The organism is Xanthomonas sp. NCPPB 3583 (genome assembly GCF_041475715.2).
Taxonomy (GTDB): Bacteria; Pseudomonadota; Gammaproteobacteria; order Xanthomonadales; family Xanthomonadaceae; genus Xanthomonas; species Xanthomonas euvesicatoria.
Genome location: NZ_CM191263.1, coordinates 1,028,422 through 1,083,815 on the forward strand (window position 1 = coordinate 1,028,422; position 55,394 = coordinate 1,083,815).

The 55,394-nt window shown below is 66.0% G+C and carries 54 protein-coding genes, 5 tRNA genes and 1 pseudogene (2 of these 60 only partly in view); 35 read left to right on the forward strand and 25 right to left on the reverse strand.

Going from position 1 to position 55,394, the window contains the following annotated elements; genetic code table 11:
• Together ACCQ07_RS04505 and ACCQ07_RS04510 are read right to left on the reverse strand one after the other, a co-directional pair.
• On the reverse strand, positions 1–968 hold the 5' portion of the coding sequence (locus ACCQ07_RS04505) for an ATP-binding protein (protein ID WP_071118393.1). 943 nt of this gene lie to the left of the window's left edge; only the first 968 of its 1,911 coding nucleotides appear in the window; its start codon is at positions 966–968; its stop codon lies beyond the left edge, outside the window.
• On the reverse strand, positions 965–1,672 hold the full coding sequence (locus tag ACCQ07_RS04510) for a helix-turn-helix transcriptional regulator (RefSeq protein ID WP_372363832.1): 708 nt from the start codon (positions 1,670–1,672) through the stop codon (positions 965–967). Before ACCQ07_RS04510 ends, ACCQ07_RS04505 begins: the two co-directional genes overlap by 4 nt.
• A 124-nt stretch (positions 1,673–1,796) precedes the next feature.
• Between ACCQ07_RS04510 and ACCQ07_RS04515 the strand changes: the two genes are divergently transcribed.
• Both ACCQ07_RS04515 and msrA read left to right on the forward strand, forming a co-directional pair.
• Complete coding sequence (locus ACCQ07_RS04515; RefSeq protein WP_031421213.1) at positions 1,797–2,312, forward strand: SgcJ/EcaC family oxidoreductase; 516 nt, start codon at positions 1,797–1,799, stop codon at positions 2,310–2,312.
• Between the two features lie 95 nt (positions 2,313–2,407).
• Positions 2,408–3,058, forward strand: a complete 651-nt coding sequence (msrA, locus tag ACCQ07_RS04520; protein ID WP_011346502.1) for a peptide-methionine (S)-S-oxide reductase MsrA — start codon at positions 2,408–2,410, stop codon at positions 3,056–3,058.
• A 415-nt stretch (positions 3,059–3,473) separates the two neighbouring features.
• Here the strand turns inward: msrA and ACCQ07_RS04525 are convergent, their stop codons facing one another.
• From ACCQ07_RS04525 to ahpC, 6 genes are all read right to left on the reverse strand, one after another.
• Positions 3,474–4,043, reverse strand: a complete 570-nt coding sequence (locus ACCQ07_RS04525) for a type 1 glutamine amidotransferase family protein (protein WP_008576347.1) — start codon at positions 4,041–4,043, stop codon at positions 3,474–3,476.
• Between the two features lie 362 nt (positions 4,044–4,405).
• Complete coding sequence (tal, locus tag ACCQ07_RS04530; RefSeq protein ID WP_008576348.1) at positions 4,406–5,374, reverse strand: transaldolase; 969 nt, start codon at positions 5,372–5,374, stop codon at positions 4,406–4,408.
• A 51-nt stretch (positions 5,375–5,425) separates the two neighbouring features.
• Positions 5,426–5,866, reverse strand: coding sequence for a nucleoside diphosphate kinase regulator (gene rnk, locus ACCQ07_RS04535; RefSeq protein ID WP_372363833.1), 441 nt, complete (start codon positions 5,864–5,866; stop codon positions 5,426–5,428).
• Between the two features lie 467 nt (positions 5,867–6,333).
• On the reverse strand, positions 6,334–7,275 hold the full coding sequence (locus tag ACCQ07_RS04540; protein WP_014089459.1) for a LysR substrate-binding domain-containing protein: 942 nt from the start codon (positions 7,273–7,275) through the stop codon (positions 6,334–6,336).
• A gap of 91 nt (positions 7,276–7,366) precedes the next feature.
• Positions 7,367–8,959, reverse strand: a complete 1,593-nt coding sequence (ahpF, locus tag ACCQ07_RS04545) for an alkyl hydroperoxide reductase subunit F (protein WP_008576352.1) — start codon at positions 8,957–8,959, stop codon at positions 7,367–7,369.
• A 186-nt stretch (positions 8,960–9,145) separates the two neighbouring features.
• Positions 9,146–9,709: an alkyl hydroperoxide reductase subunit C gene (ahpC, locus tag ACCQ07_RS04550; RefSeq protein ID WP_003488826.1), complete on the reverse strand. Its 564-nt coding sequence runs from the start codon at positions 9,707–9,709 to the stop codon at positions 9,146–9,148.
• 202 nt (positions 9,710–9,911) lie between these two features.
• Here ahpC and prmC point away from each other — a divergent pair, with 202 nt between their 5' ends.
• Positions 9,912–10,772, forward strand: a complete 861-nt coding sequence (gene prmC / locus ACCQ07_RS04555) for a peptide chain release factor N(5)-glutamine methyltransferase (protein ID WP_372363834.1) — start codon at positions 9,912–9,914, stop codon at positions 10,770–10,772.
• Between the two features lie 234 nt (positions 10,773–11,006).
• Positions 11,007–11,948: a prolyl aminopeptidase gene (pip, locus tag ACCQ07_RS04560; RefSeq protein ID WP_014089460.1), complete on the forward strand. Its 942-nt coding sequence runs from the start codon at positions 11,007–11,009 to the stop codon at positions 11,946–11,948.
• Positions 11,949–12,158: 210 nt separating this feature from the next.
• Here pip and ACCQ07_RS04565 read toward each other — a convergent pair whose 3' ends face one another.
• From ACCQ07_RS04565 to ACCQ07_RS04580, 4 genes are read right to left on the reverse strand one after another with little or no spacing between them, the layout of a single operon-like run.
• Positions 12,159–12,944 (reverse strand): N-formylglutamate amidohydrolase, encoded by a 786-nt coding sequence (locus tag ACCQ07_RS04565; RefSeq protein WP_071117389.1) that lies wholly within the window; start codon positions 12,942–12,944, stop codon positions 12,159–12,161.
• Positions 12,937–13,488, reverse strand: a complete 552-nt coding sequence (locus ACCQ07_RS04570; protein ID WP_029818743.1) for an NUDIX hydrolase — start codon at positions 13,486–13,488, stop codon at positions 12,937–12,939. The genes ACCQ07_RS04565 and ACCQ07_RS04570 overlap by 8 nt, the downstream gene beginning before the upstream one ends.
• The gene (locus ACCQ07_RS04575; RefSeq protein WP_218196063.1) at positions 13,485–14,471 is read right to left on the reverse strand and encodes a 5'-3' exonuclease; all 987 of its coding nucleotides are present in this window, start codon (positions 14,469–14,471) and stop codon (positions 13,485–13,487) included. The genes ACCQ07_RS04570 and ACCQ07_RS04575 overlap by 4 nt, the downstream gene beginning before the upstream one ends.
• Positions 14,468–15,043, reverse strand: a complete 576-nt coding sequence (locus tag ACCQ07_RS04580) for a nitroreductase family protein (RefSeq protein ID WP_008578127.1) — start codon at positions 15,041–15,043, stop codon at positions 14,468–14,470. The genes ACCQ07_RS04575 and ACCQ07_RS04580 overlap by 4 nt, the downstream gene beginning before the upstream one ends.
• A gap of 108 nt (positions 15,044–15,151) precedes the next feature.
• Between ACCQ07_RS04580 and ACCQ07_RS04585 the strand changes: the two are divergent.
• The 3 genes and pseudogenes from ACCQ07_RS04585 to ACCQ07_RS04595 all read left to right on the forward strand — a co-directional run.
• Positions 15,152–15,413, forward strand: a pseudogene (locus tag ACCQ07_RS04585) (DUF1631 domain-containing protein); the annotation flags it as partial.
• 222 nt (positions 15,414–15,635) lie between these two features.
• A complete protein-coding gene (pacR, locus tag ACCQ07_RS04590; protein ID WP_011346511.1) occupies positions 15,636–17,993 on the forward strand; it encodes a PacR family protein in 2,358 nt (785 codons plus the stop codon).
• Between the two features lie 145 nt (positions 17,994–18,138).
• Positions 18,139–19,236, forward strand: a complete 1,098-nt coding sequence (locus tag ACCQ07_RS04595) for an NAD(P) transhydrogenase subunit alpha (RefSeq protein WP_372363835.1) — start codon at positions 18,139–18,141, stop codon at positions 19,234–19,236.
• Between the two features lie 402 nt (positions 19,237–19,638).
• Here the strand turns inward: ACCQ07_RS04595 and ACCQ07_RS04600 are convergent, their stop codons facing one another.
• From ACCQ07_RS04600 to ACCQ07_RS04610, 3 genes are read right to left on the reverse strand one after another with little or no spacing between them, the layout of a single operon-like run.
• Positions 19,639–20,130 carry a DUF3106 domain-containing protein gene (locus ACCQ07_RS04600; RefSeq protein ID WP_011346513.1) on the reverse strand — a complete coding sequence of 164 codons (492 nt, stop codon included), beginning with the start codon at positions 20,128–20,130 and terminating at the stop codon, positions 19,639–19,641.
• 5 nt (positions 20,131–20,135) lie between these two features.
• A complete protein-coding gene (locus tag ACCQ07_RS04605) occupies positions 20,136–20,486 on the reverse strand; it encodes a hypothetical protein (protein ID WP_008578132.1) in 351 nt (116 codons plus the stop codon).
• Positions 20,483–21,046 (reverse strand): RNA polymerase sigma factor, encoded by a 564-nt coding sequence (locus ACCQ07_RS04610; protein ID WP_109291196.1) that lies wholly within the window; start codon positions 21,044–21,046, stop codon positions 20,483–20,485. Before ACCQ07_RS04610 ends, ACCQ07_RS04605 begins: the two co-directional genes overlap by 4 nt.
• Before the next feature lie 123 nt (positions 21,047–21,169).
• Here ACCQ07_RS04610 and ACCQ07_RS04615 point away from each other — a divergent pair, with 123 nt between their 5' ends.
• Entirely contained in the window at positions 21,170–21,475 is a 306-nt protein-coding gene (locus ACCQ07_RS04615; protein WP_008578134.1) for an NAD(P) transhydrogenase subunit alpha part 2, read from the forward strand.
• The gene (locus ACCQ07_RS04620; RefSeq protein ID WP_071118843.1) at positions 21,472–22,929 is read left to right on the forward strand and encodes an NAD(P)(+) transhydrogenase (Re/Si-specific) subunit beta; all 1,458 of its coding nucleotides are present in this window, start codon (positions 21,472–21,474) and stop codon (positions 22,927–22,929) included. The genes ACCQ07_RS04615 and ACCQ07_RS04620 overlap by 4 nt, the downstream gene beginning before the upstream one ends.
• Positions 22,930–23,498: 569 nt before the next feature.
• Here ACCQ07_RS04620 and ACCQ07_RS04625 read toward each other — a convergent pair.
• Positions 23,499–23,918 carry a hypothetical protein gene (locus tag ACCQ07_RS04625; protein WP_014089469.1) on the reverse strand — a complete coding sequence of 140 codons (420 nt, stop codon included), beginning with the start codon at positions 23,916–23,918 and terminating at the stop codon, positions 23,499–23,501.
• Positions 23,919–24,104: 186 nt separating this feature from the next.
• Between ACCQ07_RS04625 and sufT the strand changes: the two genes are divergently transcribed.
• The 5 genes from sufT (at position 24,105) to ACCQ07_RS04650 (ending at position 31,558) form a co-directional block, all read left to right on the forward strand.
• Positions 24,105–24,659: a putative Fe-S cluster assembly protein SufT gene (gene sufT / locus ACCQ07_RS04630; RefSeq protein WP_003488784.1), complete on the forward strand. Its 555-nt coding sequence runs from the start codon at positions 24,105–24,107 to the stop codon at positions 24,657–24,659.
• Positions 24,660–24,723: 64 nt separating this feature from the next.
• Positions 24,724–25,809: a branched-chain amino acid aminotransferase gene (locus tag ACCQ07_RS04635; protein ID WP_372363836.1), complete on the forward strand. Its 1,086-nt coding sequence runs from the start codon at positions 24,724–24,726 to the stop codon at positions 25,807–25,809.
• A gap of 307 nt (positions 25,810–26,116) precedes the next feature.
• Positions 26,117–27,850, forward strand: coding sequence for a S8 family peptidase (locus ACCQ07_RS04640; RefSeq protein ID WP_055026671.1), 1,734 nt, complete (start codon positions 26,117–26,119; stop codon positions 27,848–27,850).
• Between the two features lie 258 nt (positions 27,851–28,108).
• A complete protein-coding gene (locus tag ACCQ07_RS04645) occupies positions 28,109–29,518 on the forward strand; it encodes a S8 family peptidase (protein ID WP_008578141.1) in 1,410 nt (469 codons plus the stop codon).
• Between the two features lie 342 nt (positions 29,519–29,860).
• Entirely contained in the window at positions 29,861–31,558 is a 1,698-nt protein-coding gene (locus ACCQ07_RS04650) for a S8 family peptidase (protein WP_372363837.1), read from the forward strand.
• Between the two features lie 198 nt (positions 31,559–31,756).
• On the opposite strand, the gene ybaK is transcribed toward ACCQ07_RS04650, so the two are convergent.
• Together ybaK and ACCQ07_RS04660 are read right to left on the reverse strand one after the other, a co-directional pair.
• Positions 31,757–32,230: a Cys-tRNA(Pro) deacylase gene (ybaK, locus tag ACCQ07_RS04655; RefSeq protein WP_014089474.1), complete on the reverse strand. Its 474-nt coding sequence runs from the start codon at positions 32,228–32,230 to the stop codon at positions 31,757–31,759.
• Between the two features lie 4 nt (positions 32,231–32,234).
• Complete coding sequence (locus tag ACCQ07_RS04660; protein ID WP_008578144.1) at positions 32,235–32,720, reverse strand: asparaginase domain-containing protein; 486 nt, start codon at positions 32,718–32,720, stop codon at positions 32,235–32,237.
• Positions 32,721–33,230: 510 nt separating this feature from the next.
• Between ACCQ07_RS04660 and ACCQ07_RS04665 the strand changes: the two genes are divergently transcribed.
• Entirely contained in the window at positions 33,231–34,451 is a 1,221-nt protein-coding gene (locus ACCQ07_RS04665) for a glycoside hydrolase family 30 beta sandwich domain-containing protein (RefSeq protein ID WP_014089476.1), read from the forward strand.
• Positions 34,452–34,673: 222 nt separating this feature from the next.
• Here ACCQ07_RS04665 and ACCQ07_RS04670 read toward each other — a convergent pair whose 3' ends face one another.
• Together ACCQ07_RS04670 and wrbA are read right to left on the reverse strand one after the other, a co-directional pair.
• Positions 34,674–35,018, reverse strand: a complete 345-nt coding sequence (locus ACCQ07_RS04670) for a DUF2069 domain-containing protein (RefSeq protein WP_008578146.1) — start codon at positions 35,016–35,018, stop codon at positions 34,674–34,676.
• A complete protein-coding gene (gene wrbA, locus ACCQ07_RS04675) occupies positions 35,015–35,611 on the reverse strand; it encodes an NAD(P)H:quinone oxidoreductase (RefSeq protein WP_014089477.1) in 597 nt (198 codons plus the stop codon). Before wrbA ends, ACCQ07_RS04670 begins: the two co-directional genes overlap by 4 nt.
• 111 nt (positions 35,612–35,722) lie before the next feature.
• Here wrbA and ACCQ07_RS04680 point away from each other — a divergent pair, with 111 nt between their 5' ends.
• The 4 genes from ACCQ07_RS04680 (at position 35,723) to ACCQ07_RS04695 (ending at position 39,207) form a co-directional block, all read left to right on the forward strand.
• Positions 35,723–37,000 (forward strand): YihY family inner membrane protein, encoded by a 1,278-nt coding sequence (locus tag ACCQ07_RS04680; RefSeq protein ID WP_008578148.1) that lies wholly within the window; start codon positions 35,723–35,725, stop codon positions 36,998–37,000.
• Entirely contained in the window at positions 36,997–37,626 is a 630-nt protein-coding gene (locus ACCQ07_RS04685; protein ID WP_014089478.1) for a TlpA family protein disulfide reductase, read from the forward strand. Before ACCQ07_RS04680 ends, ACCQ07_RS04685 begins: the two co-directional genes overlap by 4 nt.
• Entirely contained in the window at positions 37,626–37,892 is a 267-nt protein-coding gene (locus ACCQ07_RS04690; RefSeq protein ID WP_008578150.1) for an acylphosphatase, read from the forward strand. The genes ACCQ07_RS04685 and ACCQ07_RS04690 overlap by 1 nt, the downstream gene beginning before the upstream one ends.
• A gap of 85 nt (positions 37,893–37,977) precedes the next feature.
• Positions 37,978–39,207 (forward strand): hypothetical protein, encoded by a 1,230-nt coding sequence (locus tag ACCQ07_RS04695; RefSeq protein WP_031421249.1) that lies wholly within the window; start codon positions 37,978–37,980, stop codon positions 39,205–39,207.
• Here ACCQ07_RS04695 and ppk2 read toward each other — a convergent pair.
• The 5 genes from ppk2 to hemA form a co-directional block, all read right to left on the reverse strand.
• Positions 39,189–39,971: a polyphosphate kinase 2 gene (gene ppk2, locus ACCQ07_RS04700; protein WP_008578152.1), complete on the reverse strand. Its 783-nt coding sequence runs from the start codon at positions 39,969–39,971 to the stop codon at positions 39,189–39,191. The two genes, ACCQ07_RS04695 and ppk2, sit on opposite strands and share 19 nt — an antisense overlap.
• A gap of 32 nt (positions 39,972–40,003) precedes the next feature.
• A complete protein-coding gene (gene moaB / locus ACCQ07_RS04705; protein ID WP_372363838.1) occupies positions 40,004–40,522 on the reverse strand; it encodes a molybdenum cofactor biosynthesis protein B in 519 nt (172 codons plus the stop codon).
• A gap of 401 nt (positions 40,523–40,923) precedes the next feature.
• On the reverse strand, positions 40,924–42,630 hold the full coding sequence (locus tag ACCQ07_RS04710; RefSeq protein WP_209261718.1) for an O-linked N-acetylglucosamine transferase, SPINDLY family protein: 1,707 nt from the start codon (positions 42,628–42,630) through the stop codon (positions 40,924–40,926).
• The gene (prfA, locus tag ACCQ07_RS04715; protein ID WP_008578155.1) at positions 42,627–43,712 is read right to left on the reverse strand and encodes a peptide chain release factor 1; all 1,086 of its coding nucleotides are present in this window, start codon (positions 43,710–43,712) and stop codon (positions 42,627–42,629) included. Before prfA ends, ACCQ07_RS04710 begins: the two co-directional genes overlap by 4 nt.
• Entirely contained in the window at positions 43,690–44,988 is a 1,299-nt protein-coding gene (gene hemA / locus ACCQ07_RS04720) for a glutamyl-tRNA reductase (protein WP_372363840.1), read from the reverse strand. Before hemA ends, prfA begins: the two co-directional genes overlap by 23 nt.
• A 65-nt stretch (positions 44,989–45,053) precedes the next feature.
• Here hemA and ACCQ07_RS04725 point away from each other — a divergent pair, with 65 nt between their 5' ends.
• From ACCQ07_RS04725 to rplK, 16 genes are all read left to right on the forward strand, one after another.
• The gene (locus tag ACCQ07_RS04725; RefSeq protein WP_071117517.1) at positions 45,054–46,742 is read left to right on the forward strand and encodes a tetratricopeptide repeat protein; all 1,689 of its coding nucleotides are present in this window, start codon (positions 45,054–45,056) and stop codon (positions 46,740–46,742) included.
• Complete coding sequence (lolB, locus tag ACCQ07_RS04730; RefSeq protein ID WP_029818760.1) at positions 46,739–47,392, forward strand: lipoprotein insertase outer membrane protein LolB; 654 nt, start codon at positions 46,739–46,741, stop codon at positions 47,390–47,392. The genes ACCQ07_RS04725 and lolB overlap by 4 nt, the downstream gene beginning before the upstream one ends.
• Positions 47,374–48,261: a 4-(cytidine 5'-diphospho)-2-C-methyl-D-erythritol kinase gene (gene ispE, locus ACCQ07_RS04735; RefSeq protein WP_008576042.1), complete on the forward strand. Its 888-nt coding sequence runs from the start codon at positions 47,374–47,376 to the stop codon at positions 48,259–48,261. Before lolB ends, ispE begins: the two co-directional genes overlap by 19 nt.
• A gap of 3 nt (positions 48,262–48,264) precedes the next feature.
• Positions 48,265–48,341: transfer RNA gene (locus tag ACCQ07_RS04740), tRNA-Gln, on the forward strand.
• Positions 48,342–48,506: 165 nt separating this feature from the next.
• Entirely contained in the window at positions 48,507–49,466 is a 960-nt protein-coding gene (locus tag ACCQ07_RS04745; RefSeq protein WP_003486761.1) for a ribose-phosphate diphosphokinase, read from the forward strand.
• A 108-nt stretch (positions 49,467–49,574) separates the two neighbouring features.
• Positions 49,575–50,210: a 50S ribosomal protein L25/general stress protein Ctc gene (locus ACCQ07_RS04750; RefSeq protein ID WP_003486759.1), complete on the forward strand. Its 636-nt coding sequence runs from the start codon at positions 49,575–49,577 to the stop codon at positions 50,208–50,210.
• A 51-nt stretch (positions 50,211–50,261) separates the two neighbouring features.
• A complete protein-coding gene (gene pth / locus ACCQ07_RS04755; protein WP_372165301.1) occupies positions 50,262–50,843 on the forward strand; it encodes an aminoacyl-tRNA hydrolase in 582 nt (193 codons plus the stop codon).
• 77 nt (positions 50,844–50,920) lie between these two features.
• Positions 50,921–52,012, forward strand: a complete 1,092-nt coding sequence (gene ychF / locus ACCQ07_RS04760; RefSeq protein ID WP_011346536.1) for a redox-regulated ATPase YchF — start codon at positions 50,921–50,923, stop codon at positions 52,010–52,012.
• Between the two features lie 154 nt (positions 52,013–52,166).
• A tRNA-Tyr gene (locus ACCQ07_RS04765) sits at positions 52,167–52,252 on the forward strand.
• Positions 52,253–52,281: 29 nt separating this feature from the next.
• Positions 52,282–52,355 (forward strand) — tRNA-Gly (locus ACCQ07_RS04770).
• Positions 52,356–52,388: 33 nt separating this feature from the next.
• Positions 52,389–52,464 (forward strand) — tRNA-Thr (locus ACCQ07_RS04775).
• 46 nt (positions 52,465–52,510) lie between these two features.
• Positions 52,511–53,701 (forward strand): elongation factor Tu, encoded by a 1,191-nt coding sequence (gene tuf / locus ACCQ07_RS04780; protein ID WP_003486726.1) that lies wholly within the window; start codon positions 52,511–52,513, stop codon positions 53,699–53,701.
• Positions 53,702–53,807: 106 nt separating this feature from the next.
• Positions 53,808–53,883, forward strand: a tRNA-Trp gene (locus ACCQ07_RS04785).
• A gap of 49 nt (positions 53,884–53,932) precedes the next feature.
• A complete protein-coding gene (gene secE / locus ACCQ07_RS04790; RefSeq protein WP_136733954.1) occupies positions 53,933–54,340 on the forward strand; it encodes a preprotein translocase subunit SecE in 408 nt (135 codons plus the stop codon).
• Positions 54,341–54,353: 13 nt separating this feature from the next.
• Positions 54,354–54,911: a transcription termination/antitermination protein NusG gene (gene nusG / locus ACCQ07_RS04795; protein ID WP_011346537.1), complete on the forward strand. Its 558-nt coding sequence runs from the start codon at positions 54,354–54,356 to the stop codon at positions 54,909–54,911.
• A gap of 196 nt (positions 54,912–55,107) precedes the next feature.
• Positions 55,108–55,394, forward strand: partial view of a 50S ribosomal protein L11 gene (rplK, locus tag ACCQ07_RS04800; protein WP_008574191.1) — the 5' portion only. The gene runs 142 nt beyond the window's last position; the window shows 287 of its 429 coding nt (coding positions 1–287); its start codon is at positions 55,108–55,110; the stop codon falls past the right edge of the window.

Sequence of the window (55,394 nt, forward strand, 5' to 3'; positions counted from 1 at the left end):
TGCCTGCCGGCACCCAGAATGTGCTGCAGATGCCGCCGATGACCCGGCTCGGGCAGATCCATTTCCAGCACCTGCGCATAGCCCAGGATCGCATTGAGCGGAGTCCGCAGTTCATGGCTGCTGCGCGAGAGAAATTCGGTTTTTGCGCGGTTGGCGGTTTCGGCCTCGCGCCGCGCCAGTTGCGCTTCGGCTGCGCGTGCGGCCAACAATTCGCTGGCTTGCGCCAGACGCTGGCCGACCTGGCCCAGTTCGTCGCCGGCACGCGGTTGCGGTGCCAGCGGCAGGCCTTCGCCCAGCCGGTCGGCGTTGGCGGCCAGGGTGCGCAGGCGCCCGGACAATGCCGAGGCGAACCATGCCACCGCAAATACCGCGCCCAGCCCGCCCAGCATCGCCGCGCTCAAGGTGATGATGAGATTGCGTTGGCGCAGCCCCTGCGCCTTGGCGGTACGTACCTGCAACTGCGCGGTTTCGTAATTGCGCAACTCGCGCAGTTCCGCACGCAGGATGTCGAGTTTGTACTTGCCATCCCACAGTTGCCGGATCTCTTCTTCGCGGCTCAGATCCGGTGCCAGCAATCGGCGCCAACCCTGCATTTTTTCCGCAAAAAGCGGCTTGATGCGCGCAAAGCGCCGCGCTTGGCTGGGATCGGTGATGCGTTGCGAAAGGCGGTCGGCCACGCGCTGCAGCCGCGGCTCGGCATCGCGATACGGGGTCAGGAATTCATCGCGCCGCACCAGACGATATCCGCGCACGCCGGCCGCGGTTTCGGCCAACAGTGCGTGCGCTTCATACAGATCGCTGAGCACTTCCAGGGTCTGCCGCACGTCGTTTTCGGCGGCGATGTTCTGCCGTTCCACGCTGTAGATCGCCATCAACGCAACGGCCAGCAACAGCAGCGGCAGGGTGACCACCGCCAGGCTTTTGCGGGTAATCGGCCAATCGTTCCAACGCACCGCCAATGCATTCATAGCGCAAGTCCGGATTGGACCGCGTACACCGCGGCCTGGGTGCGATCTTTTACCTCAAGTTTCTGCAGGATTCGCTCCACGTGCACTTTCACCGTGCCGGGAGAAATCCCCAGTTCAGCTGCGAGGGTCGCGTTGGTGAGTCCGCGCGGAAGCAACGACAACACCTGTTTTTCGCGCTTGCTCAGCGCGCCCAGACGGTCGTCCTGCAGCGGTTTGCGCCGCCGCGTGGCAATCGGTTTGGCCGGCTCCGCCACCATCGCCGGCAGCAGCAGCGCGAACGCCTGCAGCGCCTGCACGTCGTCATTGCCGGGGGCCGGGCGGCCTTCGCTCCAGGCCACGCAGACCATGCCGTGCGTGGTGCCCAGCGCGTGGATCGGCACCCTGGCTTCGCGGATGTCGGACGGGCGCGGTGGCATCAACCAGGCCGCTTCCTGGCCGTCGCCGGCGGCGCTGGCACCGGGCGGCAATGCACGGCCGCGGCTGGCCAACACTTGCGCGCGCGGGCCGCGCTGCGCCAGTACTGCGCCGTGTTCCAGGCCCAGCAGCAGCAGCACCCGGCCAAGGACCGCATCGCAGGCCTGCTCGGGGCTGTGCACCTGGCGCAGTGCAACGGCAGCTTCCCACAGCGCCTGCCAACGCGCGCTATCGGAGGCCTCGCGGCGCAAGGCTAGGCGCCAATCGCCAGCATTGGTGGGAGTTTCCATAGGCTCGCTCTAGGCCGATCAGCATATTTGAGTATATGCCACCCGGCAGAATTGTTGGGGCTGCTTGATTTCGATACTGGCCCTGCCCGCTGAGGCACCCCCATCAATCACACGGAGATTTCCCATGCGTCGCACCCTCTTCTCTCTGGTTCTGGCTCTGGCTGCCACCCCGGCGCTGGCTGGCGGCGTGATGCATTACACCGACAAGGCCAAGCTGCCGGCCGGCGGCGAGGAACGCGAAGTCGCTGCGCTGTTCGACACCTGGAATGCGGCGTTGGCCACGGGCAACCCGCACAAGGTGGCGGACCTCTACGCACCGGACGGCGTGCTGCTGCCGACGGTCTCCAACGAAGTGCGCGCCTCGCGCGAGCAGATCGAAAACTACTTCGAGATGTTCCTGACCAAGAAGCCGCAGGGCGTGGTCAATTACCGCACCGTGCGCGTGCTCGACGACGACAGCGCCGTGGATGCCGGGGTGTACACCTTCACGCTGACCGACAAGCACGGCAACAAGAGCAACGTGCAGGCCCGCTACACCTTCGTGTACGAAAAGCGCGACGGCAAGTGGTTGATCATCAACCACCACAGCTCGGCGATGCCGGAAGTGGACACGCGCGCGGCGGTTGCCAAGGCGAAGTAATGCGGCGCGGGCGACAGGCGCTGGCCGGGCAGGCTTGAAAGTGGCTCTGGCCGGCGCCATCCAGCAGGCAATCCTCACGATTGCGGAGTTGCACCATGCTGGGAATCGGCGCCTTCAAACAACGTATGCCACGCCCGGGCGAGGCACTACCCGGGCGCGAGCAAGCGCTGCCGCTGCATAACACGCACCTGGTCAACGGCCATCCGTTGCGCGGAGAGTTCATCGGTCTGGCCCAGGTGCAATTCGGGCTCGGCTGTTTCTGGGGCGCGGAACGCAAGTTCTGGAACGTGCCAGGGGTCTACACCACAGCGGTGGGTTACGCCGGCGGGCAGACGCCGAACGCGACCTACTCGGAAGTGTGTTCAGGGCAGACCGGCCACACCGAAGCGGTGCTGGTGGTGTTCGACGAACAAGCGGTGTCGTTCGCACAATTGCTGCGCACCTTCTGGGAAAGCCACGACCCCACCCAGGGCATGCAGCAGGGTAACGATGTCGGCACGCAATACCGTTCGGCGATTTACTGCACCACGCAGGCGCAGTACGACGCCGCGCTTGCCAGCCGCGATGCGTATCAGCAACAACTGACTGCAGCCGGGTACGGCGCAATCACCACGGAGATCCGTTTCCCGGCGCCCACGTTCTATTACGCCGAAGACGATCATCAGCAATATCTGGCCAAGCACCCCAATGGTTATTGCGGGCTTGGCGGCACGGGAGTGAGCTGCCCGATCGGGCTGGATGCCTGACGGAAAGGCGGGCCGGATTGAAACGCTGTCGTCCACATGATCGTGGCAGCGTGCCGATGGCCGACAGTGACCGGCAGCGTTATCACGATCAGGCACTGCATGGGAGTGCGTGCTAGGCAACTTGAATGGCTGCGTCGGAGACGGCGCGGCCATCTTTTTTGAGTGCCATTCTCGCCAGGCATGCCGCTGATGGCGTGGTGCGTCTGCAGGCGAACCGGCTCGGTGGAGTTGTGCCGCGAATTGGCAGTTGCGCGCTGCCGCGGCACGCGCGGCGTCAAAACCGGTGCGCAGCCCACGTGACGTTCGTTGCGCCATCATTGGAAGCAAGGCGCCAGGGTGCGCGAACGACCGGTTTGGCGCATCGGAATGGTAGGCCTATGCAGCGCATCAACCATGCCGGCCCAAATCCGTTGGATTAAACGAATTCTCCGGCAAACATGCCGCGCAACTGGGCAAGCGTATCGGTGCGCTCCGGATGCAATTGCCGCATGCATGCCAATGCAAAATTCACCGGGCTGGTGCCAGGTGCGGTGATGACGCCATCGGCGCTGACGACCTTTTCGTGGCGATAGTGCGCGGCGCCTGCGTACGGCACCACGTGCTCCTGCAAGAAGGCCAACGCGTTGCTGGTGTGCGCGCGCTCATCGAGCAGGCCGGCATAGGCGAAGGCGAGGGTGGCGCCGCAAATCGCCGCGACCGGGCGCTGCTGCTGCACGCGCTCGACCAGCAAGCCGCTCAGCCCGGGAATTTCGCCGGCTTGCCAGCGTTCGCTGCCGGGCAGGATCCACAGATCGGCCTGCAGTGGCGCCAGATCGGAGAGGGCGAATTCTGGCGTGATGCGCACCCCGCCGATGGACTGCAGCGGTTGCCCGTCGATACTGGCGATGGCGACCTGGTCGCCGAACCATTCGCGTGCTGCCGGCAGCACCACGCCGATTTCCCAATCGGCCACGCCATCGACCATCACCACTGCAATGTTTGCCATTGTCCGTTACGCCAGTTGAGTGAATCCGGATTCTAGGCAGTGCGCGTGCAGCGGGTGTAAGCGATATGTGGAGAGCAGGGGGTTTGGTCCAAGCGGTACACGGCGCAGGCATGGCTGTACTGTGCCGCGCGGTCTTCTGTCTGTCGTGCAGGGGCGCTGACAGGCGGCTGCTGTTCGATCCCCGCCAATGCCGGCTGCGGAAGCGGCAACGCCCACGTCCACGTCCACGAGCTGCCCGCATCCTTACCCGTTATCGCGATGCAGACCGGCTTGGCCGCACATCTCTAAACCAGACTCAAAAACGACAACGCCCGCAGCCAGGCAGCTGCAGGCGTTGTATGCAGAACAGGCTCGCTGTGTGATTAGCCAGCGAGCTTGTCGGCGATGGTCTTGCGCAGTGCGTGCAAGTCCTTGGCGAACGTGTCGATACCGCCGGCCAGCTTCTCGGTGGCCATCGGGTCGGCGGCCAGGCCCGAAGCGAAGCTGTCGCTGTCGATCGGGGTGAACTGGGCATTGTCGGCCTTGGCCGGCGAGAGCTTGCGCGGCAATTCGCCGTGCTCGGCGTCGAGCTTTTCCAGCAGGTCCGGCGAAATGGTCAGGCGGTCGCACCCCGCCAACGCTTCGATCTGCGCGGTGGAGCGGAACGAGGCGCCCATGACCACGGTGGACGAGCCGCGCTGCTTGAACTCGTTGTAGACGGTGCGCACGAAGACCACGCCCGGGTCTTCGTCGATGCTGGCCGGGGTCTGCCCCTGGGCGACGTAGTAGTCCAGGATGCGGCCGACGAACGGCGAGATCAGGAACACGCCGGCTTCCGCACATGCCAGCGCCTGCGCGCGGTTGAAGATCAATGTCAGGTTGCAGTCGATGCCTTCGCGTTGCAGCTGGCGCGCGGCTTCGATGCCTTCCCAGGTCGCTGCAATCTTGATCAGGATCTTGTCCTTGGACACGCCGCGCTCGGCGTACATCGCAACGAACTTGCGCGCCTTGGCGATGGTGGCCTGGGTGTCGTACGCCAGGTCGGCATCGACTTCGGTGGAGACACGGCCCGGGACCAGCTCGGCCAGCTTGACGCCGACGCCGACGGTGAGGCGGTCGGCCACTTCGTTGACGGTGCTGGTGCGGTCTTCGCCACCGTGTTCGCGGCCCCAGGCCAGTTCGCGTTCGATCAGGTCGGCATACACCGGCAGATCCAATGCCTTTTTGACCAGGGTGGGATTGGTGGTGCAGTCGACCGGCTGCAGGCGCTTGATGGCGTCGTAGTCGCCGGTATCGGCAACGACAACGGACAGTTCACGCAGCTGGGCGAGCTTGGAGGGGGATGCAGTCATGCGGGTTCTCTCGAATCGTGGAACGGGTCGGGGATGGCGCAGCGCGCTACGTTAGCGCGCCGCGCGCCGGAAGTCGCCCGCTGCTGCGGGTTGGTCGTGCACGGCAGTCACGCGCAGGCGCAGGTCGCGTCCGTCGGGCGTACGCCAATCGATGCTCTGGCCGACCGACAGGCCGAGCAACGCGCTGCCGACCGGCGCGAGCACCGAGATGCGGCCGTGCTGCACATCGGCCTCATGCGGGTACACAAGGGTGAGCGTATGCCGTTCGCCATGCAGTTGGTCCTCGCATTCGATGCGTGAGTGCATGGTGACAACATCGCCGGGAATCTGGTCGGGCGGCAGCACGCGGGCGCGGCCCAGTTCGTCGCTCAGCGCAGTGGCGGCGGGATGCTTGTTGAAGGCTGACGAATCGAGCAATGCCTCAAGCCGGGCAAGGTCGTGGCTGGACACCAGGATGGATGGCGGCAAGCCGCTGTGGTGTTGCGAAGTCATGGCAGTCTCCTCATAGAAACGGCTCGCCGACATGGCAAGCAGCACTGACAAGATGAGGGCGCCGGCGGCTGATCGCAATGCATGGATGGTGCGAAGCCAAGACATCGGCAGGGACGCCAGGCAGTCGCTGCGGGCCTGGTGCGGCGAGCAAGCGCTGCGGTTGAGACAACCGGAGGGGGAGGGCATACAGCCGCTGCAAACGGGCCTGCGCCCACCGCGTGCCGCAACGCCGCGCCATCGGTCTCAAGCAAGGGAATAAATCGCATGGTCGCGTGGGCAGCGTGCCGCCCACCAGCCGCGTCGCGCGGACAGCGGCGGATTGATGCGCCGCCAACCTTGGGCAAGAGTGCTGCACACAAACAAAAAGCGACGCTCGCGCGCCGCCCAATTCCAAACCTCCAACCGCAGCCAAAGCGACCGCAACCGCGATACGCTTTTACGATTCCCGATTCCCGATTCCCGATTCCCTAAGCCGCAACCGCCTTCGGTCCCATCGTAGGCTGATCCACGGTGAACAGGCTCTCGGGCAATTCCTTGAACAGTTGCGACAGCTGCTCCAGAAACGCGGTCATGGCCGAACTGCGCCGCCACGCCATCGCAATGCGGCGGCTGGGCTGCTTGTCTTCACGGAAGCGGATCAGGCGGATGTTTTCCGAGCGCGCAACCGGAGGCTTGACCGCCAGCAGGGGCAGCAAGGTCACGCCGACATTCGCCGCGACCATCTGGCGCAGGGTTTCCAAACTGGTGGCCTGAAATTCGGATTTTTCCATCGCCCCGGCCAGGTGGCAGACATCCAGTGCTTGGTCGCGCAAGCAGTGGCCATCTTCCAGCAGCAACAGGCGCTGCTCGGACAAGTCGTCCAGGGTCATGCTGTCGTGTCGCGACAGCGGGTGGCCTTCCGGCACGGCCAGCACGAAGGGTTCTTCGAACAGGAATTCGGCATGCAGTTGGTCGTCCTGCAATGGCAATGCAAGCAGCGCGGCATCCAGCCGGCCTTCGCGCAACTGGTGCATCAGCTGGTCGCTCTTTTCTTCGATCAGCAGCAATTCCAGACGCGGAAAACGCTCGCGGATGCGCGGTACCACGTGCGGCAACAAATACGGGGCCAGGGTGGGAAAGATGCCCAGACGTACCGTGCCCGCTTCCGGGTCCTGGCTGCGGCGTGCGGCTTCCTTCATCTGTTCCACCTCGGCCACGATGCTGCGCGCACGCACGGCAGCTTCGCGGCCGGCCGGGGTCAGCATGACCTTGCGCGGCGCACGCTCCACCAGCGACACGCCGAGTTCGTCTTCGAGTTTCTTGATCTGGGTGGACAGCGTCGGCTGGCTGACAAAGCAGGCCGACGCAGCGCGGCCGAAATGCTTGTGGTCGGCCAGGGCTACCAGATATTTCAGGTCACGCAGATTCATGTGCAGCAGCCTTCATTGCGGTGACGGGGAACGACTGGCGCGTGTTGCAAGCCTAGCGCCCGGGTCGGCCGGGCGCTAAGCAGGCGCTCGCTTATGCCGCCTGGGCCACGCTGTCGGCAGTGGCCGGTGCGCTGGTGCGGATCAGATGGTCGAATGCGCTCAACGCGGCCTTGGAACCTTCGCCCATCGCGATCACGATTTGCTTGTACGGCACCGTGGTGGCGTCGCCCGCGGCGAACACGCCGGGCACATCGGTCTGGCCGCGGTCGTCGACGATGATTTCGCCGCGCGGCGACAGCGCCACCGTGCCGCGCAGGAACTCGGTGTTGGGCAGCAGGCCGATCTGCACGAACACACCTTCCAGCTCGATGTGCTGGATATCGCCGCCGGTGCGGTCCTTGTAGACCAGACCGGTCACCTTCTGCCCGTCGCCCAGCACCTCAGTGGTCTGCGCGCTGGTGATGATGCGCACGTTGTGCAGGCTGCGCAGCTTGCGTTGCAACACTTCGTCGGCGCGCAGCTTGTCGTCGAATTCCACCAGCGTGACATGCGCCACGATGCCGGCCAGATCGATCGCCGCTTCCACGCCGGAGTTGCCTCCGCCGATCACCGCCACGCGCTTGCCCTTGAACAGCGGGCCGTCGCAGTGCGGGCAATACGCCACGCCCTTGTTCTTGTACTGGTCTTCGCCGGGCACGTTCATCTGCCTCCAGCGCGCGCCGGTGGACAGGATCACGGTCTTGCTCTTGAGCGAGGCACCATTGGCCAGCTTGATTTCGATCAGGCCGTCGGCACCGGCCGGAATCAGCTGCTCGGCACGCTGCAGGTTCATGATGTCCACGTCGTACTGGCGCACGTGCTGCTCGAGCGCGGCGGCCATCTTCGGGCCTTCGGTTTCCGGCACGGAGATGAAGTTTTCGATCGACATGGTGTCCAGCACCTGGCCACCGAAACGCTCGGCCGCCACACCGGTGCGGATGCCCTTGCGTGCGGCATACACCGCCGCTGCCGAACCGGCCGGGCCACCGCCCACCACCAAAACGTCGAACGCTTCCTTCGCGGCGATTTTCGCTGCGTCGCGCTTGGCGGCATTGGTGTCGAGCTTGGCGACAATCTGCTCCAGCGTCATGCGGCCCTGGTCGAACAGCTCGCCGTTCAAGTACACGGTGGGCACCGACATGATCTGGCGGGCCTCCACTTCGTCCTGGAACCAGGCACCGTCGATGGCCACGTGCTTGATGCGCGGGTTGAGCACGGCCGCCAGGTTCAGCGCCTGCACCACGTCCGGGCAGTTCTGGCACGACAGCGAGAAATAGGTTTCGAACTGGTAGTCGCCCTCCAGGTGCTGCACCTGCTCGATCAGTTCGGCTGCCGCCTTGGACGGGTGGCCGCCCACCTGCAGCAGCGCCAGCACCAGCGAGGTGAACTCGTGGCCCATCGGCAGCCCGGCAAAGCGCAGCGAAATGTCCTGGCCCGGCGTGGTCAGTGCGAACGACGGCTTGCGCTGGTTGTCGTCGCGGTGGATGTCCAGGCTGATCTTGTCCGAGAGCAGGACCAACTCTTCCAGCAGGTCGAGCATTTCGCGCGAGCCGGCACTGTCGTCGATCGAGGCGTTGATTTGAATCGGCCGCGTCACCCGTTCCAGGTAGGCGGTCAGCTGGGTCTTGAGATTGGCATCCAACATGGAGAACTCCTGGGAATGGGCAAGGGGAGGGCGTGGCGTCGCTGCGCTGAGGCAGGTCGCCGGGAAGGAAGGGAGTGAACCGCAGCCGGCGCGAGGTCGGGATGCGTGCTGGCGGCGGCTGGCGGGCAGCCCGGCACCGGCTCCGGTTCACCCCCGGCCCTTATCGGGCCGGAGGTGACAGCCGGCTTAGATCTTGCCGACCAGGTCCAGCGACGGAGCCAGGGTCTTGGCGCCTTCCTTCCACTTGGCCGGGCAGACCTGGCCAGGATTGTTGGCCACGAACTGTGCCGCGGTCAGCTTGCGCAGCGTCTCGGTGACGTCGCGAGCGATGGAGTTGTCGTGGATTTCCAGGGTCTTGATCACGCCTTCCGGATTGATGATGAAGGTGCCGCGCAGCGCCAGGCCTTCTTCTTCGATATGCACGCCGAACGCGCGGGTCAGCTTGTGGGTCGGGTCGCCGATCAACGGGAACTGCGCCTTGCCCACGGCCGGCGAGGTCTCGTGCCACACCTTGTGCGAGAAATGCGTGTCGGTGGTGACGATGTAGACCTCGGCGCCAGCCTTCTGGAAGGCGGCATAGTTGTCGGCGGCGTCTTCCACTTCGGTCGGGCAGTTGAAGGTGAACGCGGCCGGCATGAAGATCAGCACCGACCACTTGCCCTTCAGGCTGGCTTCGGTGACTTCGATGAAGTTGCCGTTGTGGTACGCATTCGCCTTGAACGGCTGGACCTGGGTGTTGATGAGAGACATTGAGTTTCCTCGTGCGGTGAAAAGGGGGCGGGGGATGGAACAGGCGCCATGGTAGGCAGGATCGATAGATTCCTCAAATCGATTGATGGAATTACATAGATAGTCTTAGGCTATCGACCCGTCAGATTGCATCTAGCGCAATCGCGGTGCACGCCATGGTCGATAATGGTCAGCCGATGTTGCGTGTAGGTGAACAGCCCGTATGTCCGACGATCTCGCTGCCATTCCCGCCGATCAGCTGCTTCGCCGCGTTGCCGGGCGGGTCGAGCGTGGCGATGCCGAAGCGCTGATGCTGCACGCGCTGGGCCGTGATCGTGCCTGGTTGTTCATGCACGGGCGCGATGCGGTGCCTCTATCGGTCGCGCAGGCCTTCAATGCCCTGGTGCAGCGCCGTGAGGCCGGCGAGCCGGTGGCCTATCTGACCGGCTCGCGCGGATTCTGGACGCTGGACCTGGCGGTCTCGCCGGCCACGCTGATCCCGCGCGCCGATACCGAGGTGCTGGTCGAGCTCGCGCTGGAGCGCCTGGACACCGTGCCAGGCCGTCGTGTCGCCGATCTGGGGACCGGCAGCGGCGCGATCGCGCTGGCCATCGCCAGTGAACGTCCGCAGGCGCAGGTGATCGCCACCGATGCCAGCGCCGCGGCGCTGGCGATGGCCCGGCGCAATGCAGACAGCCATGGGCTGCGCAATGTCGACTGCCGGCAGGGGAGCTGGTTTGCGCCGCTGGCTGGCGAGGCTTTCGACCTGATCGCCAGCAACCCGCCGTATATCGCCGCCCACGACCCGCACCTGCAGCAGGGCGATCTGCGCTACGAACCGGCCAGTGCCCTGGCCTCGGGCAGCGACGGGCTGGACGATATTCGCCTGATCGTGGCCGATGCGCCTGCGCATCTGCTGCCCGGCGGCTGGTTGCTGCTGGAGCATGGCTGGGACCAGGGAGTGGCGGTGGCCGAACTGCTGGCCGCACGCGGCTTCGCTGCGGTGGCCACGCATCAGGATCTGGAGCGGCGCGATCGCGTGACCTTGGGGCGCTGGTCGCCAGCTGCGGGCCAGGCCGGCTGAGCAATTGCCGCAGCGTCATTGTCGGCAGACTGGCCGCACGTTCCGGAGCGGAGCACGCGCGTTCGATCGAGCGGTTGCGCGCACCGAGTGCGCCCGCCTGCCGGCAAGCGCGCAAGGTCGATGTGCTCTTCAGCGCCTCGCCCATCACCGCGCACCGGTCTTTTCGATCACATGGCGTTGCCCGTGTGCGCCCGCAGCAGCCGATACACTAGCGGTTTCCCGCAGGACCGACGCATGCGCACGCTCTATCCCGAGATCACGCCCTACCAGCAGGGCAGCCTGAAGGTCGACGACCGCCACACGCTGTATTTCGAGCAGTGCGGCAATCCGCAGGGCAAGCCGGTGGTGATGTTGCATGGCGGCCCTGGCGGCGGATGCAACGACAAGATGCGGCGCTTCCACGACCCGGCCAAGTACCGCATCGTGTTGTTCGATCAGCGCGGTTCCGGCCGGTCCACGCCGCATGCCGATCTGGTGGACAACACCACCTGGGATCTGGTGGCCGATATCGAACGGCTGCGCACGCATCTGGGCATCGACCGCTGGCAGGTGTTCGGGGGCAGCTGGGGCTCCACGCTTGCGCTGGCCTATGCGCAGACCCACCCGCAGCAGGTCACCGAGCTGGTGCTGCGCGGCATCTTTCTGCTGCGCCGCTTCGAGCTGGAATGGTTCTACCAGGAAGGCGCCAGCCGGCTGTTCCCGGATGCCTGGGAGCACTACATCAACGCGATTGCACAGGACGAGCGCGGCGACCTGATCGCTGCCTTCCATCGCCGCCTCACCAGCGATGACGAGGCCACGCGCCTGGCCGCGGCCAAGGCCTGGAGCGTGTGGGAAGGCGCCACCAGCTTCCTGCATGTGGACGAGGACTTCGTCACCGGGCATGAAGACGCGCACTTTGCCCTGGCGTTCGCACGCATCGAAAACCATTACTTCGTCAACGGCGGTTTCTTCGAGGTCGAAGACCAGTTGCTGCGCGACGCGCATCGCATTGCCGACATTCCCGGCGTGATCGTGCACGGCCGCTACGATGTGGTCTGCCCGCTGCAAAGCGCGTGGGACCTGCACAAGGTGTGGCCGAAGGCGCAGTTGCAGATCAGCCCGGCTTCCGGGCATTCGGCGTTCGAGCCGGAAAACGTCGATGCCTTGGTGCGTGCCACCGACGGGTTTGCGTGAGCGAATGCATGCACATCGATCAGAGTTCGCTTTGGTCGATGTGCATGATCACTCCGCGGCACGCGCTGAGGTGCGATGACATACGCATGACGTGTAGGAGCGCGCGTGCGCACACTGCGGCGTTACCGGTAACGCTCCATCGCGCGCAAGCGCGCTCCTACAGATTGCAGATGTTCAACGTGCCTGCATGCAGGCGCCAAACGCTGCTGCTCAAGGCGCCAGCAAGGCATCTGCCAACGGCGGCAGGATGCGCGCCAGGCGCGCTGCCCAGGCCTGTTGCCCGGCCGCGTCGGCAATCAGGTCCTGGCGGATTTCCAGTTCCACATGCAGCAGGCCGCGGCCCTCGCCATACACCGGGATGGCGTAATCGGTGGCATCGCTGACCGCATACGGCTGGTTGTCGCCCACCACCAGGTCGGGTTCGGCACGCAGCGCCTGCAACAGGCGATGCGCCAGCCGCGTATCGCGGTGGTAGAGCACGCCGGCATGCCAGGGCCGCGCGTTGCCGGCCATGACCGGGGTGAAGCTGTGCATCGACACCAATATTGTCGGCTGACTGCGCTGTGCACGCGCATCCAGTTCGGCGGCGATGCGTGCGTGATACGGCGCGAAGATCGCAGCGATGCGCTGCTGCCGGTCGCTGTCGGTCAGGTGCTGGTTGCCCGGAACCAAGGTGCCGTCGCTGACCGCCGGCATCAGGCTGGGTGCGTCGTGCGGGCGGTTGCAGTCGATCACCAGGCGCGAATACGTCTGCGCGATGGCCAACGCATCCAGCGCCTCGGCCAGCCGCTGCGTGACCTGCGCAATGCCGATATCCCAGCCGATATGGCGATCCAGCTCAGCCTGCGGCAGGCCCAGGTCGGCCAGCCGCGCCGGCACGCGCTGGCCGGCGTGGTCGGCGATCAACAGCCACGGCGATGCGGCCTGCGCGTTGTGCACGGTGACCGGCGCCGGATCGTCGGCGCCGAGCAAGGGTTCGATGGCTGCGTCAGCCACGCGGGGTGCCGTCCAATGCGTGATCGGCCAGATACAGGCCGGCCCACAGCTTGGGGTCCATCTGATAGCCCTCGGCCATCTTCTGCACCAGCCAGGCACCGACCTGCGCGCGTGGAATTTCGTGCACGGTGATGTCTTCGCTAGCATCGCCGCCGCCGTCGCCGACCTTGCGCAGACCGGTGGCGCGCACGAAGGCGATCTTCTCGCTGCTGGCACCGGCCGAGGTGGGGCCGATCATCAACACTTCGGCATGCTCGGCGGTCCAGCCGGTTTCTTCTTCCAGTTCGCGAATGGCCGACAGTTCGATCGACTCATCGGCATGCACATCGCCTACCAGTCCGGCCGGCATTTCGATGGTGCGCGCCTGCAGCGGCACGCGGAACTGTTCGACGAACAACATCGCATCGTCCGGCGTCACCGCCACGATGATCGCGGCCAGGCCGCCGGCATGCACACGTTCGGAATACTCCCAGGTGCCACGTACGACCATGCGCTGGTACTTGCCTTCGTAGACCACGGTGGGCGGGGTGTCGTGTCGGTTCATGGGCGGGGACCTTGTGCCAGGGAAACGGGAGGAAACGGTGCGGCGGCGCCGGTGCTGGCGGCCAACAGACGGCGCCGGGTGAGCGGGCCGAAGCGCAGGCTCTCGCACAACCCTGTGAGCATGTCCGCATCGGCGTGGGCACGCGTGAAGCCGGTTTCGGTCAGCGCCAGCGGCGCGTCGAGCGCGATGGTGGTGAGCTGACGCCACAGCAATGCGTGTTCGCGCTGTTCGCGCAGCCGCACCGCCATTTGCGCCGCGCCGCGCAGGCGCAGGAAGGGAATCTCGTCGATGCGCTCCAGCAGCGCATCCAGGCTGCCGAAGTGCGCCAGCAGCACCGCTGCCGATTTGGCGCCGATGCCGGTCACGCCGGGGATGTTGTCGATGGCATCGCCGCATAACGCCAGGTAGTCGGCGATCTGGTGCGCATGCACGCCATGGCGCGCCTTCACCCCGTCGATGCCCCAGCGCTGGTTGCGCGCGTAGTCCCATTGCTCGTCATGCTCGAGCAATAACTGCGACAGGTCCTTGTCGGCCGACACGATCACTCCGCGCAAGCCGTGCGCCCGCGCGCTGTGCAGCGCGCTGCCGATCAGGTCGTCGGCCTCGTAATCGCGGTGGGCCAGCACGCTCAGCCCGAGCGCTGCGCACAGCGCCTTGCAATGCGCGAACTGGCGGCGCAACGCATCCGGCGCAGGCGTGCGGTTGCCTTTGTAGGCCGGGTAGATCGCATGCCGAAAGCAGCTGTCCAGGGCTTCGTCAAAGGCAATGGTGATGTGCTGCGGATCCTCGCGTTCGAGCAGGTCCAGCAGAAACCGCGCAAACCCGTGCACCGCATTGGTCGGCCAGCCCTGCGCATCCTGAAATTCGTCCGGGATGGAATGCCAGGCGCGGAACACGTACAGGCTGGCATCCACCAGATACAGCGGGGTCGGGCGCCGGATGGCCAGCGGCGCAGCGTCGAGCGGGTCGGTCGGTGTGGTCACGGGGTCCAGTCGCGCAGCAAGGCACGCGGGTCCGGGCGCTCGCGTTCGGGCACCTGCATGCGCGGCGTGCCGATGTGGATGAAGCCGGCGATGCGTTCGTTGTCTTCCAGGCCCAGGTAGCCCGTCACCGCCGGGTCGTAGGCCATCCACGCGCTCAACCACTGCGCGCCGAAGCCGTGCGCCTGCGCGGCCTGCAGCAGCGCGAAACAGACGCAGCCGGCGGTGAGCAGTTGCTCCTGCACGGGCACCTTGTGCTCGGGGCGCAGCGAGGCGATCACCACGATCACCACCGGTGCGTCGCTGAAGCGTCCACGTTCCTTGGCAAGGGTGGCCGGCGATGCCAGCGGGTCGGCGGCCAGGGTGCGCTCGGCGAGGAAATCCCCCAGCGCAGCGCGCGCGGCGCCGCTGATGCGCAGAAAACGGAACGGCACCAGCTTGCCGTGGTCGGGCACGCGCACCGCCGAGGTGAGCATGCGCAGCAAGGTGTCTTCATCCGGCCCGGGCGCGCCGAGTTGTTTGGAGGGAACCGAACGGCGCGCGTCCAGCGCCTGGAGCGAATACGGTGCGTGCATAAATCCGGGTCGGGGCAACGAGGCATTGAATTATAGACGGCCGCTTCCCAACGCTCGCCGCAGCATGGCCGGTGGGGGCCGTGGCCGCCGCGATCGACCTCATGTAATGGCACCCACCTGGATTTCATTGGCCGCGACGTTCTCGGACAAGTAGGCACGCTGTCGTGGATCAGCCCGATCTCCGGGCGCCTGATGTTCGCCAACCGGCGTGGTGGCAGCTGTGCCTCGCTTCACCGGAGGAGCTGGCGATGACGGCGTTGCTGGACGGCCTGCGCCTGCACTGCGATGCCGCTGCCGCTGCCGCTGCCGCTGCGGCGCGATGCAAGGCGTGGCTGATGGTCCGGAAGCGCCCGCGAAGCTGAAGGCTTAACACCCGCAGGCGCAGAATGACTGCCGGCAAGCTCCACCGCGACGTGGCGAGCTAGGATGGCCGCTTGACACGCAAACCCTGGGCGGTCACGAGTAAAGTGAGTAACATGTCACACTTAACGGATGCGCGAACCGCCTACCATGCACGGGCGGAATTTGGGGCCGCGTCTGTTTTTTCTCGTTCGAAAATTTTCACGCCTGCAGAGGCGGGGAGCCTTTGCGCATGACTTTTCAGCCCAGTCCGTCGGGACACCCGGGCCGTGACCAACGCTTGCTCGAGCAGGCCCACGACGTGTTCGTGCCGGCGCTCGCGCAGGTTTTTGCTGCTGCAGTTGCGCATTTCGACGATGTGCTGTTCGACCGTGCCGAATCCGCTGGCGCGTCGCAGTTGCTGTTTCTCGATGGCATGCGCGAATTGCGCCGCAAGCGCGAAGAGGTCGCCCGCCAGTTCCGCCAGCAGCTGGAAGACGGCTGGCAGGCGTTGGTGCTCGGCACGCCGTTGTCGGCCGAAGTGGTGCTGGCCGGCGACATGGGCAGCGGCCCGCTGAGCCTGGTGCCCGAGCACGTGCTCGAATCGCGGCTGGCTGTGCGCAATCTGGCCACGGTGCTGTTGCGCGATTTCAAACAGGTGCTGGCACGGGTGGACCGCCGCCTGGGCTGGATCGCCGGCGGGCTGGAGCTGATGGCCGACACCAACCCGATTGGCCCCGAACATCTGGGTGTGGCGATCCACGAAGCCTTCGCCACCTGCGATCTGGCGCCGGAAGTGCGACTGGTGCTGATCAAGCTGTGCGAGCGCGATCTGGCCGAGCCGATCGGCAAGTTGTACGCACGCCTGGACGAAACCCTGGCCAAGGCCGGGGTGATGCCGGAAATTTCGCAGGCCAAGCGCGCGCCGCCGCGCATGCAGCCGCGTGGCGAAACGCCGGAAGAGCGCGCCCAGGTCGAGGCGCAGGGCGGTCACGCCGAGGTAGGTGGCGACGATCAGGGTGATCAGTACGCACCGGCCTGGGCCAACCGTTTCCTTGACCGTTGGGCGCATAGCCGCGGCCGCATGCAGGCTGCGACGCAGCGCGGGCATGCCGATGGTGGCGGGGCTGGCGGCATGGACGGTGAGGCCGACCATCCCGGCGGTAGCCAGGGCATGCTGCTCGAGGCGCTGCACGAGTTGCTGCAACAGACCCGCAGCGTGCGCGACACCGCCGCTTCTGCCGCCACCGTCGCGGTGGGGCAGCAACGCCCGTTGAGCCAGCGCGAAATGATGTCGGTGCTGTCGCTGTTGCAGGCCACACCCAGCGCGACGCTGCAGGCGGCCATCGGCGACGACACCGAATCGCTTGCGCAGCGATTGAAGAACGAGGTGCTTTCCAGCGCCACGCGGCTGGGCGTGGACCCGGCCACTGCAAAGCTCGACCCGATGGACGAAGACGCCATCGACCTGGTCGGCATGCTGTTCGATGTGATGCTGGACGAGCGCGATCTGGAAAATCGCTCGCGCGAAATGATCGGCCGCCTGGTGGTGCCGTTCGTCAAGGTCGCGCTGCTGGACCGCAAGATGTTCGTGCAGAAGACCCACCCCGCGCGGCGCCTGCTCAACTCGCTGGCCGAGGCCTGCGAAGGCAACAACGGCGACAGCGCTGCCGAGCGCGTGCTGATGGGCAAGGTCGAAGAGATCGTCGACCGCCTGGTGGCCGAATTCAACGAGAACCTGGCGATCTTTCTCACCCTGGAGGAAGAATTCCGCGACTTCCTGTCGCAGCACCGGCGCCGGGTGGAAATTGCCGAGCGTCGTGCTACCGAGACCCAGCGCGGGCAGGAAAAGCTCGAACTGGCGCGCAGCCGCGCGCTGTCGGAACTGGAGCAGCGTGCCCCCGAAGACGCGGGCCTGCCCAAGGCGGTGGACGACTTCCTGCGCCAGCCGTGGCTGCATCACCTGACCATGGCGATCCTGCGCGACGGCGAGGAAGGTCCCGGCACCATCGAGGCCCTGGCGCTGGCCGACGGCGTGCTGGAAGAACTGGCCGAAGCGCGCCGCCATATCGTCGGCAAGCCATGGCTGCAGGTGTGGCAGCCGGCGCTGCACCGCGTGTTCGCCAGCGTAGGCCTGCACGGGGATGCGGTGGTGGTGGCGATCACCGCCTTGCACGACACCCTGCAGGCGATCGCCGAAGCGCGCCCGGAACTGGAAAAAGCCCTGCCGGAACTGCCGCAGGTCAATCTGCCGCCACCGGCTGCCGAAAGCGTCAGCGTGGTGCTGGGTGCCGAAGCGGTCGCGCAGAGCATCGACAGTGCCGACGCCGAACGTTTCCGCGCGATGGATATCGGCACGTGGCTGGATTTTGTCGACAAGGACGGCAAGGTGCAGGCCGGCAAGCTGTCGTGGGTGAGCCCGATTTCGCAGCGCCTGCTGTTCGTCAATCGACGTGGCGTGCGTTTCTGCGTCGCCTCGCCGGAAGAACTGGCGGTAATGGTGCGCCTGGGCCGCCTGCGCGAGCACATCAACGATGGCGCTTTCGACAGCGCCATGCAGGGTGTGATCGATCGTCTGGATCCGTTGCAGAACAACAGCACGGTGCACTGAGCGGTCCACGCGCATGGGTAGCCGCTGCGGCTTCCCGTAGACATGTGGCACGCGCGCGCTGCACTGGCGTCGTTGCCGGTACCGCCGGCAGTGGCGCCGCGCTCTGCTAGCATCGCCGCGACTGGGCGCAAGACCGGAGCAACGCATGGCTGTGCAGGTGCTGGTGCTGAAAGAACGGGCCGCTGGCGAACGCCGCGTGGCCGCGACGCCGGAAACGGTCAAGAAACTGGTCGCGCTCGGTGCCGGCGTGTGGATCGAGCCGGGGGCCGGCCGGGCCAGTAGCATGGACGATGCCGCGTATCTGCAGGCCGGTGCGCAGCTTGCCGGCGCCGACGCCGTGGCACAGGCCGAGATGGTGCTGTGCGTGCAGGCGCCCTCTACCGGGACCTTGCTCGGCTGCAAACCGCACACGGTGGTGATCGGCATGCTGGCGCCGGACACGGATCCGGCGCGCGCGCAGGCATTTGCCGCGCGGCAATTGATCGCGTTTGCCCTGGAGCGCCTGCCGCGCACCACGCGCGCGCAATCGATGGATGTGTTGAGCTCGCAGGCCGGCATGGCCGGCTACAAGGCGGTGCTGATTGCCGCGCAACTGGCGCCGCGCTTTTTTCCGATGCTGACCACCGCGGCCGGCACCATGCGCCCGTGCAAGGTGTTGGTGATCGGTGCGGGCGTGGCCGGCCTGCAGGCGATCGCAACGGCCAAACGGCTGGGCGCGCAGGTGGAAGGCTTCGATGTGCGGCCGGAAACGCGTGAGCAGATCGCCTCGCTGGGTGCGCGATTTCTGGACCTGGGCGTGAGCGCTGCCGGCGAAGGCGGCTACGCGCGCCAGCTCAGCGACGACGAACGCGCCGAACAGCAGCGCCGTTTGGCCGAACATCTCACAGGTGTGGATGTGGTGGTGTGCACCGCAGCGGTTCCGGGCCGGCCGGCGCCGAAGATCGTGACCACCGAGATGGCGCGTGGCATGCGCGCCGGCAGCGTGATCGTAGATCTGGCGGCGGAAACCGGCGGCAATTGCGCGGCCACCCGCCCGGGCGAAACGTATGAGCTCGACGGCGTGGTCATCGCTGGCCCGCTCAATCTGGCCAGCCAGGGCGCAGTGCAAGCCAGCGAGATGTTCGCGCGCAACGTGTACGCCTTCGCCGCCTTGTTGATCAAGGACGGTGCGTTGACGCTCGACTGGGACGATGAGTTGCTGGCGAAGACGCGTTGGTCGGCGCCGGCGCCGACCAACGCGTAGGCATCGCAGAAAGTTCGGTGCGTGCAATGCGGCAAGGGCAGCACGCTGCGCATCGCGAGCCGTCGTCGGTCCGGCGCTGAAGAGCGCTCTTTGGGGCAGGTTGAGGTTTGGCGCGGTCAGGGATTTCGTGGTTGTCCTTGCGACCAGCGACGCCACCGATGCCAGCACGGGTGCTGGCATGCATCTGGTTGCCGCGACGTCATGCAGCTGCGTGCGCTACACACACTTACGCGGCCGCGCGCGCGGGGTGCGCAGGGTGCGCGTCGCTGCAGCGACTGGCCCTGGCATGCTGCAAGATGCCAAGCGCGACGGCTGGATCATATCCAGCGCCCATCGCAACCCTGCGCGGCGCCTGAGCAAACGCAATCCGCTGCTGCGACCGCTGCGCAGTGCTGGGAAACGTCAGTCCTCGACCGGCGGATGCTCGCGCAACCAAGCGCTGCGCTCGGCCGGGCTCATCTTCTGCCAGCGTTGCTGCAGTTCGTTGCGCTGTTGCGGGTTGAGCGTGCGCATGCGGTCGAACAAGGCCTTGGCCTCGCGGCGTTGCTCCGGACTCATGTTGCGGAAGCGGTCCATGCCGGCCTTGGCCTGCTTGCGCTGCTCGGGCGTCATGTCCAGCCAGCGGCGGGCGTGCCGGTACATCCTGGGACGTTCTTCGGGCACGTCGTTCCAGCGCTCGCGCAGCGCATCGATCATGACCTGGCGCTGCTGCTTGGTCAGTTGGTCCCACTCGGGCATGGGCGTCTCGTCACGCGGACCTTGGCCGCGTGGGCCAGGCGCGTCCATGGGCGGACCCGGGGGAGGAGGTCCGGGTGGGCCGTCCTGAGCCAGCGTGGAGGCGCATGGCCCGGTGCACAGCAACAGGGTCAACAGCAGGCGGGTGGTGTGGGTCATCGTGCTTATTCCATGGCCAGGGCGGTGTCGGAGCCGAGCCAGACATACAGGTCCGGGTTCTGGGCCAGCAGGTCGTCTGTCTCGGTGGTGGCGCTGGTGCTGGCAACCGGCGAGGTCGGCGCGGTGCCAGAGGAGACGCTTTGGCTCGGATGCAGCTGCAGGCCGATGCCGATCGCCAGCAGGCCCGAGCACGCGGTGGCCAGCAACCAGTAGCCACGTCGGCTGCGCGTCGGGGCCGCGGCGTGGCGGGCCTGGCGCAGGCGCGCCAGGGTTTGCGGCGGCAGGCTGGTCAGCGCGGTGGCGTGCAGCTGGCGCAGCTGCGCATCCAGCCGGGCGGGGTCGTGGGAGCGGTTCACAGGAAATCCTCGAACTGTTTTTGCAACGCGTCGCGCGCGCGCGACAGGTGGGTTTTGACCGAGCCTTCGGAGCAGCCCATCGCCTTGGCAGTGGTGGCCACGTCCAGGTCTTCGAGCACGCGCAGAGTGAAGGCTTCGCGCTGGCGCGCCGGCAATGTGCGCAATGCATCGACCAGCCGTTGGTAGGCCTGTCGATGCTGTTGTTCGTCGACCGGTCCGGTGCCGGGGTCGGCCCAGTCGATCGGACCTTCGTCGTCGGCGCGCTCGGCCGGTGCCCAGAACTTCAGACGAAAGCTGCGTCGCCGCTGCAGGTCGATGATGCGGCTGCGCAGGATGCTCCAGAACAGCGGCGTCCATTCCTCCGCTGGCCGCTCTCGATAGCCCAGCAGCTTCACCATGGCGTCCTGCACGGCGTCCAGCGCATCTTCGCGGTGCCGCAAGCCGGCCTCGGCAAAACGGAAGGCACGCGGCCCGATGCCGGCCAGAAATGCATCCAGCGACACCGGTGTGGTGGCGGCCGGTGCGGTAGCTTGCGGATCGAAAGGAGTTCCCACCAGCACAGCGTAGCTTCCGCGGAGACGATACGACGTCAACGGGCGAGCGCGGATTCGGTTGACAGGCGCCCGCACGGGCGTGGCGTGGGTATGATCGGCGGGCCGCACCGGCCAGTGGAGCCAGAGACGATGAGCGACGGATTCGTAGCGCTGTACATCTTCATGCTGGCGGCCATCGCCGGCCATGTGATCATCTCGCGGGTGCCGGTGATCCTGCATACGCCGCTGATGTCCGGTTCCAACTTCATCCACGGCATCGTGTTGATCGGGGCGATGGTGGTGCTGGGGCATGCCGACACCACACTGGAAAAAGCGCTGGGATTTGTCGCAGTGGCGCTGGGCGCGGGCAACGCAGCGGGCGGTTATGTGGTGACCGAGCGAATGCTGGAGATGTTCAAGTCCAGCAAGAAGCCGCCGGGCGGGGATGCGCCATGAACGTGTCTATTGCCGAATTGCTGTCGTGGCTGGTGAAGTCGAGCTATCTGGTGGCAGCGACCTTGTTCCTGCTCGGCCTGCAGCGCATGGCGTCTCCATTGAGCGCGCGCAGCGGCATCCGCTGGGCCGGGCTGGGCATGTTGATCGCCACCGTGGCCACGTTCTTCCTGCCCGAGCTGCACAACGTGCCGCTGATCCTGGCGGCATTGGCGATCGGCACCGGCGTGGCGTGGGGGTCGGCCAGGAAGGTCGCCATCACCGACATGCCGCAGATGGTGGCGCTGTACAACGGCATGGGCGGCGGCTCGGCGGCGGCGATCGGTGCAGTGGAGCTGCTGCGGTTTTCGTTCTTCGCCAATCGCGACACGGCGCACTGGAGCGCGCAGGCGATTGCGCAGCTGGCGGCGCGGCAGCCGGACACCACCACGGTGGTGCTGGCGGTGATCGGTTCGGCGATCGGGGCGGTGTCGCTGTCGGGGTCGGTCATCGCGTGGGCCAAGCTCGACGGCCGGCTGGACCGGCGGGTGACCTTCCCCGGTCAACAGGTGTTCAATCTGGTGGTGGCCGTGGCGGTGCTGGCCCTGGCCGTCTGGGCGGCGAGCAGTCTGCAGCCGTTGGCGATCATTGCGTTCTTCGTGGTGGCGTTGGCCTTGGGCGTGCTGATGACGCTACCGATCGGCGGTGCCGACATGCCGGTGGTGATTTCGCTCTACAACGCGTTTACCGGGCTGGCGGTGGCGTTCGAGGGCTATGTGCTCGGCAATGAGGCATTGATCATCGCCGGCATGATGGTCGGCGCCGCCGGCATCTTGCTGACGCGGTTGATGGCCAAGGCGATGAATCGGCCGATCGGCGGCGTGCTGTTTTCCAACTTCGGCGGTGGCGGGCAGGCGCAGGAAATCAGCGGTGTGCAGAAGCCGATCGAGGCCGGCGATGTGGCGGCGATGATGGCCTTTGCCGAGCGGGTGGTGATCGTGCCCGGCTATGGCATGGCAGTGGCGCAGGCACAGCACAAGATCTGGGAGCTGGCGCAGCGCTTGATGGCGCGCGGGGTCAAGGTGAAGTTTGCGATCCATCCGGTCGCCGGGCGCATGCCCGGGCACATGAACGTGCTGCTGGCCGAGGCAGGTGTGCCCTACGATCTGATCGCCGACATGGACGACATCAATCCGGAATTTGCCAGCACCGACGTGTCGTTGGTGATCGGTGCCAACGACGTGGTCAATCCGGTTGCCAAAACCGATCCGGCCAGCCCGATCTACGGCATGCCGATTCTGGACGTGGTCAATTCGCGCAACACGGTGGTGATCAAGCGCGGCAAGGGGACGGGCTTTGCAGGCATCGAGAATGCGCTGTTCTACGCCGACAACACGCGCATGTTGTACGGCGATGGAGCAGAAGCCGCTGGTGCGCTGGTGAGCGAATTGAAAGCGCTGGATGGCGGCGGGCATTGAGTGCTGGTGTGTCGTCAGGCGCGCTCGGATGCTTGAGGCAACGCACGGTCGGTCGTGTCCTGTTGCGTTACAGGGGGGCGCTTACACGTGCGGATCAACGCCAGGGTTAGTCGAAGGCGCGGTGCCCTCACCGCTTGCGGGACACGCCGTCAATCCGTGCCTGGAGGCTCGATGGCGGCATCGATGCCGCCAACGGTCCCGCAATCGGCCAGGGCACCGCGCCAGACAGTTTGCTGATTGCCTCGTTCAAGAACAAAGGCACCGGGTTGGACAGTTTGCGAGCTGCTCTTTTGAACGCTACGCACCCCGACCAACGTGACTGGTCCTTGCCCGCCCACCGTCGCGGGACCCTTGGCGGCATGGATGCCGCCAAGGAGCTTACCAGGACGTACTTGCAGCGTGTCTCGCGATGGCGGGCGGGCACGGGTCCTGCGGCAAACGCGCAGCGCTTCCCATGCATCTCTGATGGGAGCGATGGCGCTTGACGAGCACCGGCGCTCGAATCTGTGCAGCTGACGCGTCAGCTTCAACGACGTGCGATGTTGGCTACTGAAACAATCGCGCCTGGCTCAACGCGCCGCCCACCACGCCACCAACAGTGCGGCGGCGTAGCACAGCAAGTCGAAGCCGTTGTTGGCCAGTTGCAGCAGCGTCCAGGCCAGGCCGGTGCCCATCTTCTGTGCCGAGGTCCACGGGTCCAGGCCCAGCGGTCCGCCCAGTTGCGCCGAGGCGATGCCCCAGTTGGCGCCCGCGATGATCAGCGCCGTCGCCACCATGGCCACGCCGATGCGCAGGCGGCCTGCATGCAGGGTGCCCAGGCGCAGCATCCAGACGATCTCCAGTGCTGCGACCACGGCCATCCAGCCGGCCTGGTTGCCCAGGGCCAGGGCGATGAGCAGCCAGGCGATGAGGGCGGTGACGCATCCCAGCAACAGGAGCGGGGGCCAGAGCCAGTGGGCCGTTCTGGCGGACGCGGTGGTGGGCGGCATTGGAGCTCCTGACAGTGCGCACATGATAGAGCGCGCGCCGGCCTTTGCGACGCACGCCACGCCACGACAGTGCGGCTGATGGAATGCAGCGTCGTTCCCGGCTGGCGCGGTGGCCGGCGGCGGTGGCGTCGTGGTCGGCTAGAATGGCCGACTTGCGCGCGACCTGCGCGGCCCCATATCCAGCCCATGTATTCCCGTAGCAGCGAACCCGTCCAGTTCGAACGCGATTGCGATGCCGTCATGGTGCCGCAGGGCGATTCGGTGACCCTGCCCGCAGGCAGTTACGGCTATATCACCCAGGCGCTGGGTGGCAGCTATACCGTCTTTGTCGAAGGCAATCTGTTCCGCATTGCCGGCAAGGACGGCGATGCGATCGGCAAGGAGCCGCCGCCGGGGCTGGAACTGCCCGCCAATGCCAGCGACGAAGAGGTGGAAGCGCTGGTGTGGCAGCAGCTGCGCACCTGTTTCGACCCGGAAATTCCCTTCAATATCGTCGATCTGGGCCTGGTCTACGAGGCGGTGGTCAGCCATCGCGAGGAAGACGACCAGCGCCGGGTCGACGTCAAGATGACCCTGACCGCGCCCGGTTGCGGGATGGGCGAAATCCTGGTCGACGATGTGCGCAGCAAGGTCGAGATGATCCCGACCATCGCCGAGGCCGACGTCGAGCTGGTGTTCGACCCGCCGTGGGGCCGGCATATGATGTCCGAAGCGGCCCGTCTCGAGACCGGCATGCTCTGATCGTCACGCGCCATGTCCACGATGTGGCGCTGCGTCCTTTCGCCCGCCATACAGGAATCTCCCGGTGTCCGTGTCCTTCGCTTCCACCCGTTCTCCGTCGCCGCGCAGCGCCGACGAATTGTCCGTGATCCTGGCCGCACCCGGTTTCGGGCTGCATTTCACCGACCACATGGTCGCCATCTCCTGGAACAACGAGCAGGGCTGGCACGACGCGCAAGTGCGCGCGTACGGCCCGCTGCAGCTGGATCCGGCAGCGTCGGTGCTGCATTACGGCCAGGAGATCTTCGAAGGCATCAAGGCCTACCGGCACGCCGACGGCTCGATCTGGACCTTCCGTCCGCAAGCCAACGGCGAGCGCCTGCAGCGGTCGGCGCGCCGTCTGGCGCTGCCGGAATTGCCGGTGGACCTGTTCGTCGAATCGCTGCGTCAGCTGGTCGCCGTGGACGGCAATTGGGTGCCGTCGGCGCCGGAGACCAGCCTGTATTTCCGCCCGTTCATGATTGCCGATGAGGCCTTCCTGGGCGTGCGTGCGGCGCACAAGGCGTCGTACTACGTGATCGCCAGCCCGGCCGGCCCGTATTTCGCCAAGGGCGTGGCACCGGTATCGATCTGGTTGTCCACCGAGTACGCACGTGCGGCCAAGGGCGGCACCGGTGCGGCCAAGTGCGGCGGCAACTACGCCGCCTCGCTGTTGCCGCAGCAGAAGGCCTATGCCCAGGGCTGCTCGCAGGTGTTGTTCCTGGACCCGGTGGAAGGCAAGTACATCGAAGAACTCGGTGGCATGAACGTGTTCCTGGTCTACAAGGACGGCAGGTTGGTGACCCCGGAACTGTCCGGCAGCATCCTGGAAGGCATCACCCGCGACAGCATCCTGCAACTGGCCCGCGACCGTGGCATGCAGGTGATCGAGCGCAAGGTCGCCATCGACGAATGGAAGCAGGGCGTGGCCTCGGGCGAGATCACCGAGGTGTTTGCCTGCGGTACCGCGGCGGTGGTGACCCCCATCGGCGAGCTGAAGGGCGAGGGGTTCGCGGTGGGCGATCTGTCCGCGCCGGCGGGCGAGGTGACCATGTCGCTGCGCCAGGAACTGACCGATATCCAGTACGGCCGCGTGCCGGACCGCCACGGGTGGTTGGTGCGTTTGTCGTAAGCAGACATATTCGTCAAACAATGGCCTCCGTGTGTCAGCACGGGGGCCTTTTTGTTTGCGTAACAGCAAAAAGACCCTTTTTCGCCTGGGAACCGGTCGAATTCAGCATGAGTCAAGTGTGATTGAAGTCACGCAATGACATTTTGATTTCGAAAATTACCAACTCCGTATTGTCCAGTTCGGTTTCTTTGGGATAGGTTCGCTGAACGGATCGATAACAGGGGCGGTCCGGGGCACTGGGCCAGTCGCCATCGCGACGGTTTCGGAACTACCGCTTCGGCGGTTCTCTTGACTGGAAGGGAATTCGATGTCTAACGCGTCGTTTCGTCCGCGCCACCGTGCGCTCTGCATCCTGGGTGCTTCGGCACTTACCTCGCTGTCGCTGGCAACGCCGGCATTTGCCGGCGATGTCTACCTGGGTGGCCTGGCCACCGCGCAGACCCACCAGAAGTTCATCGTGACCTACAAGGACGGCAGTAGCGCCCTGAGCAGCCCCAGTGTGTTGACCACCTCGTTGCGCACCGCTGCACGTGCGTTGCCGGCCAAGGCCGGCAAGCCGCTGGGCTTGAACAGCGTGCGTCGTCTGGCCGTGGGACCGGAGCTGATTCAGGCCGACCGCGCGCTGGATCGTGCCGAAGCCGAAACCCTGATGCGCCAGCTGGCCGCCGACCCCAACGTGCAAAGCGTGGAAGTGGACCAGATGCTGTACCCCACGCTGACCCCCAACGACAGCCGCCTGTCCGAGCAATGGGCCTTCGGCACCACCAACGCCGGGCTCAACATCCGCCCGGCCTGGGACAAGGCCACCGGTGCCAACGTCGTGGTTGCGGTGATCGACACCGGCATCGTCAGCCACCCCGACCTCGACGCCAACATCCTGCCCGGCTACGACTTCATCAGCGATGCCACCGCCGCGCGCGACGGCAATGGGCGCGACAACAATCCTGCCGACGAAGGCGACTGGAACTCGACCAGTGGGTGCGCCACGTCCAATTCCAGCTGGCACGGCACCCATGTCGCCGGCACGGTGGCGGCGGTGACCAACAACACCACCGGCGTGGCCGGTACCGCGTTCAACGCCAAGGTGGTGCCGGTCCGCGTGCTGGGCCGTTGCGGCGGTTCGCTGTCGGACATCGCCGATGCCATCATTTGGGCCTCCGGCGGCACCGTCAGCGGTGTGCCGGCCAATCCCAACGCGGCCGAAGTCATCAACATGTCGCTGGGCGGCGGTGGCACCTGTTCGTCCACGATGCAGAGCGCAATCAACGGCGCCGTCTCGCGCGGTACCACGGTGGTGGTGGCGGCCGGCAACAGTGCCGCCAACGTGTCCGGTTCGTTGCCGGCCAACTGCGCCAACGTGATCGCAGTGGCGGCCACGACCTCGGCCGGTGCCAAGGCCAGCTATTCCAACTACGGCAGCGGGATCGACGTCTCCGCGCCAGGGTCGGGGATCCTGTCCACGCTCAACAGCGGTACCACCACGCCGGGCAACGCCAGCTACGCTTCGTACAACGGCACCTCGATGGCGGCGCCGCATGTGGCCGGCGTTGTTGCGCTGGTGCAGTCGGTGGCGCCCACCACGTTGACGCCTGCCGCAGTGGAAACACTGCTGAAGAACACCGCACGCGCCTTGCCGGGCGCCTGTTCGGGCGGTTGCGGTGCGGGCATCGTCGATGCCGATGCGGCGGTGACGGCGGCCATCGCCGGCAGCAGTGGCGGTGGTGGTGGCGGAACCGGCAACACCTTGACCAACGGCACGCCGGTGACCGGCCTGGGTGCAGCCACGGGCGCGGAGTTGAACTACACCATCACGGTGCCGGCCGGCAGCGGCACGCTGACGGTGACCACCAGCGGCGGCAGCGGCGATGCAGACCTGTACGTGCGGGCCGGTAGCGCGCCCACCGACACCGTCTATGCCTGCCGTCCGTATCTCGATGGCAATGCCGAAACCTGCAACATCACCTCGCCGTCGGGAACCTATTACGTGCGGATCAAGGCTTACAGCACGTTCTCCGGCGTGACCCTGACCGCCAGCTACTGACGCTGGATCGCTGCACGCGTTCCCTGGCATGACCGCCAGGGAACGCGCCTTCCTCGCTTCAACCCCATCTGCGATACCTCGCCCAGGTCTGCCGTTTCGGCAGGCGCAGGCGACGTGTTGCCGCTTGGCCGGAATGGACACCGGCCAGTCGCCCCGACGGGCCTGGCGCCCGTGCAGTTCCGGCTCCGAACCGCAGCGTGCGGCAACGGGCCGGCCCTCTCGCCGCAGCTGCGGTACCTCTCCAATAAGGAACGATCGATGTCCAATGTGTCGCAACGTCGTGCGCCCACGCGCGCGCTGGTAGTCCTGGGTGTTTCCGCGCTGACCTCGCTGCTGGCCGTGCCGGCGTTTGCCGGTCAGGTCAATCTGTCCGGGTTGGACTCGCAGCCCACCCTGGACCGCTTCATCGTCAAATACAAAGACGGTTCCAGTGCGGCGGTCAGCCCGACCTCGATGCGCGCATCGCTCAATTCGGTTGCCGGCGCGATGCCGGCACGCGCCGGCCGTGCGCTGGGCCTGAACCACGTGCGCCGCACGGCGCTGGGTTCGGAAGTGCTCAAGACCGATCGTGGCCTGGACCGCGCCGACGCCGAAACCCTGATGCGCCGCATCGCCGCCGACCCCAGCGTGGACTACGTGGAAGTGGACCAGATCATGTACCCGGTGCTGACTCCCAACGACACGCGCCTGTCCGAGCAGTGGGGCTTCGGTACCTCTTCCTCCAGCATCAACGTGCGCCCGGCCTGGGATACCGCCACCGGCACCGGCGTGGTGGTGGCCGTGATCGACACCGGCATCACCAGCCATCCGGACCTCAACGCCAACGTGCTGCCGGGTTACGACTTCATCAGCGATGCCACGCGTGCACGCGACAACAACGGGCGTGACAGCAATCCGGCCGACCAGGGTGACTGGACCACGGCCGGCCAGTGCGGCAGCGGTACGTCGGCCGCCAATTCCAGCTGGCACGGCACCCATGTGGCCGGTACCATCGCGGCGGTCACCAACAACAGCACCGGCGTGGCCGGTACCGCGTTCAACGCGCGCATCGTGCCGATTCGTGCGCTGGGCGCATGCGGCGGCGCGACCTCCGATATCGTCGATGCGATCGTGTGGGCCTCGGGTGGCACCGTGTCCGGCGTGCCGGCCAATGCCAACCCGGCCGAAGTGATCAACATGTCGCTGGGCGGCAGCGGCAGCTGCTCGAGCAGTTACCAGAACGCCATCAACAGCGCGGTGTCGCGCGGCACCACCGTGGTGGTGGCGGCCGGCAACAGCAATGCCAACGTGGCCAACTTCACCCCGGCCAGCTGCGCCAACGTGATTTCGGTGGCATCGATCACCTCGGCCGGCGCGCGTTCGAGCTTCTCCAACTACGGCACCGGCATCGATATCTCCGCGCCGGGTTCGGCGATCCTGTCGACCTTGAACAGCGGCACCACCACGCCGGGTTCGGCCAGCTACGCCAGCTACAACGGCACCTCGATGGCGGCCCCGCACGTGGCCGGCGTGGTGGCGCTGGTGCAGTCGGTCGCCAGCCGTCCGCTGACGCCTGCGGCGGTGGAAACGCTGCTGAAGAACACCGCACGTCCGCTGCCGGGCGCCTGCTCGGGCGGCTGCGGCGCGGGCATCGTCAACGCGGCCGGCGCGGTCAGCCAGACCCCGTAAACCTGCGCCGACGACCGCGATGCCGGCGCGATGCCGGCAATGCGTCGGGTCTTTTCCGACGCCGGTGTCGGTGCTTTGAAACCTGCACTGCCCCGCTCTACGCGGGGCAGTGTGCGTTCGGGAAGCGGCAATGGCCGCACCGCCGGCCAGGGCCGCCAGCGCTGGCTGAATGAAGCGCGTGCCAGCACGGCATGGCTGCCTTCAGTGCGCCCGGTAGCACGCCGATAGCCAGCCCACGTGAGGCATGCAACATCTGCATGCACGCGCAACGGGCACGGCGCAGCGCAGTGGCTTCAGTGCGTTGCCAACCGGGTTGCAAGATCCTTGGGGAGGGATGAAGTCATGCCGTATCACTCAGTGCGCGCACTGCGCCGCGTTGCATTCGTCTGTGCGTTGTCCTGCACGTTTCATGCCGCCGCTGGCGAGGTCAGTCTGCAAGGATTGAATTCCAGCAGCACCCATCAGCGCTTCATCGTCAGCTACAAGAACAGCGTCGGCAGCGGCCGGGCGACCGGGTTGTCTGCGCCATGGGGCGACATCGCGCGTGCCGTGCCGCAAGCGCGCGGGAAGGCGCTGGGCCTGTCGGCCACGCGCCGGCTCAGTGGCGGGCCGATGTTGCTGGTGGCCGACCGCAAGCTGGACCGCGTGGATTCGGAAAGCCTGATGCGGCGCCTGGCCGCCGACCCGGCGGTCAAACGCGTGGAAGTGGACATCCTGATGCGGCCACTGCTGGTTCCCAACGACCCCGGCGTGCCGCAGCAGTGGGCGATGGGCGCGACCGCCGCCAGCCTCAACATCCGTCCGGCCTGGGACCGTTCCACCGGCAAGGGCATCGTGGTGGCGGTGATCGACACCGGCATCACCAATCATCCGGACCTGGCAGCCAATGTGCTGCCCGGCTACGACTTCATCGTTGATCCGGCCACGGCGCGCGATGGCACGGCACGCGATGCGAACGCGGCCGACCAGGGCGACTGGGCCGCGGCCAACGAATGCGGGCCCGGAGCGTCGGCGTCCAATTCCAGTTGGCATGGCACGCATGTGGCCGGCATCGTGGCGGCGGTGGGCAATAACGCGGTGGGCGTGGTCGGTACCGCGTTCAACGCCAGGATCCTGCCGTTGCGGGTGCTGGGCCGCTGCGGCGGCTACATGTCCGATATCGCCGATGCGATCGTGTGGGCGTCCGGCGGCAAGGTCGCCGGCGTGCCGGCCAACCCGAATCCGGCCACGGTGATCAATCTGTCGTTGGGTGGCGCGGGCACCTGTTCGGCGACGTTGAACAACGCCATCGCCGCAGCCGTCACGCGCGGCAGCGCGGTGGTCGTGGCCGCCGGCAACAGCAATCTGGACGTCTCCACCAGCGTGCCGGCCAATTGCGCCAACGTCATCGCCGTGGCGGCCACCACCTCGGCCGGCGCCAAGGCCGGCTTCTCCAACTTCGGCAAGGGCGTGGATATCGCCGCGCCCGGGCAATCGATCGTGTCCACGCTCAATACCGGCACCACGGCACCGGGCAATGCGGCATATGCGGTGTACAGCGGCACCTCGATGGCGGCGCCGCATGTGGCTGGCGTGGTGGCGTTGATGCAGTCGGTGGCCCTGAATCCGCTGCCGCCGGCAACGGTGAAAGCCCTGCTCAAGTCCAGCGCGCGGCCCATGCCGGTCGCCTGCACGCAGGGCTGCGGGGCAGGGCTGGTGAATGCCGATGGCGCGGTGGCGGCGGTGATCGAGTCGACCACCTTGGCCAGGAATGTGGCACGCACCGGGCTGAGCGCAGCGCTTTCCGACTCGCTGTATTACCAGGTCAATGTGCCGGCCGGCACACGTTCGCTCAAGGTCGCGCTTGCCGGTGGCAGCGGCAATGCCGACCTTTCGGTACGGGCCGGTGCGTTACCGACCGACGCGGCGTACAGCTGCCGCAGCATGTTGCCGGGCAATGGCGACAGCTGCACGCTGGCCGCGCCGTCCGCGGGCGTCTATTACGTGCGCTTGAAGGCAACGCTGGGCTTTTCCGGCGTCAGTGTCACCGCAGCGTACTGAGTGGTGCCGGCGCGGCGTCGTTGCCGTGCCGAAACACGCGACATGGTGTTGTGGTGCGGCAGTGGTGCATGGGTGAAGTGCGAAGACACTGGCGGAAGATCGAAATACGCAAGCGGTCCGTCGAGAGGCATCGCGTGAGTTAAGTCCCAAACGCGTCACGCGCATGCCAAGCGGCATGCGCGCATTGCGTCTACGCGTTCACTCGCACAGCGCGCAAGCGCGTGCGGCGAGTGCATGCACCAGTTGGGTGCCGGGCAATTCCAGCAGCAGTCCGCGCTGGCCGGCGTTGATCCACAACGCCGGTGCGTCCAGCGCGGTGATTTCGACCAGCACCGGCGCCTGCCGTTGCTGGCCGAGCGGGCTGATACCGCCGACCTTGTAGCCGGTGCGCCGTTCGGCATCGGCCACGTCCATCATGCGTGCCGACTTGCCACCGTAGGCGCTGGCCAGTTTTTTCAACGACACCCGGCGGTCGCATGGAATCACCACGCACACCGCCTTGTCGTCGACCCATGCCATCAATGTCTTCAACACGGTATGCGGCGGCAGGCCCAACGCATGTGCGGCCTGCAATCCCTTCGCATCGGCATCGGCCTGGTAGTCGTAAGGATGCAGCACATAACCCACGCCGGCCGCGTCCAGTGCCTTGGTGGCGCGGGTGGCCTTGCTCATGCACTCAGACCGATTCGAAGCGGTTGGCGGCCACGTTCTTGCGCACTTTTTGCGGATTCCAGATGCGGCCGTTCATGGCGATATAAACACCCGACGGCAGCGATTGCACTGCGCCCACGGCGCAACCGATATTGAATTCGGCATCCGAGCCGCGAAAGCGCGCCGGATTCAAGGCGCCGGTCATCACGATGGTCTTGTCGGCGATCGTCTGCAGCACCTTGCCGGTTTCCACCATCGAATCGGTGCCGTGGGTGATCAACACGTGGCGGGTGGGCTGGGCGGCGATGGTGGCGCGGATCAGTTCGCGGTCGGCATCGGTGATGTGCAGCGAATCCTTGCGGATGATCGGAATCACCGAAAAACGAAACGTCACGCCCAGTTCTTTCAGAATCTGTCCGATCTGCGGGTCGCCGATCTGGTAGTCCGATTTGTCGTCGAAGTAGATCTTGTCGATCGTGCCACCGGTGGTGACGATCAGGAGGTCTTCCATTGCTGTGGATCCTGTAGGGCTAACGCGGCGCAGGCCGCGCGCGGGCCGCCATGATACCGCCCGGCCAGGGGGCTGGCAGTACGGTAGCCATCGCGATAGACCAGCGGGGGCGAGACCGGCGCCTGGCTGCCGACTATGTGGCGGCGCTGCATCCGATTGAGATGGCCTGGCGCAGGCGCACGCCGACATGCCCAAGGGTGCCTGCATGTTCGAGGCGCAGCGGGTGTCGTGCAGGCTGGCGTAGCCCTGCCCATGGCGTGCTTGCGCCAAGTCAGCGTGCAACTGGAGTTGCCACTGAACGCGTTGCTTCAGCGTTGCCCGTGCCCAGCCTCCACATGCCGCAGCGCAAAACGCAGTGTGATCCACGCACCGCTCCGCTGCGCCGGGTGCGTGTGCTACGTCACGAACTCAATAAAGAGACATTACGGAAATTGACTTGACATTTGTGCGGTCGATAGTCGGCGAGCCGTCGGTACGCATGCCGTCGGCATTCCCTTCCCGGAGAGCCTCATGAACAAGTCCTTGTCGATGTTACGCGCACTTACCTGCGCGATGGCTGTGCTGCTGGCGGGTCATGCCGCTGCGCAGACGGTGACGATCACGCCCACGCAGACCTACCAGACGGTGCGCGGGTTCGGCGGCATGAATGGCGCCGGCTGGATCAACGACCTGACACCGGCGCAGGTGGATCTGGCTTATGGCAGCGGCACCGGGCAGATCGGGTTGTCGATCCTGCGCATGCGCATCGACCCCTCCAGCTCAGGCTGGGCCACCCAGGTGCCGACGGCAACGCGCGTGCATGCGCTGGGCGGGCTGGTGTTCGCAACCCCCTGGACGCCACCGGCCTACATGAAGTCCAACAACAGCCTGACCAATGGCGGCAAGCTGCTGACGAACTATTACGGTGCCTACACCCAGCACCTGCTGGATTTCGCCAATTACATGTCGGGCAAGGGTGCGCCGCTGTATGCGATTTCCCTGCAAAACGAGCCGGATTGGCACCCGGATTACGAATCGGCCGACTGGAGCAGCAGCGACTTCGTCAATTATCTCGTGAGTCAAGGCAGCAGGTTCGGCAGCCTGAAGGTCATCGTCGGCGAGTCGGTGGGGTTCAACTTCTCCATCACCGACCCGGTCCTCAACAACGCCACTGCCAATCAGGCCACCTCCATCGTGGCCGGCCATCTGTATGGCGCAAAGCCGCGCGACTATGCCTTGGCGCGTAGCAAGGGCAAGCAGGTGTGGATGACCGAGCATTACACCGACAACACCGATGGCAACGCATGGCCGTCGGCACTGGGAGTGGCCAGCGAACTGCACGCCAGCATGGCGGCCAATTTCAACGCCTACATCTGGTGGTACATCCGGCGCAGCTACGGGCTCATCAGCGAAAACGGCGCGGTGAGCAAACGCGGCTATGCGATGTCGCAGTTCGCACGCTTCGTGCGGCCAGGGTCGGTGCGCGTGGGCGCCACCGAACACCCGTACAGCGATGTCTCGGTGACCGCCTACCGCACGCCGGACAACAAGTTGGTGGTGGTGGCGGTCAACACCGGCAGCGGCCATCAGCGGCTGGACCTGACGCTGCCCTCCGGCACTGCCACGCAGTTCGCCAAATACAGCACCTCGAGCACGCTCAATGTCGGGTTCGGCGGCAACTACAGCGTGGTCAACGGCAAGACCTCGCTGTATGTCGACCCGCAGAGCGTGGCCACGCTGGTCGGAAACTGACAGCGGCCGCCGAAACGCCGCACGTCCTCGTCAGGTGGCGTGGACGGCGCGCTCGGGCCAGAGTGCAGGCTGTGCATGCCACCTGATCGCCGGCCGCGTTCGCCTGACGATGATCGAAGTTGGTGTCGTGGTTGCCTTGGGGTAGTCGCGGCTGACCACCTCGGCTAGCTGCATGCGCAGCTGCATCGCGCAGCTGCGCCTACGGTTTGATCGGCTCGCCGATCAACGTGGCGGGCGCTTCCTGCCCAAGCGCGCCGCCATGCCGGGACCACCTACCAGGCCCACCACGGCCAGGGCGAGCAGTAGTTCCATCCACGCCATTCCACGTGCCTGCGGCTGGCTCCAGGCGGCCATGACGCCGTGGCTGAACCAGCCCAGCGCAAACACACCGGCCCAGAAGCGCGCACGCGCGCTGCGCACTGCCAGTACACCGGTCAGCGCGGCCGGCAGCACGAACACGATGAGCGCGGCCAGTGGGCGCGGGTCGTCGTGGAACCACACCGCAAACAACGCCGCCAGCGCCAGCAGCGCAGCGCTCAGCAGCCAGTGCGTGGCGCGCACGCTCACGGGGTTGCCAGCCGCTGTGCGACATCGGCCACCCGGCGGCCCAGCGCACGCGCCAGCAGCGCTTCGTCCTCGCTCGGTTGCGGGTCGCCGCCAGCGCCGGAGACATGGCTGGCGCCATAGGGCGTGCCGCCACTGGTGGTATGGCTGAGCGCAGCTTCGGTAAACGGAATCCCCACGATCAGGCAACCGTGATGCAGCAGCGGCAGGTGCATCGACAGCAAGGTGGATTCCTGTCCGCCATGCATCGACGCGGTAGAGGTGAACACGCCAGCCGGTTTGCCAGCCAGGGTGCCACTGGCCCATTCGGCGCCCAGGCTGTCGAGGAAATGCTTCATCGGTGCGGCCATGTTGCCGAAGCGGGTGGGGCTGCCCAGCAGCAGGCCGCTGCAGTCGGCCAGATCGGCGCGGTCTACATAGGGCGCGCCCTCGTCCGGGACCGGCGGGGCGCTGGTCTGGGTGACCGCAGCCACCGGTGGGACGGTGCGCAGCCGCGCGCTCATGCCGGGCACTTCGCCGATGCCGCGTGCGATCTGCCGCGCCAGCCGCGCCACCGAACCGCCCCGGCTGTAATACAGCACCAGAATCTCCGCCATCGTGTCGTTGCCGCCTGTGTGAGTTGCCGCAGTATCGGCCAAGCCAGCCTGTTGCTGCACGCCGCAGCTGCGGCAAGGCCGCGATGACGGCGCATCGGGTACCCTTGCGCGATGTCGCGCGTGAACAAACTCCACCAATGGAAAGAACGTCTGCGCGACCGTGCGCGGACGGTGAGTTTCGGGCGCTTTCTGTGGCGCCGCTTCCTGGACGACCGGCTGTTCCAGGCCGCCGCCTCGCTGGCCTACACCACCGTGTTCGCGCTGGTGCCATTGGCGATCGTGGTATTCGGCGTGCTGTCGGCGTTTCCGGCCTTCAACGAGTGGAAGGACGCGCTGACCGACTTCATCTTCAACAATTTCGTGCCGGGCGCGGCGCGCTCGGTACAGAACTATCTCAATCGCTCGCTGGAAGACCTGGGCAAGTTCACCGTGGCCGGCATGGTCGCGCTGGTGGCCTCGTTGCTGATCACCCTGCACAGCATCGAACAAACCTTCAACAGCATCTGGCGGGTTGCCGCCGCCCGTCCCAAGGTGACGCGCTTCCTGATCTACTGGACGGTGCTGACGCTGGGCACGATGCTGGCTGCCGCCTCCATGGCGATGGCGGCCTACGTGTTCGCGCTGCCGCTGTTCCGCACCACCGAAGGCCAGTGGCTGGCCGAATTCGCCTGGCGGCTGGCGCCGATGGCGGTGGAGTTCGTGTGCATCGTGCTGATCTACCGCGTGGTGCCGCAGCACGTGGTGCGGCTGCGGCATGCGCTGCCGGGCGCGCTGCTGGCGGTGATCCTGATGGAAATCGTCAAATGGGGGTTTGGCTTTTACCTGGGTAATTTCCAGACCTACCAACGCATCTACGGCGCGCTGTCGGCACTGCCGATCCTGCTGTTGTGGATCTACCTGAGCTGGGTGTCGGTGTTGCTGGGCGCCTCGCTGGCCTCCTCGATGTCCGCCTTCCGCTACCAGCCCGAGGCCATGCGGCTGCCGCCGGGCTTTGAGATCTACGGCCTGCTGCGTCTGCTCGGCCGGTTCCGCCAGGCGCGCGTCCACGGCGATGGCCTGGACGAAGACCGCATCCTGGCGCTGGAGCCGATGCTCACCGACACGCTGATGCAGGAACTGCTGTGCGAGCTCAAACGCATCCGCCTGCTGCGTCGCGACGAGCGGGGGCAGTGGCTGCTGGCGCGCGATCTTGACGTGGTGCCGCTGGCCGAACTCTACGAAAACTGCCAGCTGCGCGTGCCGATCGAAGACCGCCCGTTGCCGTGCCGCGACGATGCCTACGGCCAGGCCGCCGCCGCCGCGCTGGAACAGCTGCGCCAACCCTTGCGCAGCGTGCTGGCGCAGCCGGTCGGCGACCTCTACACCCACCTTCCCGGAGATCCTCCATGACCGTGCGTCTTGTCCGCAGCGCCTGTGCGCTGCTGTTGCCACTGCTGTTGCTGAGCGCCTGCAAGCCGGCCAGCGAGGCCACTCCCGCTGCCGGCAACGGCGCTGCGCCTGCCGCCACGCCCCAGGCGCCAGCCACGCCAGCCACCCCAGCCACCCCAGCCACCCCGGCCGACCCGGCTGCACCGCCCAATAGCTCGGTGGTGCAGCAGACCGCCCAGATGCCGAGGCTCTCGCTGCCGACCGTGACCGGCGAGACCTACGACCTGGCCGCGCACCGCGGCAAATGGGTGGTGGTGAATTTCTGGGCCACCTGGTGTGCGCCGTGCCTGAAGGAAATGCCCGAACTGTCGGCGCTGCACACCATGCGCGACACCGTCGAGGTGGTGGGTCTGGCCTACGAAGACATCACCAGCGCCGACATGCAGGCGTTCTTGAAGGACCACCCGGTGTCGTACCCGATCGCCATCCTCGACCCGTACCAGCCGCCACAGGACTTCGCCACCCCGCGCGGCCTGCCGATGACCTACCTGATCGGCCCGGACGGCAAGGTCGCCAAGCAATTCCTTGGCCCGGTGACCGCACGCGATATCGAGGCCGCCGTCGGCATCACCGGCAAGGCGGGTTGATGCAGGCGGCGCGTTTCGTGGTGAGCGGGGTGGTGCAGGGCGTGTGGTACCGCGCGTCCACCCGCCAGCGCGCAGTCGCACTCGGCCTGGTCGGGCATGCCCGCAACCAGGCCGACGGCAGCGTGGAAGTGGTCGCCGCCGGTAGCGCGGCGGCGCTGGACGCTTTGGAAGCATGGCTATGGCAGGGCCCGCCGGCCGCCACGGTCGCGGCGGTCACGCGCACGGCCTGCGCGGTTCCGCCGACTGAAGACTTTGTAACTGGGTGAGCGTGCGCCACTGAAGCGGGGCAACAGAGTTGGGTTGCCTCGCCGATAACCTTGTCAACGCGATCAGGCGTGCACGGGGAATGTAATGGCCGCTCCATCTCAAGACCGCAACGACGGGCACGACCTGCCCGCGCATCGCCGCCACCGCCAGATGGCGCAGCTGGCGCCGTGGTTGTATCTCGGTGTCCTGCTGGGCAGCGGCTGGTTGTTGTTCCTGCACCCGCAAACCCGCGTGCTAGCAACCGGACAGGCGGCAACCAGCTGGCTGCTGGCCTGGATCTTTGGCGGCATCGTGATCGGCGCAGTGGTGTGGAGCCTGCGTCTGGCACGCCAGGGGCTGGGTCAGCCCTCGGCAAGCTACCCGCTGTCGGCGCGCTTGCCCGACTCGTGGGCCGATGCCTACGCCGCACTCCTGCGCCCGGCCACGGTAGCTCCGATGGCCGCGGCCCGGCCGGACCCGGCCGGCGCCCAGCGTGGCGCAGCCTGGCATCGCTTCGGCGGCGGCATGCTCAGCGCGGAAACCTTCGACCCGAACGACGCCACCCGTGCGCCGTGGGACGGACTGGATGCGCAGTCCTGCATCCTGCGTCTGGACGATGTGCGTCAGGCCTGGCACAACGCTGCCGCCAACCGCACGCTGCAGCAGGAGCGCCGTTACTGGCTGGATGTGGTGTTGTCGCTGCTCGACCACGGCGTGATGCGCCCGCTGCAGGACGGCTACCTTCCCGACACCGCCGCGCTGCGTACCGAACGTTTCCTGCTGGGCGCCGATGCCGGCCCGATCGTGCTGTCCGAGGTGCCGGCATTGTTTGCACGGCGCCTGGCACTGGCCATCGAGGCCATGCCGACCGCCCAGCGCGAGGCCGCCGGCGTGCAATGGCGCCTGCTGCAGCAATTGCATGCGCTGGTCGCCGAAGGTCGCATGCTGGACGAACGTTCGCAGGTGATCCAGGTGCTGGCATGGAATCCGGATGTGGACCTGGACCAGGTCGAAGTGGCCTACATCCTGGCCGCCGAATACCGCGAAGGCATGCGCGACTGGCTACGCCGCGCCGCGCTGGTGCGCCTGCCCGACAGCGCGCTGCGCCTGGACGAAGTGCTGCTGTCGTCCTGCAGCCCGCTCGGTGCGCAGGCCGACGATGTGGACTACATGGAAGCGATGCGCCCGCTGCATCGCGGTTTCATGCAATTGTTCAGTCAGCGCCTGAGCCAGCTGGTGCTGCAGGCCGAACAGGCCGAACGTCAGGCCGGCCTGCACCCGCTACCGCGTGCCACCGCGGCCAGCGACGAAATCTCTCAGGACTGGGCGGCGTAATCGTCGATCGGCTCCAGCACGCCATAGCGTTCCTTGTGCAGCTTGCCGGGCAATGGCGGCAGCTGCACCAGCTCGTCGGGCACTGCGGTGTCCGGTAGCCGGTCCAGCAGATCGCGGATCAGGCTCAGGCGGCCACGCTTCTGGTCGTTGAAATCCACCAGCGTCCACGGTGCATCGGGCGTATGCGTCGCCTCCAGCATGCGTTCGCGCGCGGCGGTGTAGTCGTCGTACTTGGTGCGTGACTGCAGGTCCACCGGCGAGAGCTTCCAGCCCTTGAGTGGGTCTTCGCGGCGTTCGGCAAAGCGCTTTTCCTGCTCGGCCTGGTCCACGCACAACCAGTACTTGAACAGCAGGATGCCGTCGTCGACCAGCATCTGTTCGAAACGTGGCGCCTGCTCCAGGAACAGGTCGTATTGCGCGTCGGTGCAATAGCCCATCACCTTCTCGACGCCGGCGCGGTTGTACCAGCTGCGGTCCATCAGCACCAGTTCGCCGCCCGCCGGCAGGTGCGTCACATAGCGCTGGAAATACCACTGCGTGCTTTCGCGGTCGTTGGGCTTGGGCAGCGCCACCACGCGACACTGGCGTGGGTTGAGATGGCTGGCGATGGTCTGGATCACGCCGCCCTTGCCGGCGGTGTCGCGGCCTTCCACCAGCACCAGGGCGCGCTGGTTGGTGTGGCGCAACCAGCGCGCCATGTCCACCAGCTCCAGCTGCATCGGCGCCAGCAACTTTTTATAGGCCTTGCGTTTCAGATGCGACATGCGCGTTCCAGCAACAGTGGAGAGCGCGCAGGCTATTGCCCCAGGCGTGGACGCAATGTCGCCAGATTGCAGGGCCTGGTGCGCGCATCCAGCTGCGCACGCACGATCTTCTCCCAGGCCGTGCGGCAGGCCGAGGTGGAGCCGGGCAGGCAGAACACGAAGCTGTGATTGGCCAGCCCGGCAAAGGCGCGCGACTGCAGCGAGGAGGTACCGATTTCTTCCACGCTGATCGCGCGGAACAGCTCGCCGAAGCCAGGCATGACCTTGTCCAGCAACGGGGTGATCGCTTCCGGGGTGCTGTCGCGACCGGTGAAGCCGGTGCCGCCGGTGATCAGGATGCCGTCGACCTGCGCATCGGCAATCCAGCGCGACACGATCGCACGCATGCGGTAACGGTCGTCCGGGCACAGTGCACGTTCGTGCAGCACATGGCCTTCGTGGGTGAGGGCATCGGCCAGGTAATCGCCGGAGCGATCGTCGGCCAGCGTGCGGCTGTCGGACACCGTCAGCACGCACAGGCGCAAGGGAATGAAGTCGAGAGTGGAAGGCATGCCACAAGCCTAGCGAGCCGGGACGACCGGGTACAGCACCACGGCGTGAAGCCGCACAACGCAGCTGCTGGCGTCGGTCAGGGCGACAGCGCGGCCGCGGATCGGCTCCTCGGCCCGGCACACATCCTGTCTGGCTCGCCGTCGCGGCACATCCGTGTGCCGCTTTCCGCCAATCCCCGGTCACGCTGCCGACTCGGCGCGTGGCTTCCATGGCCTGAAAAGGTCTCGACGAAACTTGATGGCCCTTTCAATCCTCTCCGGCCCGGGGTGGGAAGGACGGCTGCGCGCCCTGGGTGCACGTGCCCCGGAGCGCCCGCGCTGCAAGCGCCGGCCACGGCGGGGCGCGGAGGTTGGGGGCAGGGTGCGGCGGCAGACAGCGATCCATCACGTAGCGGCCGTTGCTAAACCCCTAACCAGCCATGCTTTCCCGCGACCCCACGCACCAATTCTCCAAACGCATCCGCAAACCCGTCCATATTGAACAGGTCCGATTCGCGCCGACGCTCCGCCACCCGAGCACGCAACGCACCCAGTGCCGCTGGATCGCTCGCCAACGCCACCGCCGTGGCCACGAACGCAGCGTCATCGGCCACATTCATTTCATCCAGCCCCAGATGATGATTCAGGCTGCCGGCCACACGCGCGGCAAACGTCTGGCCAGGTGTGGTCAAGACCGGGCAACCTGCCCATAACGCATCGGAGGCGGTGGTGTGCGCGTTGTAGGGGTGCGTATCCAGAAACAGATCCGCATGTCGATAGCGCGCCAGATACTGCGGGTGCGGCAGTTTGGGCATGAAGACCAAACGCTGCGCGTGCACGCCCTGTGCCTGCGCTGCTGCACGCAATCGCGCATCCGCCTCACCCGGGCCGGACAGCAGCCACAGCACGCTGCCAGGCACCGCGCGCAACACCGCCAGCATGCGCGCCATGCTGCGTGGATTGAGCTTGTAACTGTTGTTGAAGCAGCACAGCACCACAGCGTGCTCAGGCAGCCCGCACTGAGCACGCGATGGCGGTTCGGCTACCGTGCGCGAGGTGTCCGATGGCTGGAAGGCGCGCGGCAAGCGCAGCACCTGCTCGCTATAGAACGGCTCAAGCGACGTCGGCAATGCAACGGTATCGCCAAGCACATAGTCCATCCACGGCGCGCCCGAGGTGCCCGGATACGCCAGCCAGTTGAGCTGCACCGGCGCCGGCCGCAATGCGAAGACTTCCGGCCGTCCGCCACCGCCCCAGCCGCGCAGATCGAACAACAGATCGATGCCCTGGTCGCGGATATGTTGCGCGGTTGCCAGATGCCCCAGCGCAGTGACCTCGTGCATGCGCGTTGCCTGCGCCAGGCGCGCGCGAATGTCGCTGCCATCGTCCGGGCTGGTTGCAAACAGCTGCACGTGCAGGTCCGGTTGGCGTTGCTGCAACGCTTCGAACAAGGCCACCGTCAGTAAGCCCGTCGGGTGGGCGCCAAAGCCGTTGGACACGAACCCGAGTTGCAGCGCGCCGCGGCTGCGCAGCGTGGACGCTGGCAGCGGGCGCACCGAGGAGGCAATGGCGTGCGCACGGGTACGGGCGCACGCCAGTTGCTCCGCGGCGCTGGCGTCCTCGCTCAGGAACGCGAAAGGCTCCACGGCCGCCTCGCCTTGTGTGACTGCGGCCCGCACCTGTGCAGCCAGTGAGTCCAGCTCGCGCCAATCGCATAAGCGGCGTCGCCAGTTGAGCAGTTGTGCGGTGATGTAGGGCTCGTCGGGCAGCAGCTTGTGGGCGCGCGTATAGGCGGCCGCGGCCTGTTCCGGTTGGCCTGCATCTTCGAGCGCGTGCCCAAGCCACAGGGCGATCCCCGGATGCTGCGGTACCAGGTCCGAGGCCTGTTGGAGCAGCGTGGCCGCTTCTGCATGGCGCTGCTGCGCCCAGCGCACCCGTCCCAGCCGCGCCACCGCTTCCGGATGACCCGGATGCAGCGCCAGCGCGCGCTGCACGGCCGCTTCGCCGGCAGCGGTGACGCCCATGCCCAGCTCGGCATCGGCCAGCATCAACCAGGCGACGAAATCGCCGGGCTGGCGTCGCACTTGCTCGCGCAGCTGCAGCAGCTCGCGCGGGACTTGCGCACTCACGGGCTATCGCTCAACCGTGCCAGTTCGTCGGCTTGATGTTCGTGCAGCAGCCGCCCGATCAACGCATCCAGATCGCCTTCGATGATGTTGGGCAGGTCGTACAAGGTCAGCCCTTCGACGCGATGGTCGGTGATGCGACCCTGCGGAAAACTGTAGGTGCGGATGCGCTGGCTACGGTCGCCGCTGCCCACCTGCAACTTGCGCGTCTGGGCTTCGGCCGCTGCCGCCTTGCTGCGTTCGGCGTCCAGCAGCTGCGCCTTCAACCGCTTCATCGCCTTGTCGCGATTGGCATGCTGGCTGCGCTCGGTCTGGCATTCCACCACCACCCCGCTGGGCACGTGGGTGATGCGGATTGCCGATTCGGTCTTGTTGACGTGCTGGCCGCCCGCACCGGACGAGCGGAACGTGTCCACCTTCAGATCGGCCGGATTGATCGTGATCTCTTCCACGTCGTCGGCTTCGGGAATGATCGCCACCGTGGCAGCCGAGGTGTGGATACGGCCCTGCGATTCGGTTGCCGGCACGCGTTGCACGCGATGGGTGCCGGATTCGAATTTCAGGCGCGAATACGCACCGCGCCCGACCACCCGCGCCACCACTTCCTTGTAGCCGCCATGCTCGCCGGGGCTGTCGGATTCGATTTCCACCTTCCAGCCCTGGCGCTCGGCGTAGCGTGCGTACATGCGGAACAGGTCGCCGGCAAAGATCGCCGCTTCGTCACCGCCAGTGCCGGCGCGCACTTCCAGAAACAGGTTGCCGTCGTCGCGCGGATCACGCGGTACCAGCAGCGATGCAAGTTGTGCATCGAGTTGTTCCAGGCGCGCCTGTGCAGCGGCGATTTCCTCTTCGGCCAGTTCGCGCATCTCCGGGTCGTTGCGCAGCGCTTCGGCCGTGGCCAGGTCGGCCTTGGCGCGCGCCTCCTCTTCCAGCGCCACCGCCACCGGCTCCAGTTGCGACAGTTCGCGCGAGAGCGTACGGAACGTGTCGTTGTTGCCCACCACATCGGGGTCGGAGAGCAGGTGCTGCAGTTCTTCGCGGCGCTCGGCCAGCGCTTCGAGCTTACGGCGCAGGGTCGGCGTCATCGGTCCTCACGATCGGGGTAGCTATGGGGGGGTGTTGGTAACCCGGCTTTTCCGGAAACAGCCGGTCGGCCGCAGTGGTCAATTCCAGGTCGTTGTTGAGCGCCGCATTGCGCAATGCGGCCGTGGGCGGATGCAACAAACGGTTGGTCAGCGCATGCGCCAACTGTTCCAGCACTTCGTCGGCCGGCTTGCCGTTGTGCAACTGCTGGCGTGCCTTGGCCAGCAGCTCGTCGCGGGTGCTATCGCCAAAGGCGCGCAGCCGTTTGAGGGGTGCCTGGCGCGCAGTGGCCTGCAGCGTTTCGACATAGCGCGCCACTTGCAGGTCGATGATGGCTTCGGCCTGGTCGGCCGCTTCGCGGCGGCCACGGCGGTTGTCTTCGACCGCGCGTTCCAGATCGTCCACCGTGTACAGGTAGGCGTCGCTCAACTCGCCCACCGAGGCCTCGATATCGCGCGGCACCGCCAGGTCGAACAGCAGCATCGGCTTGCGCTTGCGCGTGCGCAACGCCTGTTCCACCTGTGCGCGGGTCACCAGCGGCTCACGCGCAGCGGTGGCCGAAAACACCACATCCGCCTCGGCCAGGTGGCGTTCCAGATCGGTCAGCGGCAAGGCGAAGCCGCCGTGCTGGCTGGCCAGCGTCTGGGCATGGGCCAGGGTGCGGTTGGCGATCAGCAGGCGGCGCACGCGGCCTTCGCTCAGATGCTTGGCCGCCAGTTCGATGGTTTCGCCGGCACCGATCAGCAACACCGTCGACTCGTTGAGCCGGGCAAAGGAGTCCTGTGCCAGCCGCACCGCCGTGGATGCGACCGAAACCGGATTTGCGCCGACACGGGTGTCGGTACGCGCGCGCTTGGCCACCGAAAAGGTCTGTTGGAACAGCCGGTCCAACCCGCTGCCCAGCGTGCCGTGCGCCCGCGCCACCGCCCAGGCGTCCTTCACCTGGCCCAGGATCTGCGGTTCCCCCAGCACCATCGAATCCAGCCCGGTGGCGACGCGGAACAGGTGGCGCACCGCCTCGGCTTCCCGGTGCTGGTACAGATGACCGCTCAGCCCGGGCGCGTGCGTTTCCAGCCAGTTGACCAGGCTGTGCGCCTCGTCGGCCATCGCATACAACTCGGTACGGTTGCAGGTGGACAACAGCGCGGCCTCGCTTACCTGGGGCAGCGCACGCAGCGATTCGAGCGCGCGCGGCAGCGCATCACCTGCGAACGCCGCGCGTTCGCGCAGGTCCACAGGTGCGGTCTGGTGATTCAGTCCGAGCACCCACAACGTCATTGTTCAGTTGCTTGCGATAAGCTGGCGGCCATTCAGGGCCCCATTTTACGGCCCGGTTGCCCCCGATGCCTGTACCGATTCGCATCCTGAGTGTTCTTTTGCTGGTCGCAGTCTCCGCCAGCGCCACTGCAGCACCCAAGAAAGCACGGCCCGCTCCGCCCCCAGGCAATGCCGGCACCTCGTCGCTGGAACCCGTGCTGGCCGGCGAATTCGCCTTGCAGGCCGGGCAGCTGGACGATGCCGCGCGCGCCTACCTGGACGCCGCCAAGGCCGAAGCCGGCGATGCCGGGCTGGCCGAGCGCGCCGCCCGCATCTCCATGCTGGCCAACGACGACCCGCGCGCGATCGAAGCGCTGGCGTTGTGGCGCGCCCGCGCGCCGTCGTCGATGTCCATGCGCAGCACCGAGGCCTCGTTGGCGCTGCGCCGCAACGACCTGCGCACCGCGCGCCGCGATTTGCTCGGCTTGCTCAAGGAGCCCGATCCGCGTGGCTGGCGCTTTGCGCTGATCGCCCTGGCCAACGGCGGCCGCGAGCCGGAAGCCTCGGCCGATGTGCTCGAAGACCTGGTCAAGGCCGGCGCCATCCCGAATCAGATCGAAGCCTGGCAGGAATTCGGCCGGCTCGCGCTGCGCATGGAGCGCCCCGCGCTGGCCAAGCGCATCGTCGACGAGGTGGTACGCCGCTTCCCCGAAGAGCCGCGCGTGGCCTTGTTGCATGCCACCCAGTTGCAGCAGGAAGGCAAGAACGACGAAGCGCTGGCGCTGCTCAAGAATATCGAACCGCAGGCGGTCAAGGACTCCGAGCTGCGCGGCGCGCTGGCATTTGCCTACGACGCCATGGGCCAGACCGAAGCTGCTGCACGCGTGCTTTCGACCGGGCCGCAGGACACCCAGACCTATGGCTTGCGTGCCTCGATGCTGGCCAAGGAGAAAGACCGCAGCTCGCTGGAGGCGCTGTACGCCGAGCTCAAGAGCAACGCTACCAAGCCCGATCCGGACCGCCGTCTGCTGCTGGGCAAGATCGCCGAATTCCTCAAGCGCTACGACGAGGCGGTGGAGTGGTATCGCGGCGTGCCGGGTGGTCCGCAGGTCAGCGAGGCGCGTCTGCGCACCGCCAGTGCCTTGTACGAACTGGGCCGCAAGCCCGAAGCGCTTGCCGAAGCCCGCGCCCTGCAGGGCGACGCCAGTGCCGACGACGACGCGCGCCGCGACGCCTACGTGCTCGAAGCCGAGCTGCATCAGCGGGCCGACGATGCGCCGGGCGAACTGGATGCCTTCGAACGTGGCCTGGCCGCCTACCCGGACGATAGCGCGTTGCTGTACGCCCGCGGGCTGGCCTGGGAGCGGCGCGACGACGTCCCGCGTGCCGAGGCCGATCTGCGCAAGATCCTGGTGACCGAGCCGGAAAACGTCGCCGCGCTGAACGCGCTGGGCTACACCCTGGCCGACCGCACCACCCGCTACAAGGAAGCGTTGGCGCTGATCGACCGTGCCCGCACCGCCGACCCGGACAACCCGGCCATTGTCGACAGTTATGGCTGGGTGCTGTACCGGATGGGCCGCACCAAGGAAGCGTTGGTGCAGCTGCGCCGCGCCTGGGCGCTGGTCAAGGACCCGGAAATCGCGGCCCACGTGGGCGAAGTGCTGTGGGTCAGCGGCAAGCAGGACGAAGCGCGTCGCTACTTCGATGAAGCGCGCCGCCTCGACCCGGACAACCGTGCGCTGCAGCGCGCCGTGGAAAAGTTCGGGCTATGAGCAGGGCGGTTCGAACGCTGGCCCTGGGCGGGCTGGTGCTGGTCGGGCTGTCGGCCTGCGTCAGCGTGCCGCGCGGGCAGGGCAGTGGGGCGGCCGTGGCCGATCACGTCTCCGACAGTGCGCGCCAGGCCGAAGCCGCTCGCCAGGCCTGGTTGCAGGCGCACCCCAATTGGTCCTTCCAGGGCCGGGTGGCGATCAGCAAGGACCGCAATGGCGGCAGCGGCCGCATCGACTGGCAGCAGGATGGCCCACGCTACCGCGTGCAACTCAGTGCGCCGGTCACCCGGCAAAGCTGGGTGCTCACCGGCGACACCACCAGCGGCGCCGGCCGGCTGGAAGGGCTGGACGGCGGTCCGCGCAGTGGTCCTGATGCCGAGCAGGTGCTGCTGGAAGCAACCGGCTGGACCATCCCGGTCAACCAGATGCCTGACTGGGTGCGCGCGCTGCGCATCGCCGACGCCGGTGCCGCACGCGTCGACCTGGATGCCGCCGGGCGCCCGCGCACCGTGCAGCAGGATGGCTGGACGATCGAATTTTTGGCCTGGACACCAGCCGGCGCCGACCAGCCCGAGCTGCCGCAGCGGATCGAAGCCCGCAACGGCGAGGCAAAGGTGCGCCTGTTGGTCGACCAATGGACCGTGTCGCCCTGATGGACGCGCCGGGCACTGATTGGTCGGCGTGGCCTGCGCCGGCCAAGCTCAATCTGTTTTTGCAGATCACTGGGCGCCGTGCCGACGGCTACCACCTGCTGCAGACCGTGTTCCGGCTGCTGGACTGGGGGGACACCGTTCATCTTCGCGTGCGTCGTGACGGCCAGATCCGCCGCCTGGGCGAGAGTCTGCCCGGCGTATCCGAAGACGATGACCTGGTGATCCGCGCTGCGCGCCTGCTGCAATCGGCAGCCGGCACCCAGGCGGGCGCGGAGATTCGGGTCGACAAGCGCATCCCCGCCGGCGGCGGTTTCGGCGGCGGTTCCTCGGACGCGGCGACCGTGCTGGTGGCGCTCAACGCCTTGTGGGGCCTGGGCCTGGCGGCCGATGTGCTGGCCGAGCTGGGCCTGCAGCTGGGTGCGGACGTGCCGGTCTTCGTGCGCGGCCGCAATGCCTGGGCCGAAGGCGTGGGTGAACAACTGACCCCGATTTCCCTGCCGGAAGCGGCGTATCTGCTGGTCGATCCCGGCGTTCATGTACCGACCCCGGCGTTATTTCGATCACAGGAATTGACGCGGGATGCTGCGCCCGCGAAAATAGCGGACTTCGCTTCCGGTTCCCTGCTCGACAATGCGTTCGAGCCGGTCCTGCGGCGCCGCGAACCCGCCGTCGAGGCCGTGTTCCAGGCGCTTTCCAGGGTCGGTACACCGCGTTTGACCGGGTCGGGAAGTGGCTGTTTCGTCGAGTTCGCCACGCGCGCTGCTGCAGAGCAGGCGCTGGCGCAGTTGCCGGGCAGCCTGCGGGCGTGGGTGGTGGAGGGTGCAGCGCACTCGCCATTGCTCGATGCGCTGGACGCGACACAGGTTTGATGCAGGGGCGTCGCCAAGAGGCCCAAGGCACCAGGTTTTGATCCTGGCATTCGTAGGTTCGAATCCTACCGCCCCTGCCAGTTTGTCGAGAAAGGCAGGTCCGCCTGCACCAGGTTTCACTGCAGATCCTTCTGCAATACCTCGCGCATCCTTGCGCGGGAATCGAACGAAAGCCCGGCATTGGTTCGGCTTTGTCCTGCTCCACCATCGATCCGCACGCTCTTCGCCGCCGCCCGAGAGATCTCATGCAAGACCAACGTAATCTGCTGGTGTTCTCCGGCAATGCCAACAAGCCGCTTGCCCAGAGCATCTGCAAGGAACTCGGCGTTCGCATGGGCAAGGCGTTGGTCACGCGCTTTTCCGACGGCGAAGTGCAGGTGGAGATCGAAGAGAGCGTGCGTCGGCAGGAAGTGTTCGTCATCCAGCCCACCTGCGCGCCCAGTGCCGAGAACCTGATGGAACTGCTGGTGCTGATCGATGCGCTCAAGCGCGCCAGCGCCCAGTCGGTGACCGCGGTGATCCCGTACTTCGGTTATTCGCGCCAGGACCGTCGCATGCGCTCCTCGCGCGTGCCGATCACTGCCAAGGTGGCTGCCAAGATGATCTGCGCCATGGAGGCGGACCGCGTGCTGACGGTCGACCTGCACGCCGACCAGATCCAGGGCTTCTTCGATGTGCCGGTCGACAACGTCTATGCCTCGCCGCTGCTGCTGGCCGACATCTGGCGCGCCTACGGCACCGACAACCTGATCGTGGTGTCGCCGGACGTTGGCGGCGTGGTGCGCGCACGCGCCGTCGCCAAGCGCCTGGACGACGCCGATCTGGCCATCATCGACAAGCGTCGTCCGCGCGCCAATGTGGCCACCGTGATGAACATCATCGGCGACGTGCAGGGCAAGACCTGCGTGCTGGTCGACGACCTGGTCGACACCGCCGGTACCTTGTGCGCAGCTGCCGCAGCGCTGAAGCAGCGCGGCGCGCTCAAGGTCGTGGCCTACATCACCCATCCGGTGCTGTCGGGTCCGGCGGTGGACAACATCAACAATTCGCAGCTCGACGAGCTGGTGGTCACCGACACGATTCCGCTGAGCGAAGCGGCGCGTACCTGCGCCAAGATTCGTCAGCTGAGCGTGGCCGAACTGCTGGCCGAGACCATCCGCCGTATCGCCTTCGGCGAATCGGTCAGCTCGCTCTACGTCGACTGATACCCCATTCGGTGCCCGGATTCCCGGGTGCCGCCACACGTCTCACCTGGTCGCGGGTGAGACGCTTCATCGCCGCGAGGCGGTGTTCCAACTAGGTAGTGAAATCCAATGGCAAAGACTCATGAAATCAAGGTCGAGCGCCGCGCTGACGAGGGGAAGGGTGCGAGCCGCCGCCTGCGTCATGCTGGCGTCATCCCGGCCATCGTCTACGGTGGCGAACTCGAGCCGGTCAGCATCCAGCTCAACCACGAGCAGATCTGGCTCGCCCAGCAGAACGAGTGGTTCTACTCGTCCATCCTGGACCTGAACCTCAATGGCGACGTGCAGCAGGTGCTGCTGCGTGACATGCAGCGCCATCCGTTCAAGCAGCTGATCATGCACATCGACTTCCAGCGCGTCAGCGCCAACGAGAAGCTCAGTGCTGCCGTGCCGCTGCACTTCATCAACGAAGCGTCTTCGCCGGCTGGCAAGTCGAGCGAAGTGGTCGTCACCCACGAACTCAACGAAGTCCAGGTGGTCTGCCTGCCGAAGGATCTGCCGGAGTTCATCGAAGTGGACCTCGGTGCACTGGAAGTGGGCAACGTGATCCACCTGTCCGAAATCAAGCTGCCGGCCGGTGTTGAAATTCCGGAACTGAAGCTGGGCAAGGAACACGACGTTGCCGTGGTGGCTGCCAAGCACGTACGGATCGAAGAAGACGACGCTGCCGGCGAAGAAGGCAGCGAAGGCGCCGAGACCAAGTAATCCGTCGGCCGGTCCCCTGCATTGCGCGCGGGATCGGCTGCGGTCACTGGCATGTCTGCACTTCGTCTGATCGTCGGGCTGGGAAACCCCGGCCCGGAACACGCGCAAACCCGGCATAACGCCGGGTTTCGTTTCGTCGATGCCCTCATCGAGCGCAGTGGCGCCCGCTGGGCATTGGATAGCAAGTTGTTCGGCGAGACCGCCAAGGTCCAGGTCGCGGGACAACCGGTCTGGCTGCTCAAGCCGGCCACCTTCATGAATCTCAGCGGCAAGTCGATCACCGCCGCATTGCGATTCTGGAAGATCGAGCCGGAGCAACTGCTCGTTGCACACGACGAACTGGATCTTGCGCCCGGCACGGCGCGGCTCAAGTTCGACGGCGGTCACGGTGGGCAAAATGGCTTGCGCGACACCATTCGCCTGCTCGGGCACGGCAAATTTCACCGTCTACGCGTTGGCATCGGTCATCCCGGTCACAAGGACCGCGTGGTGCCCTGGGTGCTGGGGCGGGCAGGGCGCGAGGACGACGCGGCGATCGGCGCTGCGGTGGATGCCGCCATCGATGTGCTGCCGCTGGCGATGGAAGGCAATTTCAACGAGGCGATGAAACGCCTGCATACCGAAAAAAAATAGAGAATGGGGAATAGGGAATGGACAGGGCGCTGCTCCTGCCATTCTCCATTCCCGATTCTCCATTCACTGGAAAACCCATGGGTATCAAATGCGGCATCGTCGGCCTGCCCAATGTCGGCAAGTCGACCCTGTTCAACGCGCTGACCAAGGCGGGCATCGCTGCGGCCAACTTCCCGTTCTGCACCATCGAGCCGAACGTCGGTATCGTGCCGGTGCCGGATCCGCGTCTCAATCAGCTGGCTGACATCGTCAAGCCGCAAAAGCTGATTCCTACTGCGGTCGAGTTCGTCGATATCGCCGGCCTGGTGGCTGGTGCGGCGAGTGGCGAAGGCCTGGGCAACAAGTTCCTGGCGCACATCCGCGAAGTCGATGCGATCACCCACGTGGTGCGTTGCTTCGAGAACGACGACGTCATCCACGTCAACAACAAGGTCGACCCGATCGCCGATATCGAAACCATCGATACCGAGCTGGCGCTGGCCGATCTGGATAGCGTGGAAAAGGCCCTCAACCGTGCCGAACGCAGCGCCAAGGGCGGCGACAAGGATGCAGCGGCGCGCAAGCCGGTGCTGGCCAAGTTGCAGGCCGCGCTGGCCGACGGCAAGGCGGGTCGTGCCGCCGGTCTGGACGATGAAGAAAAGGCGCTGGTGCGCGATCTGTTCCTGCTGACGCTCAAGCCGGTGCTGTACATCGCCAACGTGCTGGAAGACGGCTTCGAGAACAATCCGCACCTGGATGCGGTGCGTGCGCATGCGGCTGTCGAAGGTGCCGAAGTGGTGCCGGTCTCGGCGGCCATCGAAGAGGAGCTCTCGCAGCTGGACGATGCCGATCGCGACAGCTTCCTGGCCGATCTCGGCCTGGAAGAGCCAGGCTTGAATCGCGTCATCCGTGCGGCCTATACGCTGTTGGGCCTGCAGACCTATTTCACCGCAGGCGTCAAGGAAGTGCGTGCCTGGACGGTCAAGGCCGGTTCGACGGCGCCGCAGGCTGCAGCCGTGATCCACACCGATTTCGAGAAGGGCTTCATTCGCGCCGAAACGATCGGTTTCGACGACTTCATCAAGTACCGCGGCGAAGCAGGTGCCCGCGATGCCGGGCGCCTGCGCCTGGAAGGCAAGGAATACCGCGTCCAGGAAGGCGACGTGCTGCACTTCCGCTTCAACGTGTGATCGGCTGTGCGTGGCGCCTGACGCCGCGTATCGTTGAGAGTGAAGAATTGCTCAAAATTTTTGTTGACACTGCATGCGTCCCACAACAAAATAACGGGCTGCTTCACCCCGAACCGAATATGCCTCGCGGCGCACCGGTCCGGTAGTAAAAGCTGGAGGGATACCCAAGCGGCCAACGGGGGCAGACTGTAAATCTGCTGGCTTACGCCTTCGGTGGTTCGAATCCACCTCCCTCCACCAGTTTCACGTTGTGGCATGCAGTTCCCGGCGCGGGAGTAGTTCAACGGTAGAACCTCAGCCTTCCAAGCTGATGGTGCGGGTTCGATTCCCGTCTCCCGCTCCATTGAACGCAAATGCATGGCATAATGCAAAACTCGCTCACGTAGCTCAGTCGGTAGAGCACCTCCTTGGTAAGGAGGAGGTCGAAGGTTCGATTCCTTTCGTGAGCACCATTACTCAATCGTCTTCAACTCCAAACGATTACCGAGACACGCACCCATGGCAAAAGCTAAATTCGAGCGCACCAAGCCGCACGTGAACGTCGGCACCATCGGTCACGTTGACCATGGCAAGACCACGTTGACCGCTGCGCTGACCAAGATCGGTGCCGAGCGTTTCGGTGGTGAGTTCAAGGCGTACGACGCGATCGACGCGGCGCCGGAAGAGAAGGCGCGCGGCATCACGATTTCGACCGCACACGTCGAATACGAATCCCCGACCCGCCACTACGCGCACGTTGACTGCCCCGGCCACGCCGACTACGTCAAGAACATGATCACCGGTGCAGCGCAGATGGACGGCGCGATCCTGGTGTGCTCGGCCGCTGACGGCCCGATGCCGCAGACCCGTGAGCACATCCTGCTCTCGCGTCAGGTCGGTGTGCCGCACATCGTGGTGTTCCTGAACAAGGCCGACATGGTCGACGACGCCGAGCTGCTCGAGCTGGTCGAAATGGAAGTGCGCGAACTGCTGAGCAAGTACGACTTCCCGGGCGACGACACCCCGATCATCCACGGTTCGGCGCGTCTGGCGCTGGACGGCGATCAGAGCGACATCGGCGTGCCGGCGATCCTGAAGCTGGTCGAGGCGCTGGATTCGTTCATTCCGGAGCCGACCCGCGACGTGGACCGTCCGTTCCTGATGCCGGTCGAAGACGTGTTCTCGATCTCCGGCCGCGGCACCGTGGTGACCGGTCGTATCGAGCGCGGCATCATCAAGGTGGGCGACGAAATCGAAATCGTCGGTATCCGCGACACGCAGAAGACCACCGTCACCGGCGTGGAAATGTTCCGCAAGCTGCTGGACCAGGGTCAGGCAGGCGACAACGCCGGTCTGCTGCTGCGCGGCACCAAGCGTGACGACGTCGAGCGCGGCCAGGTGCTGTGTAAGCCGGGTTCGATCAAGCCGCACACCGAGTTCGAAGCCGAAGTCTACGTGCTGTCCAAGGACGAGGGTGGCCGTCATACCCCGTTCTTCAAGGGCTACCGTCCGCAGTTCTACTTCCGCACCACCGACATCACTGGCGCCTGCCAGCTGCCGGAAGGCGTGGAGATGGTGATGCCGGGCGACAACGTGAAGATGGTCGTGACCCTGATCAACCCGGTCGCGATGGACGAAGGTCTGCGCTTTGCCATCCGTGAAGGCGGTCGTACCGTCGGCGCCGGCGTGGTTGCCAAGATCATCAAGTAAGTGCCTGTATCCAGCTGCCTATGGGCGGCTGGATTCAAACGAATGGCGGGCCGGCTGAACCGCGGTCCGCCTTCGTTGTCTTGGGGTTTGCGGTAAACGAGTACATACGCCAGTAGCTCAATTGGCAGAGCAGCGGTCTCCAAAACCGCAGGTTGGGGGTTCGAGTCCCTCCTGGCGTGCCACTCCTCTTTCCGGCCCAGCGATTCGGGTCAGATCGGTAACTAGAGCCGGATGAATAGCAAAATCGAGCCTTCCAAGAGCGCGTCCTCTAGCGCTGATGTCGTTAAGTACGTTGTCTCCGCTGCCCTGGTGGTTGCGGGGCTTTTTGTGTGGTTCTGGTTCTCCGCTCCTGAGCGCGCGACCCAGCTGGGCGCGTGGACGCCGCAGTTGCGTGCGTTGGCTGTCATCGTTGGGTTGTTGGCGGGTACATTTGTGTTTTTGGGCACCGGCAAGGGCCGGGAGACCCGCGAATTCCTGTCCGAATCCAGGTTCGAGTTGCGTAAGGTTGTCTGGCCGACGCGCCAGGAAGCTATCCGCACCACCTGGGTCGTAATTGTGGTTGTAATCATTCTGAGTTTGCTGTTGGGCGGCTTCGACTTTGTCATCCAGAAGCTCACGCAGTGGTTCCTGGCTCGTTGAGGAGAATCAAGCAGTGAAGCGTTGGTATGTCGTTCACGCCTATTCAGGCTTCGAAAAATCCGTTGCGCAGGCATTGCGCGACCGTATCGCGCGCGCCGAAATGGAAGACCGTTTCGGCGACGTGCTGGTGCCGACCGAAGAGGTCATCGAAATGCGCGCCGGCCAGAAGCGTCGGTCCGAGCGCAAGTTCTTCCCCGGCTACGTGCTGGTGCAGATCGAAACGCATGAAGAGGGCGGTATTCCGCGCATCGACAACGAAAGCTGGCACCTGGTGAAGGAGACTTCGAAGGTGATGGGTTTCATCGGCGGTACCGCCGACCGTCCTCTGCCGATTCGCGACGAAGAAGCGGATGCGATCCTGCAGCGAGTGCAGGATGGCGTCGAAAAGCCGCGTCCGAAGGTGTTGTTCGAGCCGGGCCAGATGGTGCGCGTCACCGAGGGTCCGTTCAACGACTTCAATGGCGTTGTCGAGGAAGTCAATTACGAAAAGAGCAGGCTGCGGGTTGCTGTGCTCATCTTCGGCCGCTCCACGCCGGTCGAGCTCGAGTTCGGTCAGGTCGAGAAGGGCTGACCCTGCGGGCGCCAGCTAGGCGCTCGCCCCAAATGCTGCTATAGTGCGCGGCTCGCTGTCCTGGCGAACTGCCTGGAACCAATGGCTGCCGCATGGCAGCCATCTGCGTGTGGTCAACAACGTGAAGCCGGGACACGTGAATCCCGGTCCGATGGGGAGCCTGCAGGTCAGGCGCTAGCACCCGGAGAGTATTGAAATGGCTAAGAAGATTACTGCTTTCATCAAGTTGCAGGTCAAGGCCGGTCAGGCCAACCCTGCACCGCCGGTCGGCCCTGCACTGGGTCAGCGCGGTCTGAACATCATGGAATTCTGCAAGGCATTCAACGCCGCGACGTCGAAGCTGGAGCCAGGTCTGCCGACGCCGGTGATCATCACCGCGTATTCCGACCGTACCTTCACGTTCGTCACCAAGAGCACCCCGGCCAGCGTGCTGCTCAAGAAGGCCGCAGGCGTGACCTCCGGCTCGAAGCGTCCCAACACCGA

Coding starts and splice junctions, on each gene's coding strand:
- ACCQ07_RS04510 (WP_372363832.1), bottom strand. CDS start 1,672: ATGGAAACTCCCACCAATGCTGGCGATTGGCGCCTAGCCTTGCGCCGC.
- ACCQ07_RS04515 (WP_031421213.1), top strand. CDS start 1,797: ATGCGTCGCACCCTCTTCTCTCTGGTTCTGGCTCTGGCTGCCACCCCG.
- msrA (WP_011346502.1), top strand. CDS start 2,408: ATGCTGGGAATCGGCGCCTTCAAACAACGTATGCCACGCCCGGGCGAG.
- ACCQ07_RS04525 (WP_008576347.1), bottom strand. CDS start 4,043: ATGGCAAACATTGCAGTGGTGATGGTCGATGGCGTGGCCGATTGGGAA.
- tal (WP_008576348.1), bottom strand. CDS start 5,374: ATGACTGCATCCCCCTCCAAGCTCGCCCAGCTGCGTGAACTGTCCGTT.
- rnk (WP_372363833.1), bottom strand. CDS start 5,866: ATGACTTCGCAACACCACAGCGGCTTGCCGCCATCCATCCTGGTGTCC.
- ACCQ07_RS04540 (WP_014089459.1), bottom strand. CDS start 7,275: ATGAATCTGCGTGACCTGAAATATCTGGTAGCCCTGGCCGACCACAAG.
- ahpF (WP_008576352.1), bottom strand. CDS start 8,959: ATGTTGGATGCCAATCTCAAGACCCAGCTGACCGCCTACCTGGAACGG.
- ahpC (WP_003488826.1), bottom strand. CDS start 9,709: ATGTCTCTCATCAACACCCAGGTCCAGCCGTTCAAGGCGAATGCGTAC.
- prmC (WP_372363834.1), top strand. CDS start 9,912: ATGTCCGACGATCTCGCTGCCATTCCCGCCGATCAGCTGCTTCGCCGC.
- pip (WP_014089460.1), top strand. CDS start 11,007: ATGCGCACGCTCTATCCCGAGATCACGCCCTACCAGCAGGGCAGCCTG.
- ACCQ07_RS04570 (WP_029818743.1), bottom strand. CDS start 13,488: ATGAACCGACACGACACCCCGCCCACCGTGGTCTACGAAGGCAAGTAC.
- ACCQ07_RS04580 (WP_008578127.1), bottom strand. CDS start 15,043: ATGCACGCACCGTATTCGCTCCAGGCGCTGGACGCGCGCCGTTCGGTT.
- pacR (WP_011346511.1), top strand. CDS start 15,636: ATGACTTTTCAGCCCAGTCCGTCGGGACACCCGGGCCGTGACCAACGC.
- ACCQ07_RS04595 (WP_372363835.1), top strand. CDS start 18,139: ATGGCTGTGCAGGTGCTGGTGCTGAAAGAACGGGCCGCTGGCGAACGC.
- ACCQ07_RS04600 (WP_011346513.1), bottom strand. CDS start 20,130: ATGACCCACACCACCCGCCTGCTGTTGACCCTGTTGCTGTGCACCGGG.
- ACCQ07_RS04615 (WP_008578134.1), top strand. CDS start 21,170: ATGAGCGACGGATTCGTAGCGCTGTACATCTTCATGCTGGCGGCCATC.
- ACCQ07_RS04620 (WP_071118843.1), top strand. CDS start 21,472: ATGAACGTGTCTATTGCCGAATTGCTGTCGTGGCTGGTGAAGTCGAGC.
- ACCQ07_RS04625 (WP_014089469.1), bottom strand. CDS start 23,918: ATGCCGCCCACCACCGCGTCCGCCAGAACGGCCCACTGGCTCTGGCCC.
- sufT (WP_003488784.1), top strand. CDS start 24,105: ATGTATTCCCGTAGCAGCGAACCCGTCCAGTTCGAACGCGATTGCGAT.
- ACCQ07_RS04640 (WP_055026671.1), top strand. CDS start 26,117: ATGTCTAACGCGTCGTTTCGTCCGCGCCACCGTGCGCTCTGCATCCTG.
- ACCQ07_RS04645 (WP_008578141.1), top strand. CDS start 28,109: ATGTCCAATGTGTCGCAACGTCGTGCGCCCACGCGCGCGCTGGTAGTC.
- ACCQ07_RS04650 (WP_372363837.1), top strand. CDS start 29,861: ATGCCGTATCACTCAGTGCGCGCACTGCGCCGCGTTGCATTCGTCTGT.
- ybaK (WP_014089474.1), bottom strand. CDS start 32,230: ATGAGCAAGGCCACCCGCGCCACCAAGGCACTGGACGCGGCCGGCGTG.
- ACCQ07_RS04660 (WP_008578144.1), bottom strand. CDS start 32,720: ATGGAAGACCTCCTGATCGTCACCACCGGTGGCACGATCGACAAGATC.
- ACCQ07_RS04665 (WP_014089476.1), top strand. CDS start 33,231: ATGAACAAGTCCTTGTCGATGTTACGCGCACTTACCTGCGCGATGGCT.
- wrbA (WP_014089477.1), bottom strand. CDS start 35,611: ATGGCGGAGATTCTGGTGCTGTATTACAGCCGGGGCGGTTCGGTGGCG.
- ACCQ07_RS04680 (WP_008578148.1), top strand. CDS start 35,723: ATGTCGCGCGTGAACAAACTCCACCAATGGAAAGAACGTCTGCGCGAC.
- ACCQ07_RS04685 (WP_014089478.1), top strand. CDS start 36,997: ATGACCGTGCGTCTTGTCCGCAGCGCCTGTGCGCTGCTGTTGCCACTG.
- ACCQ07_RS04690 (WP_008578150.1), top strand. CDS start 37,626: ATGCAGGCGGCGCGTTTCGTGGTGAGCGGGGTGGTGCAGGGCGTGTGG.
- ACCQ07_RS04695 (WP_031421249.1), top strand. CDS start 37,978: ATGGCCGCTCCATCTCAAGACCGCAACGACGGGCACGACCTGCCCGCG.
- ppk2 (WP_008578152.1), bottom strand. CDS start 39,971: ATGTCGCATCTGAAACGCAAGGCCTATAAAAAGTTGCTGGCGCCGATG.
- moaB (WP_372363838.1), bottom strand. CDS start 40,522: ATGCCTTCCACTCTCGACTTCATTCCCTTGCGCCTGTGCGTGCTGACG.
- prfA (WP_008578155.1), bottom strand. CDS start 43,712: ATGACGCCGACCCTGCGCCGTAAGCTCGAAGCGCTGGCCGAGCGCCGC.
- hemA (WP_372363840.1), bottom strand. CDS start 44,988: ATGACGTTGTGGGTGCTCGGACTGAATCACCAGACCGCACCTGTGGAC.
- ACCQ07_RS04725 (WP_071117517.1), top strand. CDS start 45,054: ATGCCTGTACCGATTCGCATCCTGAGTGTTCTTTTGCTGGTCGCAGTC.
- lolB (WP_029818760.1), top strand. CDS start 46,739: ATGAGCAGGGCGGTTCGAACGCTGGCCCTGGGCGGGCTGGTGCTGGTC.
- ispE (WP_008576042.1), top strand. CDS start 47,374: ATGGACCGTGTCGCCCTGATGGACGCGCCGGGCACTGATTGGTCGGCG.
- ACCQ07_RS04745 (WP_003486761.1), top strand. CDS start 48,507: ATGCAAGACCAACGTAATCTGCTGGTGTTCTCCGGCAATGCCAACAAG.
- ACCQ07_RS04750 (WP_003486759.1), top strand. CDS start 49,575: ATGGCAAAGACTCATGAAATCAAGGTCGAGCGCCGCGCTGACGAGGGG.
- pth (WP_372165301.1), top strand. CDS start 50,262: ATGTCTGCACTTCGTCTGATCGTCGGGCTGGGAAACCCCGGCCCGGAA.
- ychF (WP_011346536.1), top strand. CDS start 50,921: ATGGGTATCAAATGCGGCATCGTCGGCCTGCCCAATGTCGGCAAGTCG.
- tuf (WP_003486726.1), top strand. CDS start 52,511: ATGGCAAAAGCTAAATTCGAGCGCACCAAGCCGCACGTGAACGTCGGC.
- secE (WP_136733954.1), top strand. CDS start 53,933: ATGAATAGCAAAATCGAGCCTTCCAAGAGCGCGTCCTCTAGCGCTGAT.